General features: G+C 69.9%; 55 protein-coding genes (2 of these 55 running past the window's edge). 41 read left to right on the top strand and 14 right to left on the bottom strand.

Translation table 11 applies throughout. The annotated features are described in order from the left end of the window. A protein-coding gene (locus tag L0977_RS09280) for a heme-dependent oxidative N-demethylase subunit alpha family protein (RefSeq protein ID WP_234264581.1) crosses the window boundary here: on the top strand, positions 1–162 show its final stretch. It extends 675 nt beyond the left edge of the window; the window shows 162 of its 837 coding nt (coding positions 676–837); its start codon lies off the left edge, out of view; its stop codon occupies positions 160–162. 16 nt (positions 163–178) lie between these two features. Here L0977_RS09280 and L0977_RS09285 read toward each other — a convergent pair whose 3' ends face one another. After that, a complete protein-coding gene (locus L0977_RS09285) occupies positions 179–505 on the bottom strand; it encodes a flagellar basal body protein (protein ID WP_234264582.1) in 327 nt (108 codons plus the stop codon). Positions 506–676: 171 nt separating this feature from the next. Between L0977_RS09285 and L0977_RS09290 the strand changes: the two genes are divergently transcribed. Both L0977_RS09290 and L0977_RS09295 read left to right on the top strand, forming a co-directional pair. Then, entirely contained in the window at positions 677–1,150 is a 474-nt protein-coding gene (locus L0977_RS09290; RefSeq protein WP_234264583.1) for an acyl-CoA thioesterase, read from the top strand. Further along, positions 1,147–2,025, top strand: coding sequence for an alpha/beta hydrolase (locus tag L0977_RS09295; protein WP_234264584.1), 879 nt, complete (start codon positions 1,147–1,149; stop codon positions 2,023–2,025). Before L0977_RS09290 ends, L0977_RS09295 begins: the two co-directional genes overlap by 4 nt. Positions 2,026–2,031: 6 nt before the next feature. Here the strand turns inward: L0977_RS09295 and L0977_RS09300 are convergent, their stop codons facing one another. Next, complete coding sequence (locus L0977_RS09300; RefSeq protein WP_234264585.1) at positions 2,032–2,649, bottom strand: LysE family transporter; 618 nt, start codon at positions 2,647–2,649, stop codon at positions 2,032–2,034. A 100-nt stretch (positions 2,650–2,749) separates the two neighbouring features. Between L0977_RS09300 and L0977_RS09305 the strand changes: the two genes are divergently transcribed. Together L0977_RS09305 and L0977_RS09310 are read left to right on the top strand one after the other, a co-directional pair. Then, on the top strand, positions 2,750–3,205 hold the full coding sequence (locus L0977_RS09305; RefSeq protein ID WP_234264586.1) for an Lrp/AsnC family transcriptional regulator: 456 nt from the start codon (positions 2,750–2,752) through the stop codon (positions 3,203–3,205). 82 nt (positions 3,206–3,287) lie between these two features. Further along, entirely contained in the window at positions 3,288–4,154 is an 867-nt protein-coding gene (locus tag L0977_RS09310; protein ID WP_234264587.1) for a hypothetical protein, read from the top strand. A 25-nt stretch (positions 4,155–4,179) separates the two neighbouring features. Here L0977_RS09310 and L0977_RS09315 read toward each other — a convergent pair whose 3' ends face one another. From L0977_RS09315 to L0977_RS09325, 3 genes are all read right to left on the bottom strand, one after another. Next, the gene (locus L0977_RS09315; RefSeq protein ID WP_234264588.1) at positions 4,180–5,508 is read right to left on the bottom strand and encodes a DUF2235 domain-containing protein; all 1,329 of its coding nucleotides are present in this window, start codon (positions 5,506–5,508) and stop codon (positions 4,180–4,182) included. 8 nt (positions 5,509–5,516) lie between these two features. Then, a complete protein-coding gene (locus L0977_RS09320; protein ID WP_234264589.1) occupies positions 5,517–6,020 on the bottom strand; it encodes a hypothetical protein in 504 nt (167 codons plus the stop codon). Positions 6,021–6,158: 138 nt separating this feature from the next. Then, a complete protein-coding gene (locus tag L0977_RS09325) occupies positions 6,159–7,091 on the bottom strand; it encodes a LysR family transcriptional regulator (protein ID WP_234264590.1) in 933 nt (310 codons plus the stop codon). Positions 7,092–7,225: 134 nt separating this feature from the next. Between L0977_RS09325 and L0977_RS09330 the strand changes: the two genes are divergently transcribed. The 5 genes from L0977_RS09330 to L0977_RS09350 all read left to right on the top strand — a co-directional run bounded on the left by L0977_RS09330 (position 7,226) and on the right by L0977_RS09350 (position 12,546). After that, complete coding sequence (locus tag L0977_RS09330) at positions 7,226–8,896, top strand: GMC family oxidoreductase (protein ID WP_234264591.1); 1,671 nt, start codon at positions 7,226–7,228, stop codon at positions 8,894–8,896. Positions 8,897–8,975: 79 nt separating this feature from the next. Next, complete coding sequence (locus tag L0977_RS09335; RefSeq protein WP_234264592.1) at positions 8,976–9,713, top strand: response regulator; 738 nt, start codon at positions 8,976–8,978, stop codon at positions 9,711–9,713. Further along, entirely contained in the window at positions 9,710–10,900 is a 1,191-nt protein-coding gene (locus L0977_RS09340) for an ATP-binding protein (protein WP_234264593.1), read from the top strand. The genes L0977_RS09335 and L0977_RS09340 overlap by 4 nt, the downstream gene beginning before the upstream one ends. A gap of 99 nt (positions 10,901–10,999) precedes the next feature. Continuing rightward, the gene (locus L0977_RS09345) at positions 11,000–11,668 is read left to right on the top strand and encodes a dioxygenase family protein (RefSeq protein WP_234264594.1); all 669 of its coding nucleotides are present in this window, start codon (positions 11,000–11,002) and stop codon (positions 11,666–11,668) included. 26 nt (positions 11,669–11,694) lie between these two features. Then, complete coding sequence (locus L0977_RS09350) at positions 11,695–12,546, top strand: dioxygenase family protein (protein ID WP_234264595.1); 852 nt, start codon at positions 11,695–11,697, stop codon at positions 12,544–12,546. Positions 12,547–12,567: 21 nt separating this feature from the next. On the opposite strand, the gene L0977_RS09355 is transcribed toward L0977_RS09350, so the two are convergent. Next, a complete protein-coding gene (locus tag L0977_RS09355) occupies positions 12,568–12,897 on the bottom strand; it encodes a hypothetical protein (protein ID WP_234264596.1) in 330 nt (109 codons plus the stop codon). 539 nt (positions 12,898–13,436) lie between these two features. Between L0977_RS09355 and L0977_RS09360 the strand changes: the two genes are divergently transcribed. The 24 genes from L0977_RS09360 to L0977_RS09475 all read left to right on the top strand — a co-directional run bounded on the left by L0977_RS09360 (position 13,437) and on the right by L0977_RS09475 (position 35,063). Next, positions 13,437–14,531 (top strand): hydrogenase small subunit, encoded by a 1,095-nt coding sequence (locus L0977_RS09360; protein WP_234264597.1) that lies wholly within the window; start codon positions 13,437–13,439, stop codon positions 14,529–14,531. Between the two features lie 24 nt (positions 14,532–14,555). After that, a complete protein-coding gene (locus tag L0977_RS09365) occupies positions 14,556–16,415 on the top strand; it encodes a nickel-dependent hydrogenase large subunit (RefSeq protein WP_234264598.1) in 1,860 nt (619 codons plus the stop codon). A 29-nt stretch (positions 16,416–16,444) separates the two neighbouring features. Continuing rightward, complete coding sequence (locus L0977_RS09370) at positions 16,445–17,047, top strand: HupE/UreJ family protein (protein WP_234264599.1); 603 nt, start codon at positions 16,445–16,447, stop codon at positions 17,045–17,047. Between the two features lie 28 nt (positions 17,048–17,075). Beyond that, entirely contained in the window at positions 17,076–17,822 is a 747-nt protein-coding gene (gene cybH / locus L0977_RS09375) for a Ni/Fe-hydrogenase, b-type cytochrome subunit (RefSeq protein WP_442786624.1), read from the top strand. Between the two features lie 143 nt (positions 17,823–17,965). After that, positions 17,966–18,310 (top strand): HigA family addiction module antitoxin, encoded by a 345-nt coding sequence (locus tag L0977_RS09380; RefSeq protein WP_234264600.1) that lies wholly within the window; start codon positions 17,966–17,968, stop codon positions 18,308–18,310. A gap of 21 nt (positions 18,311–18,331) precedes the next feature. Next, positions 18,332–18,997, top strand: a complete 666-nt coding sequence (locus L0977_RS09385; protein ID WP_234264601.1) for a HyaD/HybD family hydrogenase maturation endopeptidase — start codon at positions 18,332–18,334, stop codon at positions 18,995–18,997. Between the two features lie 3 nt (positions 18,998–19,000). After that, complete coding sequence (locus tag L0977_RS09390; RefSeq protein WP_234264602.1) at positions 19,001–19,303, top strand: HypC/HybG/HupF family hydrogenase formation chaperone; 303 nt, start codon at positions 19,001–19,003, stop codon at positions 19,301–19,303. A gap of 19 nt (positions 19,304–19,322) precedes the next feature. After that, entirely contained in the window at positions 19,323–19,772 is a 450-nt protein-coding gene (locus tag L0977_RS09395) for a hydrogenase (protein ID WP_234264603.1), read from the top strand. 29 nt (positions 19,773–19,801) lie between these two features. Next, positions 19,802–20,665 carry a hydrogenase expression/formation protein gene (locus tag L0977_RS09400; protein WP_234264604.1) on the top strand — a complete coding sequence of 288 codons (864 nt, stop codon included), beginning with the start codon at positions 19,802–19,804 and terminating at the stop codon, positions 20,663–20,665. Next, positions 20,662–20,895, top strand: coding sequence for a rubredoxin (locus L0977_RS09405; RefSeq protein ID WP_234264605.1), 234 nt, complete (start codon positions 20,662–20,664; stop codon positions 20,893–20,895). Before L0977_RS09400 ends, L0977_RS09405 begins: the two co-directional genes overlap by 4 nt. A 142-nt stretch (positions 20,896–21,037) precedes the next feature. Continuing rightward, a complete protein-coding gene (hybE, locus tag L0977_RS09410; protein ID WP_234264606.1) occupies positions 21,038–21,598 on the top strand; it encodes a [NiFe]-hydrogenase assembly chaperone HybE in 561 nt (186 codons plus the stop codon). Continuing rightward, the gene (locus L0977_RS09415; RefSeq protein ID WP_234264607.1) at positions 21,595–22,740 is read left to right on the top strand and encodes a hypothetical protein; all 1,146 of its coding nucleotides are present in this window, start codon (positions 21,595–21,597) and stop codon (positions 22,738–22,740) included. Before hybE ends, L0977_RS09415 begins: the two co-directional genes overlap by 4 nt. Beyond that, positions 22,733–23,080 carry a hydrogenase maturation nickel metallochaperone HypA/HybF gene (locus L0977_RS09420; RefSeq protein ID WP_234264608.1) on the top strand — a complete coding sequence of 116 codons (348 nt, stop codon included), beginning with the start codon at positions 22,733–22,735 and terminating at the stop codon, positions 23,078–23,080. The genes L0977_RS09415 and L0977_RS09420 overlap by 8 nt, the downstream gene beginning before the upstream one ends. 23 nt (positions 23,081–23,103) lie before the next feature. Next, positions 23,104–24,120, top strand: a complete 1,017-nt coding sequence (gene hypB / locus L0977_RS09425) for a hydrogenase nickel incorporation protein HypB (protein WP_234264609.1) — start codon at positions 23,104–23,106, stop codon at positions 24,118–24,120. 12 nt (positions 24,121–24,132) lie between these two features. Beyond that, positions 24,133–25,347, top strand: a complete 1,215-nt coding sequence (locus tag L0977_RS09430; RefSeq protein ID WP_234264610.1) for a Kae1-like domain-containing protein — start codon at positions 24,133–24,135, stop codon at positions 25,345–25,347. Then, positions 25,338–25,658, top strand: coding sequence for a HypC/HybG/HupF family hydrogenase formation chaperone (locus L0977_RS09435; RefSeq protein ID WP_234264611.1), 321 nt, complete (start codon positions 25,338–25,340; stop codon positions 25,656–25,658). Before L0977_RS09430 ends, L0977_RS09435 begins: the two co-directional genes overlap by 10 nt. Beyond that, positions 25,655–26,890, top strand: a complete 1,236-nt coding sequence (gene hypD, locus L0977_RS09440; protein WP_234264612.1) for a hydrogenase formation protein HypD — start codon at positions 25,655–25,657, stop codon at positions 26,888–26,890. Before L0977_RS09435 ends, hypD begins: the two co-directional genes overlap by 4 nt. Continuing rightward, a complete protein-coding gene (hypE, locus tag L0977_RS09445; protein ID WP_234264613.1) occupies positions 26,887–27,999 on the top strand; it encodes a hydrogenase expression/formation protein HypE in 1,113 nt (370 codons plus the stop codon). The genes hypD and hypE overlap by 4 nt, the downstream gene beginning before the upstream one ends. An 80-nt stretch (positions 28,000–28,079) precedes the next feature. Continuing rightward, positions 28,080–28,613: a hypothetical protein gene (locus L0977_RS09450; RefSeq protein ID WP_234264614.1), complete on the top strand. Its 534-nt coding sequence runs from the start codon at positions 28,080–28,082 to the stop codon at positions 28,611–28,613. 71 nt (positions 28,614–28,684) lie between these two features. Next, positions 28,685–30,139, top strand: coding sequence for a sigma-54-dependent transcriptional regulator (locus L0977_RS09455; protein WP_326491059.1), 1,455 nt, complete (start codon positions 28,685–28,687; stop codon positions 30,137–30,139). A gap of 121 nt (positions 30,140–30,260) precedes the next feature. Then, positions 30,261–31,274 carry a HupU protein gene (locus L0977_RS09460; RefSeq protein WP_234264615.1) on the top strand — a complete coding sequence of 338 codons (1,014 nt, stop codon included), beginning with the start codon at positions 30,261–30,263 and terminating at the stop codon, positions 31,272–31,274. After that, a complete protein-coding gene (locus tag L0977_RS09465) occupies positions 31,271–32,758 on the top strand; it encodes a nickel-dependent hydrogenase large subunit (RefSeq protein WP_234264616.1) in 1,488 nt (495 codons plus the stop codon). Before L0977_RS09460 ends, L0977_RS09465 begins: the two co-directional genes overlap by 4 nt. 145 nt (positions 32,759–32,903) lie before the next feature. Beyond that, the gene (locus tag L0977_RS09470) at positions 32,904–34,241 is read left to right on the top strand and encodes a sensor histidine kinase (RefSeq protein ID WP_234264617.1); all 1,338 of its coding nucleotides are present in this window, start codon (positions 32,904–32,906) and stop codon (positions 34,239–34,241) included. Between the two features lie 63 nt (positions 34,242–34,304). Then, a complete protein-coding gene (locus L0977_RS09475) occupies positions 34,305–35,063 on the top strand; it encodes a sulfite exporter TauE/SafE family protein (protein WP_234264618.1) in 759 nt (252 codons plus the stop codon). A gap of 24 nt (positions 35,064–35,087) precedes the next feature. Here the strand turns inward: L0977_RS09475 and mrdA are convergent, their stop codons facing one another. The 4 genes from mrdA to L0977_RS09495 are packed head-to-tail and all read right to left on the bottom strand — an operon-like array spanning position 35,088 to position 39,641. Next, a complete protein-coding gene (gene mrdA, locus L0977_RS09480) occupies positions 35,088–37,064 on the bottom strand; it encodes a penicillin-binding protein 2 (protein WP_234264619.1) in 1,977 nt (658 codons plus the stop codon). A gap of 1 nt (position 37,065) precedes the next feature. Next, positions 37,066–37,596 carry a rod shape-determining protein MreD gene (mreD, locus tag L0977_RS09485; RefSeq protein WP_234264620.1) on the bottom strand — a complete coding sequence of 177 codons (531 nt, stop codon included), beginning with the start codon at positions 37,594–37,596 and terminating at the stop codon, positions 37,066–37,068. Beyond that, positions 37,593–38,549 carry a rod shape-determining protein MreC gene (gene mreC, locus L0977_RS09490; protein ID WP_234264621.1) on the bottom strand — a complete coding sequence of 319 codons (957 nt, stop codon included), beginning with the start codon at positions 38,547–38,549 and terminating at the stop codon, positions 37,593–37,595. The genes mreD and mreC overlap by 4 nt, the downstream gene beginning before the upstream one ends. A gap of 48 nt (positions 38,550–38,597) precedes the next feature. Further along, positions 38,598–39,641, bottom strand: a complete 1,044-nt coding sequence (locus L0977_RS09495) for a rod shape-determining protein (RefSeq protein ID WP_234264622.1) — start codon at positions 39,639–39,641, stop codon at positions 38,598–38,600. A 269-nt stretch (positions 39,642–39,910) separates the two neighbouring features. Here L0977_RS09495 and gatC point away from each other — a divergent pair, with 269 nt between their 5' ends. From gatC to gatB, 3 genes are all read left to right on the top strand, one after another. Then, complete coding sequence (gene gatC / locus L0977_RS09500) at positions 39,911–40,210, top strand: Asp-tRNA(Asn)/Glu-tRNA(Gln) amidotransferase subunit GatC (protein WP_234264623.1); 300 nt, start codon at positions 39,911–39,913, stop codon at positions 40,208–40,210. A gap of 85 nt (positions 40,211–40,295) precedes the next feature. Further along, the gene (gatA, locus tag L0977_RS09505) at positions 40,296–41,792 is read left to right on the top strand and encodes an Asp-tRNA(Asn)/Glu-tRNA(Gln) amidotransferase subunit GatA (RefSeq protein ID WP_234264624.1); all 1,497 of its coding nucleotides are present in this window, start codon (positions 40,296–40,298) and stop codon (positions 41,790–41,792) included. A gap of 1 nt (position 41,793) precedes the next feature. Further along, the gene (gene gatB, locus L0977_RS09510; protein ID WP_234264625.1) at positions 41,794–43,347 is read left to right on the top strand and encodes an Asp-tRNA(Asn)/Glu-tRNA(Gln) amidotransferase subunit GatB; all 1,554 of its coding nucleotides are present in this window, start codon (positions 41,794–41,796) and stop codon (positions 43,345–43,347) included. A gap of 61 nt (positions 43,348–43,408) precedes the next feature. Here gatB and L0977_RS09515 read toward each other — a convergent pair whose 3' ends face one another. Further along, complete coding sequence (locus tag L0977_RS09515) at positions 43,409–44,089, bottom strand: DUF4124 domain-containing protein (protein WP_234264626.1); 681 nt, start codon at positions 44,087–44,089, stop codon at positions 43,409–43,411. A gap of 14 nt (positions 44,090–44,103) precedes the next feature. Then, the gene (gene pyrE / locus L0977_RS09520; RefSeq protein WP_234264627.1) at positions 44,104–44,811 is read right to left on the bottom strand and encodes an orotate phosphoribosyltransferase; all 708 of its coding nucleotides are present in this window, start codon (positions 44,809–44,811) and stop codon (positions 44,104–44,106) included. 10 nt (positions 44,812–44,821) lie between these two features. Between pyrE and L0977_RS09525 the strand changes: the two genes are divergently transcribed. Then, on the top strand, positions 44,822–45,616 hold the full coding sequence (locus L0977_RS09525; RefSeq protein WP_234264628.1) for an exodeoxyribonuclease III: 795 nt from the start codon (positions 44,822–44,824) through the stop codon (positions 45,614–45,616). A gap of 13 nt (positions 45,617–45,629) precedes the next feature. Here L0977_RS09525 and L0977_RS09530 read toward each other — a convergent pair whose 3' ends face one another. After that, the gene (locus tag L0977_RS09530; RefSeq protein WP_234264629.1) at positions 45,630–46,493 is read right to left on the bottom strand and encodes a LysR family transcriptional regulator; all 864 of its coding nucleotides are present in this window, start codon (positions 46,491–46,493) and stop codon (positions 45,630–45,632) included. Between the two features lie 131 nt (positions 46,494–46,624). Here L0977_RS09530 and L0977_RS09535 point away from each other — a divergent pair, with 131 nt between their 5' ends. From L0977_RS09535 to L0977_RS09545, 3 genes are all read left to right on the top strand, one after another. Next, a complete protein-coding gene (locus L0977_RS09535; protein WP_234264630.1) occupies positions 46,625–47,935 on the top strand; it encodes an aspartate aminotransferase family protein in 1,311 nt (436 codons plus the stop codon). Positions 47,936–48,059: 124 nt separating this feature from the next. Beyond that, positions 48,060–48,698, top strand: coding sequence for an MBL fold metallo-hydrolase (locus L0977_RS09540; protein WP_234264631.1), 639 nt, complete (start codon positions 48,060–48,062; stop codon positions 48,696–48,698). A gap of 4 nt (positions 48,699–48,702) precedes the next feature. Then, positions 48,703–49,395, top strand: a complete 693-nt coding sequence (locus tag L0977_RS09545) for a response regulator (protein WP_234264632.1) — start codon at positions 48,703–48,705, stop codon at positions 49,393–49,395. Positions 49,396–49,401: 6 nt separating this feature from the next. Here the strand turns inward: L0977_RS09545 and L0977_RS09550 are convergent, their stop codons facing one another. After that, on the bottom strand, positions 49,402–55,043 hold the 3' portion of the coding sequence (locus tag L0977_RS09550) for a GMC oxidoreductase (protein ID WP_234264633.1). It continues 349 nt past the right edge of the window; 5,642 of the gene's 5,991 nt are visible here — the last part of the coding sequence; the start codon falls outside the window, past its right edge; it ends in the stop codon at positions 49,402–49,404.

Raw genomic sequence — 55,043 nt, forward strand, 5'->3', positions numbered from 1 at the left:
ATCCGCGTGATGGTCTGCCCGCTGGCCCAGGTGCTGGCCGTGGAACCCCGCCGCGCGGAGGCGCTGCGCGCGGCCCTTGCCTCCATGACCGACGCCGTGGTGGCCTACCGCGGCATGGGCGCGGTGCACGCCCGTCTCTGCGCCGAACTGGCCACAGCCTGAAAGACGCGGGCCGGCCTCAGGCCTCCCGGTCGAGCAGGGTGCCCAGCATGCGGTCGGTGGTCTGCAGGGTCTTCAGGTTGGCGGCGAAGCTGTAGAGGCTGATCCGCTGATCGACCAGATCGTCGGCCAGGTGGCCGAAGTCGCCGGTGCCGGTGGACGTTTCGGTGGCCTGGCCGATGCGCGTCTCGACGCCGCCGCCGGGCTGCGCGGTCTGCGTCACCGTCTGGCGGCGGAACCCGGGCGTCTGGGCGTTGGCGATGTTGTGCGCGCTGGTGTCCAGCCGCTGCCGGGCGGCGTTCAAACCGCTCAACGCGGTCGCGATGGGGTTGAGGGTCAGGGCCATGGACGGAGGACGGGCGTGGGTGGGCCGGGCCAGAGGCCTTGGCTGGTTTTCGGTGGTCCGCCGGAAATCTGAAGCCGCCGGGGCGCCGAAAGGCCCGCGCGCCGACCGGCGGTGCCGGTTCGTGGCACGATCGCTGCTTTTCGCGATCGCCCCACGACTTCAGCCATTCCCATGGAACTGCCCGCGCACCAATTGAGCATGACGGTGCTCATGACCCCCGACACCGCCAACTTTTCCGGCAAGGTGCACGGCGGCACCATCCTGAAGCTGCTCGACCAGGTGGCCTACGCCTGCGCCAGCCGCTATGCCGGTACCTACGTGGTGACGCTCAGCGTCGACCAGGTGATGTTCCGCCAGCCGATCCACGTGGGCGAACTCGTCACCTTCCTGGCGTCGGTCAACCACACCGGCAGCTCGTCGATGGAGGTGGGCATCAAGGTGATTGCCGAGAACATCCGCACGCAGGACAAGCGCCACGTCAACAGCTGCTTTTTCACCATGGTGGCGGTCGACGAAGCGGGCAAGCCCACCACGGTGGCGCCGCTGCGCCCCTTCACCCCCGACGAGCGTCGCCGCCATGCCGCCGCCGAGCTGCGCAAGAGCATGCGCCGCGAAATGGAACAGCGCTTCGCGGCCATCAAGTGACGGCGCCTGCGGGCACCGGCCCGGTGGCCCCTGAAGAGCGGTTCTTCGAGACCTTTGACGGTTACACCCTGCCGGTCCGTGTGCTGCCCGCTGGCCGCGGCAGCCGCATGCTGGCATTGCACGGCGCGCGCTCGAACCTGGAGCGGCTCGACCCCTGGCTGCGGCCGTTGCAGGCGCGGGGGGTGGCCAGCCTGGCCGGCAGCCTCTCGGGCCATGGCAGCGATTCGCCGCTGGCGCTGGACGCCACCTCGCTGGCGCGCAACCTGCAGGAAGCCCTGCGGTTTTCGGCGCGCCTGTCGCCCGGCCCCGAGGTGGTCATGGGCCACAGCCTGGGCGGTGCGCTGGCGCTGAAGGTGGCCGAAGCGCACGCGGCCACGGTGCACACGCTGGTGCTCGGCGGGCCGGCGCTGTACCCGGAAGCGGCCTTCGCCGCGCCGCACTTCGGCCCCCCGTTCACGGCGGCGATTTCGGTGCCTTTCGGGTTCCGGGATTCGGCGTCGCTGGCCTTTCTGAGGCGTTTCCAGGGCCGGGTGCTGCTGGTGACCGGGGAATACGACGGCCTGCCGGCCCAGGCCCACGGCGGGCAGGCCGGGCGTTCGGCCGGCACGGTGACGGTCACCGTGCCCGACGGCGCGTCGCGCACCGTCTACAGCCCGATCCCGGCCGAAGTGCTGGCGGACATCCGCGCCGCGGCCGGTGCGCGCTGCAGCACCATCGTGCTCGAAGGCTGCGACCACCGGATGTCGGCGCACCTGGCGCGGCGGCCCGCGGTGGCGGACCGGCTGGCCGAACAGGTGCAGCGGATCATCGCGGCGGCTGGTGCGGGGCCGGCTGTGCACGGGCGCATCGGCGCTTCGGGCGCGTGGCGCGCCTGACCGGCCTCAGCCCCGCAGTGCCAGCACGCCCTGCCACACCGCGAAGCCCGCCAGCACCAGGGCCGAAACCTGGTTGATGCGGCGGCGCCAGGCGTCGGTGAAGCGCTGCCGCGAGGCGGCCACCCCGGCCGACAGCAGCAGCCACCACAGGGTCGAGCCGGCCAACACACCCGCAATCAGGGTCAGCGGTGAGACGCTGACGGCCAGACCACCGCTGAGCGCGCCGAACACCGCGACGAACGACAGGATGGTGGCCGGGTTGGCCAGGGTGAGCAGCACTGTGCCCGCGAACGCGCCGGCCAGATCGGCGGCACCCGCCTGGGCGGCCGAGCGCGCCAGCGGGGCCCGCCAGGTGCGCCAGGCCAGCCACAGCAGCAGCGCGCCCCCGCCCAGCGCGAGCGGCAGGCGCAGGGTCTGCAGCGTGCCGATGAGCCAGTGCACACCGAAGGCACCGACCGCGCCGTAGCAGGCGTCGGCCACCGCCGCCCCGAGCCCGGTGGCCAGGCCCATGGCCATGCCGCGATCCAGCGTGCGCTGGATCGTCAGCAGACCGATGGGCCCGACCGGTGCCGCGATCGACAAGCCGATCAGCATCGCTTTGAGAAAAACAGAGGCTTCCGTCATGCCGCTATCGTAGACAGGCCATCGCCGTTCAGGAATGCACTTTTTCTGGACAAATGTGCCCAAAACCTTCGATCATCAGGTGAAACCGGAGTTTGACCTGATGTCCCTCGAAATCGACGACAAGGCCTGGCGCCTCATCACGGCGCTGCAGGCCGACGGCCGCGCCTCGCTCAAGGCCCTGGCGGCGGAGGTCGGGCTGTCCGTGCCCGCGACCCAGGAACGGCTGCGCCGCCTGCAGGACGCGGGGGTGGTGCGCGGTGTGCGCGCCGACATCGATCCCGAAGCGGTGGGCTACGGGGTGGGCGCCATCATCGGCATCCACGCGCCGCAGCCCGGCAAACAACCCCTGCTGGACAAGCTGCGCGCCAGCCCCGAAGTGCTGGAATGCCACCACGTCAGCGGGCAGGATTCCTACCTGATCCGCGTCGTGGCGCGCGACCTGCGCGACCTGGAGCGCTTCATCGCGGGCATCACCGGGTACGGCGAAACCCGCACCTCGATCATTTTTTCGACCCCGATCGAGCGCCGGGGGCTGGCGCGGCCCGCGTCGACCTGATCGCTGGGCTTGGGCCATCGCGGGGATGCGACTATCCTTGCAGGCAGACCCGCCCCGAACGACGACCCGCTCCGGAGTTTTCATGGCCAGCGATCAGGACACCGTGCGCGTGCTGCGCGCGATCTTCAACGACATGCCGCGTGCGCCGCAGGGCCTCACGGGCGAGCAGACCGTGTCCTGGATCCGCGACACCCTGCGCAGCTACGCGGGCGGCGAGATGGCCTACATGATCGAGAACATCACGCGCAACGCGATGCTCGACATCGTGCTGCGGCTGCGCGAAGACGGCTACCTCAAGGACGACGCCGCTTTCGAAAACACACTCGGGCAACTGGCCACGCCGGCGGGCCGCCAGACCTTCATGGACTGGTGCATCCAGGCGCAGAAAAGTGTGGACGCCACCGCGCGCCTGCTCAACCGGGCCAAGCGCTCGGTCACCGAGCCGGCGCCGGCCTTTGCCCCCTCGCTGTCCGATGTGCGCCGCTTCGTCGCGGGCGAACCCAGCGGGCCGGGCCCGCTGTTTCACGAGTACGTCGCGCGCGAGGATGTGCAGGGCGTGGGCGTCTTCGAGCAGGCGCCCGAGCGCGTGCACGAGTTCGACTGGGGCTTCGTGGTCGAAGAGCCCGCCGCCTGGCACGTCTACCTGCCCCAGGCCTGGCGGCAAGGCACGGTGGCCTACTTCGAGCGGTTTCTGCTGGCTTGGTACCAGGAGGCGGGCACCGGGATGGACGCGCCACCGGAAGGGGGCAACCTGCCGGAGGGCCTGATGGTGGAGCCCGGCATCGGCAGCTTTTCGTGCCTCACGCTTATCGCCCCGCCGGAAGCGGTTTCGCCCGCACTGCGGCGCTGGCTGGGCGAGGTGTTCATCGCCCAGATGCTGCCGCCGATGGCCGGCCGTGCGCTGGACGACGACTACGACTTTCCGCTCGGCCTGCCGGCGGTGTTCTGAGCGGGCGCGGGCCTGCCGTGGGCGGTCAGCGCCCCCGGACCATCGGCTCGTGTTCCGGGACTGGCAGCGGTGTTCGGGCCAGGTGCGCTGCGGGGGTGACGGCCTGGGTGGGGTCGGGCGCCGGCTCGGTCAGCAAGCGCTGCAGCGGCATTTCCTGCAGCAGGCCCGAGTGGTGCAGCACCCCGATCTGGCGCTGGTCCGCGCTCAGCAGGAACTGCGGCGGGGCATTCGCCGGGCTGTAGCCGGCCGAGCGGCACACGCAGCCGGCCGCGATGCGCTCGCAGGCCAGCCGGTCATGGCCCAGCGCCTGCAGGCGCGGCCCCACCTCGCGCTGGAACCGCTCCAGCCAGGCCTCGTGCGCCGGTGGCACCTGAGGTGCCACCCCGATGCGCCCCTGGGCGGGGTCGTCGTGGCGCCATTGCGCCTGGCGGCGCCCGTGCTTGTCTTCCAGCACGTCGCCGTTGCGGGCGGTCTGCCAGACCTCGGTGTACAGCCGCTGTGGCGCCTGCGGGTCATGGCGGCGCTCGGGCGGCACATCGGCGATGCCCACGCCCCGGTGCTGGAAATACGCCGTCATGCCTTCGAGCACATGGGCCGCCGTGCCCTGGGCGTCGTAGCCGCCACCGACGCCGACATGGTTGCCCGGGTGGCGCACCTGCGTCACGCGCGGATCGTTGACGGGGTACAGCGGGCGGAAGTCGCTGCGGTGCTCGTGCTCGGCGATCACCGACAGCACCTGGCCCTGCACGTTGGGCGGGATGTGCATCGGTGCGGTCACGAAACGCGCCACGGGATCGATCAGCGCCATCGCGGTGACGGGGATGCTGCCCGGCGGGGCCAGCACCTGGCCATCGGGCGCCACCAGACCGCGTTCGTGGAGCAACTGGGCGAAGCGGATGGCGGAGGCTGCGCCGCGGCTGAAGCCGGCAACGGCCACGCCCAGGTCGCTCACCTGGGCGCCGGGGGTGGTCTTGAGGTAGTCGATGGCGACATCGCTGAAGTCGCGGTAGGCCTTTTCGGCGGCGGCCTGGATCGCGTCGGTGGGGAAGAAGGCGGCTTGCAGCGGACCGCCCTGGTCGCCGCCGGTGCCGACACCGGGGTAGTAGCGAGCCCTTATGCCTGCATTGCTTTCTGCGGCCTCTCTGGCCTGCATACCCAATTGACTGATGTTGGTCGGATACGGATCGCCGGAAAGCTTGAGGTTGGCCTCATCGTTGTGGGTGCCATCAAAGGCGGCGAAGAACGTGAAGCGGGTGGCGCAGCCCTGCGTTCCTGCGGTTTCCATGGCTTGCCGCGCGGCCGGCAGGCGGGCCAGCTCTTGCGGCGTCAGTTCCCGGACAAAGGACGTTCCCATAGGGCACCTCAGCGGGACGGCGCGTTCGGGAAGATCTCGTAGGCCTGGGCAAACTTGGAGCGCCAGGTCCTGAGAATCGGGGGCGCACCGTAGGCCGGCTTGCGTTCGGGGGTGACCACGTAGACATACAGCTGCGGGCCGTCGATGACGAAGGTCAGCTCGTGGTCGGTCATGTCGCGGGGCAGGCGTTGGCGCAGGTCCACGCGCTGCTCGAAGACTTCACCGGTGGCTTTGAGCCGCCACTTCACGGACAGGAATTCCCCCACGGGCATGGGGCCGTTGACGCCCCATGAATTGCCTATGCCTTTGTCATCCCGGGAGTTGGCCCGCGTTGGTGCGTATTGGTCTCCGTAGCTGAACGCCAGCAGTTCGGCTTGTTGGGCCCAGCCGTCGTTCCAGCCTTCATAGCTGAAGGCGTGCGAGACCAGCTTCGGTCCGGTGGCGCAGGCGGCCAGCGCCCAGAGCAGGCCGAGCGTGGCCAGTCCGCGGGCAAAGACGTGCTGGATCGACATCTGTTTTTCTCCTCCCTGTCCGGCCAAGACAGGCTTGGCGAATCTGAGAGCATAAAACAATGCCTTGGTATTCATTTTGGGCAACTGCCGGCCGGCGGGTCCCGCTGGGGGCGGCTGCAGGGGGCAGGCGTGCCGGGCTCAATGCCAGGCGGCTTCCAGCGCAGCCAGGGCGCTGGCGATGACAGGTTCTCCGGCCCGTTCGGCCAGGTACACGAAGGCCAGCTCGCATTCGAGCGCCACCTGGTCGGCGATCACCAGGCCGTGTGCCTGGGCCTCGCGCATGGCGATGGCGTCGCGCACCAGCGAGAGGCCGACGCCGCTCTTGACCAGGTCGAGCATGGACGCTTCCTGGTCCACCAGGGCGACGCGGCGCGGCGACAGGCCGGTGAGCGAGCCCGGGCCGAACACGCGCCGCTGCAGCCGGTGGTGCGCGCTGGCAGCGGGCGTCGCCAGCCAGGGCAGGGCGGCCAGCGCTTTCCAGTCCTTGCCGCGCACCTGGGGGCCCCAGCCGGCCGGGGCCAGCACGCGGTAGGTGAAGTGCGTGAGCGGGCGCAGTTGGAACGGCGCGCCCACCGGGTCGTGCGGCAGATCGAGAAAAAAGCCGACGTCGAGCTCGCCACGGCCCACGCGGGCCAGCACGTCGCCGCTCATGCCCTGGCCCAGTTCGGTGCCGACCTGCGGCGCCAGTTCGACCAGGTGCCGCAGAAAGCCCCCCAGGCGGGTGAATTCCGGGTCGAGGATGGTGCCGATGCGCAGTGTGCCGCGCACCGTCTGGTGCAGGGTGGCGGCGGCCTGGGCGACATCGGCCAGCGCGGCCAGCGCTTTTTCCGCCACCGGCAGCAGGGCCGCACCGTCGGCGGTGAGGGCCATGCCGCGCGGCGTGCGGTCGAACAGGCGCAGCCCGGTAGTTTCGGCCAGGGCCTTGAGCTGCAGGCTCACTGCGGGCTGGCTCAGGCACAGTTGCTGGGCCGCGCGCGAAACGTGGCCTTCGCGGGCCACGGCCACGAAGGCGCGCAGCGCCTGGGGGTCGGGGGTGTGCGGAAAAGCCGGGCTGGGGCGGCGGTTTGTCATTTGCGCAGCTTATATCAATGCTTGCTGAATCTCATTGGATTCCGGGCGCTGCCTGCGGCACACTGCGCAGCACGGGCCCGTTTTCATCAAACGGGCAAATGATCAGAGCCCGGCAGGGCCGAGGAGACAGCGGCATGAGCGACACCACTTTCGACCACATCGTCATCGGCGCGGGCACGGCGGGTTGCCTGCTGGCCAACCGGCTCAGCGCCGACCCGGCGCGGCGGGTGCTGCTGGTCGAGGCTGGCCGCAAGGACGATTACCACTGGATCCACATCCCCGTGGGCTATCTCTATTGCATCGGCAACCCGCGCACCGACTGGCTCTACCAGACCGAGCCCGACGCGGGCCTCAATGGCCGCCGGCTGCGTTATCCGCGCGGCAAGACGCTGGGGGGCTGCTCCAGCATCAACGGCATGATCTACATGCGCGGTCAGGCGCGCGACTATGACCAGTGGGCGCAGCTGACGGGCGACGACCAGTGGCGCTGGGCGAACTGCCTGCCCGACTTCATGGCGCACGAAGACCACTGGCGGCTCGATGCACGCCACGAGGGCCTGACCGACCCCGCCTTTGCTGCCCTGCACGGCAACCGGGCGACCGGTGGTGGCGGGGAATGGCGCGTGGAAAAGCAGCGCCTGCGCTGGGACATCCTGGACGCCTTTGCCCAGGCGGCGCAGCAGGCCGGCCTGCCGGCCACCGACGACTTCAACCGCGGCGACAACGAGGGCGTGGGCTATTTCGAGGTCAACCAGCGCGCCGGCTGGCGCTGGAACGCCAGCAAGGCTTTTTTGCGGCCGGTTCGGCAGCGCCCTAACCTGACGGTCTGGACCGAGGCACAGGTCGAACGCCTGCGGCTGGAGCGTGACGCGGCGGGCGCGCTGCGCTGCACGGGGGGCGACATCGTGCGTCGCGGCCAGCGCGTGAGCGTGTCGGCCACCCGCGAGGTGGTGCTCAGTGCCGGCAGCATCGGCTCGGTGCAGATTCTGCAGCTCTCGGGCATCGGCCCGGCCGCCGTGCTGCAGGCTGCGGGCGTGCCGGTGGTGCACGAGCTGCCGGGCGTGGGCGAAAACCTGCAGGACCATCTGCAGATCCGCTCGGTCTACAAGGTGCAGGGCGCGCAGACGCTCAACACGCTGGCGAATTCGCTCTGGGGGCAGGCCCGCATCGGGCTGGAATACGCGCTGCGGCGCAGCGGGCCCATGAGCATGGCGCCCAGCCAGCTGGGCGCGTTCACCCGCAGCGACCCGGCCCAGCCGCACGCCAACATCCAGTACCACGTGCAGCCGCTCAGCCTGGACGCCTTCGGCGAGCCGCTGCACCCGTTCCCGGCTTTCACGGCCAGTGTGTGCAACCTCAACCCGAGCAGCCGCGGGCACGTGCGCATCCGCAGTGCGCGCTTCGAGGACGCGCCGGCCATCGCACCGAACTACCTCAGCACGGCCGCAGACCGCCAGGTGGCGGCCGACAGCCTGCGTGTCACGCGCCGCATCGTCGGCCAGCCGGCGCTGGCGAAATACCGGCCGGAAGAATTCAAGCCCGGACCGCAGTACCAGAGCGACGAAGAGCTGGCGCGCCTGGCCGGCGACATCGCCAGCACCATCTTCCACCCGGTGGGCACGACCCGGATGGGGCCGGCCGACGACCCGATGGCGGTGCTCGACAGCCGCCTGCGCGTGCGCGGCGTGGCCGGGCTGCGTGTGGTGGACGCGGGCGTGATGCCCACCATCACCAGCGGCAACACCAACAGCCCCACGCTGATGGTGGCGGAAAAGGCCGCGCGCTGGATGGTGTCGGGCGGGTAAAGAAGCCGACACACAGCGCACAGCCGGCCGGGGCCTGCCTACACTGGCGGGCTGGGCCACCTGCTGGCCCGGTGCCGCCATGTCCGAGCCTTCCGATCCCACCGTTGCGCCCCCCCTGACCCGTTGCCTGCTGGTCGATGACGACCCCGGCATCCGGGCGTTGCTGGCCGACTTTCTGCGACCCTTTGGCATGCCGCTGGTGTCGGTGGCCAGCGGCGCGGCCATGCGCCAGCACCTGACCAGCGAGACCTTCGACGTGCTGCTGCTGGACCTGATGCTGCCCGGCGAAAGCGGGCTCGACCTGTGCCAGTGGGTCAAGCAGCACCAGCCGCGGCTGCCGGTGATCATGCTGACCGCGCAGGGCGACACCTGTTCCCGCGTGCTCGGTCTCGAACTCGGCGCCGACGACTACCTGCCCAAGCCCTTCGAGCCGCGCGAACTGGTGGCGCGCATCCGCGCCGTGCTGCGCACCGCCAGTGGCGCGGCCCAGGCGCCTGCGCGCACCCGCACCGCCATCGGCGACTGGACCTTCGACCGCGTGCAGCGCCGCCTGCACAGCCCCGATGGCGTGATGGTGCCGCTGTCGGCGGCCGAATACCGGTTGCTGGTGGCCTTTGTGGACCACCCGGGCCAGGCGCTCACGCGCGAGCGCCTGCTCGAAATCACCCGGGCGCGGGGGGTGGAAACCCAGGGCCGCAGCATCGATCTGGCGGTGTCGCGGTTGCGCAGCAAGCTGGGCGAAACCGACGCGCATGCGGGGCTGATCCGCACGCTGCGTGGCACCGGTTACCTGTTCGCACCGAGGAAGGCGCCATGAGCTGGCGCGTGTGGCGCGAACGCTTCAAGCGGGTCGACTCGCTGTTCCTGCGCCTGTTCCTGCTCATGTGGGTGACGCTGGTGCTCAGCCATCTGGTCGCGTTTTCGGTCGTTTCGCCCATGGGCGTGGCCTGGATCGGGCAACTGTCCACACAGGGTGCGTCGGCTTTGCCCACGCTGCCGTCCCTGCCCCCGGGCAACCCGCTGTCGGACCGGAACGATGAGGCCGGCCGCCCGCCGCCGCCCCAGTTGGGCCCGCCCGATGAAGCCGCGTGGCCGCCGGATGCCGTGGCCGGGCCGGATGCCGGCCCCTGGCCCCAGCCGCGGGCGCTGTGGCTCGACTACGTGTTGCGGGCGCTGATCATCGGCGTGGGCGCGGCCCTGGGGGCGCGTTGGCTGTCGGCGCCCATGCGGCGGCTGGCCCAGGCCTCCACCACGCTGTCGCAGGAACTGGCCGACGGCCGCGACCCGCCCGCACTCGACGAGCGCCACGGCACGGTGGAGGTGCGCGACAGCGCCCGGGCCTTCAACCGCATGGCGCTCGCGCTCAAGCACCAGTTCGACCAGCGCAACCTGCACATGGCGGCCATGTCGCACGACCTGCGCACGCCGCTGACCCGGCTGCGCCTGCGGCTGGAACACCTGCCCGAAGAGGCGGCCCGCGCGGCCGGCGAGGACATCCGCGCCATGGACGAGCTGATCGACGGCTCGCTGGCGGTGGTGCGCGAGCAGTCCACCGCCTCGCCGCCGCTGCGGCTGGACCTGGGCGCTCTGCTGCAGTCGCTCGCCGACGATCTGGTCGAACTCGGGCAGCCGGTCAGCCTGGCCGACCCGCTGCCGGCGGCGCGCGTGTGCGCCCACCCGGCCTCGCTGCGCCGCATCGTCGACAACCTCGTGGGCAATGCCTTGCGCTACGGCGGCCAGGCGCGCATCGCACTGCACGTGGTCGACGGGCAGGCCCAGGTGTGGGTTGACGACGATGGCCCGGGCATTGCTCCGGAGCAGTGGGACCGGGTGTTCCAGCCCTGGGTGCAACTGCCCGAGGCGGCCGGCATCGCGGGCGCGGAAGGCAGTGGCCTGGGCCTGGCCATTGCCCGCGACCTGGCGCTGCGCGAAGGCGGGCGCCTGGATCTGTCGAACCGCCCGGAAGGCGGTCTGCGCGCCACGCTGCATCTGCCAACCGCCTGACGGCTGCGGCGGAGTGGCCGCCTCCCGGGAGCGGTTTGTGTCGGCCCCTATACACAATGCAGAAGTGGGGTTCACAGGCGCTTCCCAGAATCAATGGGTATGCACCTGGCCACCCTCTCTGCCCCTTCTGCCGTCCAGGCCGGCACACCGCCGGGCCTGATGCCCTCGCCGGTCGACCGGCTGCCGGTGCGGCCCACCCGGCGGCGTTATCCGCTGACGGAGTTTCTGCGCGCGTCACCCCTGCTGCGCAGCGACATCGCCTTCAACAGCCCCGGTCTGCCCCTGACGCTGACGCTGCGTCTGCGGGATGGGTGGGGCCTGGCGATTCCGCGGGCGGCGGTCTACATCTGGCACCACGACGCCTGCGGCTGGACCTTTGACGCGGCCGACGACGAACTGGGCGCTGTGACCATGATGCGCGGCGTGCAGTTCACCGACGCGCAGGGCGCGGTGCAGTTCCGCACCGTCTACCCCGGCCGCTACGGGGACGGCAGCGTGCCGGTGTACGTGCAGGTGTACTTCAGCGACGGCCGGCACGTGGTGTCGCGCACCGACGCCTGCCTGCAGCTGCCCGCGCGCAGCGAGGCCCTGGGCGGGCGCCTGCTGGCCCCGCCCGTCGGGCCGGGCCAGCGCAAGCCGCGCTTCGATGCCGAGCACGAGGTGGCGCTCATCGAGGTGGCGCCGGTCCATGACGACCCGTTCACCGAGGGCCTGCGGGCCGACGTGGTGCTGAACGTGGCCCTGGTGCAGTTGCCCGCTTCCCACTGACCCCATCCTTTTCGACCCCCGACACCATGCACACCCACGGACTGAAACACGATCTCGACACCTTGCTGCGCCAACAGGCACGCCGCCGCCAGGCCCTGCGCTGGCTCGCCAGCGGCGGCCTGGTGGCCAGCGCCCCCTGGGTTCTGGCCGCCTGTGGTGGCGCCGATGACGACGAAGATGCGGCCAGCAGCGTGGCGTCGTCCGCCGGCAATGGCACCACTTGCCGCACCATGCCCACCGAAACCGCGGGTCCCTACCCGGCCGATGGGTCCAGCGCGTCGGGCCAGCGGCTGAACGCGCTGGCGCTGTCGGGCATCGTGCGCAGCGACATCCGCAGCAGCATCGCGGGCGCGAGCGGTACGGCCGGCGGCGTGCCGTTGACGGTGACCCTGAACCTGGTGAACGCCGCAGGGTCCTGTGCGCCCCTGGCCGGTCGGGCGGTCTACCTCTGGCATTGCACGCGCGAGGGCACGTATTCGATGTATTCGGGCGGCATCACGGGCGAAAACTACCTGCGCGGTGTGCAGGTCAGCGACGACAGCGGGCAGGTCAGCTTCACGACCATCTTCCCCGGTTGCTACAGCGGCCGCTGGCCGCACATCCATTTCGAGGTCTACGACAGCCTGGTCAGCGCGGTCGACAGCGCAGCGGTCAGCGACTACGACAAGGTGTCGCAACTGGCGCTGCCGGTGAGCGCCTGCAACCAGGTCTACGGGGTGGTGTCCGGCTACGGTGCCAGCGTGGGCAATCTGGCGCAGGTTTCGCTGGCGAGCGACAACGTGTTTGGCGACGACGCCGCAGCCTGGCAACTGGCCACGGTCACGGGCGATGCGGGGTCGGGCTTTCAGGCAACGCTGCAGGTGGGGCTGGGCGCCTGAGGCCACGCCTGCCACGAGCCGTCAGCGCAAGCGGCCGATGTAGCGGGTGTTGACGTCGTTGGCTGCCGGAACGGCCGCCAGCGGCACCGTCGGGGTGGCGCCCGGTGTCACTTCCGGCGGCGGGGGCGCGGGCGCCTTGCGCGGCGGCATGACCAGCATTTCCAGCCGGTCCGCCAGCGGCAGCAATTCTTGGTGGCCATCGGCGGCCGCCTTCTCGCGCGCAAACCGGATCATGGCCTGGGCGTACTCGATGTTGCTGGCCATCCATTCGGTGTCCGTGACGCGGCCGGTTTTGCGGCGCAAGAGCACATGAAGGTGCGCAGCGGTGGCCAGTGCATCGTTTTGTGACATTGTGTACCCCTCAACCAACGACAGGGTTCCTTGTGCATTTCCTGTGCCAGCATGTGGGGCGACTCCGGGAAACCCCGAATGCACAGCCATGGTGCGCGCGGCTACATTATCGGCACTCGCTGTCAGTGCAAGCGCTGGCGACCGCGGGGGACCGAGGAGACAAACCCAGTCCACAAGCAGAACAACGCTGACAGCGTCCCAAGAGATGCCCTGAACAGCAGCCGACCCCCCGGGGTCGGCTTTTTTTTGGCCTGTTCACCCCGGGCCGGCTTCGTGCGGGGCTCTTGGGGTTGAAAAGTAAATTTCCATTTTGTTTCTGAAAATGGATGATGTTTTTCCGCCTTGTTTTTTATCAAACGGCAAGGCCCCCCGAATGGTGAAAAAATAGTTTTAAAAATCAATGGGTTGTAGAGGGTATCTGGTGTTTACCCGGGGTGGGCGGAAACTGGCGCATGGATTGCAGATGACCAGGCACCTGTCTGCCGGATTGCCGGCCGGGCGGGCACCGTCCGCCACACAGTCAACGGAGACACCCCACGATGGAAACCTTCTACGAGGTCATGCGCCGCAAGGGCATTTCGCGCCGCAGTTTCACCAAGTACTGCTCGCTCACCGCCACCTCGCTGGGGCTGGCGCCGAGTTTTGTGCCCCAGATCGTCCACGCCATGGAAACCAAGCCGCGCACCCCGGTGCTGTGGCTGCACGGCCTGGAATGCACCTGCTGCACCGAAGCCTTCATCCGTTCGGCCCACCCGCTGGCCAAGGACGTGGTGCTGTCCATGATCAGCCTGGATTACGACGACACCCTGATGGCCGCCGCCGGCCACCAGGCCGAGGCGATCCTCGAAGAGATCATGACCAAGTACAAGGGTCAGTACATCCTGGCCGTGGAAGGCAACCCGCCGCTCAATGAAGACGGCATGTTCTGCATCCAGTCGGGCAAGCCCTTCATCGACAAGCTCAAGCACGTCGCCAAGGACGCCAAGGCCATCATCGCCTGGGGTTCGTGTGCCAGTTGGGGCTGCGTGCAAGCCGCCAAGCCCAACCCGACGCAGGCCACGCCGATCCACAAGGTCATCACCGACAAGCCCATCATCAAGGTGCCGGGCTGCCCGCCCATCCCCGAGGTGATGACGGGTGTGATCACCTACATGCTGACCTTCGACAAGGTGCCCGAGCTGGACCGCCAGGGCCGTCCGAAGATGTTCTACAGCCAGCGCATCCACGACAAGTGCTACCGCCGGCCGCACTTCGATGCTGGCCAGTTTGTCGAAACCTGGGACGACGAGTCCGCGCGCAAGGGCTACTGCCTCTACAAGGTGGGCTGCAAGGGCCCGACCACCTACAACGCCTGCTCCACCGTGCAGTGGAACGAGGGCACGAGCTTCCCGATCAAGGCCGGCCACGGCTGCATCGGCTGCTCCGAGGACGGTTTCTGGGACAAGGGTTCGTTCTACGACCGCCTGACCGACATCCACCAGTTCGGCATCGAAGCCAACGCCGACCAGGTCGGTGCGACGGCGGCGGGCGTGGTCGGTGCGGCGGTGGCCGCGCACGCCGCGATCTCGGTGGCCAAACGCTCCCGCGACGCGGCCCAGGCCAAGAAGCAGGCCGCCACCACCCCCAACGCCTGACGCAGCACCAGAGGAAGAACAGACATGGGCGCTTACGAAACCCAGGGCTTCAAGCTCGACAACTCCGGCCGCCGTGTGGTGGTCGATCCCGTGACCCGCATCGAGGGCCACATGCGCTGCGAGGTCAACCTCGACAGCAACAACGTGATCCGCAACGCCGTCTCCACCGGCACCATGTGGCGCGGTCTGGAAGTGATCCTCAAGGGTCGCGATCCGCGCGACGCCTGGGCCTTCGTGGAACGCATCTGCGGCGTCTGTACCGGCTGCCATGCGCTGACGTCGGTGCGTGCGGTGGAGGACGCGCTGGGCATCAAGATCCCGCTGAACGCCCACCTGATCCGCGAGATGATGGCCAAGACGCTGCAGGTGCACGACCACGCGGTGCACTTCTACCACCTGCACGCGCTGGACTGGGTCGACGTGGTCTCGGCCCTGAACGCCGACCCGAAGAAGACCAGCGACCTGCAGCACCTGGTCTCGCCCGCGCACCCGATGTCCTCGCCAGGCTACTTCCGCGACGTGCAGAACCGCCTGAAGAAGTTCGTCGAAAGCGGCCAGCTCGGCCCGTTCGCCAACGGCTACTGGGGCTCCAAGGCCTACGTGCTGCCGGCCGAGGCCAATCTCATGGCCGTCACCCACTACCTCGAAGCGCTGGACCTGCAGAAGGAATGGGTCAAGGTGCACACCATCTTCGGTGGCAAGAACCCGCACCCGAACTACATGGTCGGTGGTGTGCCCTGCGCGATCAACATCGACGGCAATGGCGCCGCCGGCGCGCCCATCAACATGGAGCGGCTGAACTTCGTTGAAGCCCGCATCAAGGAGATGATCGACTTCAACAACAACGTCTACATCCCCGATGTGCTGGCCATCGGCACGATCTACAAGCAGGCTGGCTGGCTCTACGGTGGCGGTCTGAGTGCCACCAACGTGGCCGACTACGGTACCTACGAGAAGGTGCCGTACGACCACAGTACGCACCAGTTGCCGGGCGGCGTGATCCTCGATGGGGACTGGAACAAGATCCACGAAATCGACCCGCGCGACCCCGAACAGGTGCAGGAATTCGTGACCCACAGCTGGTACAAGTACGGCGACGAAACCCAGGGACTGCACCCCTGGGACGGCGTCACCGAGGCCAACTACCAGCCCGAAGGCCCGAACTTCAAGGGCACACGGACCCGGATCGAGCAGCTCGACGAGAGCGCCAAGTACTCGTGGATCAAGTCGCCGCGCTGGCGCGGCCACGCGGTGGAAGTGGGCCCGCTGTCGCGCTACATCCTGGGCTATGCGCACGCGATGCAGGGCAACAAGTACTGCCAGCGCGTCAAGCAGCAGATCGACGAATCGGCCATCGCCATCAACAGTGCGATTCCGAAAGCGCTGGGCCTGCCCGAGACGAACTACAGCGCCAAGCAGCTGCTGCCCACCACCATCGGCCGCACCCTGGCGCGCGCGCTGGAAAGCCAGTACGCCGCCGAGATGATGATGGACGACTTCCGGCAGATGGTCGGCAACATCAAGGCCGGCGACAGCAGCACCGCCAACGTCGAGAAGTGGGACCCGAAGACCTGGCCGAAGGAGGCCAAGGGCGTGGGCACGGTGGCCGCGCCGCGCGGCATGCTGGGGCACTGGATCAAGATCAAGGACGGCAAGATCGAGAACTACCAGTGCGTGGTGCCCACGACCTGGAACGGTTCGCCCCGCGACGCCAAGGGTCAGATCGGCGCCTTCGAGGCCTCGCTGATGAACACGCCCATGGTCAACCCCGAGCAGCCGCTGGAGATCCTGCGCACGCTGCACAGCTTCGATCCCTGCCTGGCCTGCTCCACCCACGTGATGAGCCCCGAAGGCCAGGAAATGGCCCGCGTGACGGTTCGCTGAACGCGCCACGCATCAACGAGGAGAAACCCATGCAAGCAAAAACCATCCGTCGCGCCACCGCAGCCGCGCTGTTGGCCGGCCTGGCCGGCGTCGCCCAGGCCCACACCGGCCACGGCACCAGCAGCCTCATGGAAGGCCTGGTCCACCCCTTCGGCCCCGATCACCTGCTGGCCATGGTCGCCGTGGGCATCTGGTCCGTCTCGGCCCTGCCCGCGAACAAGGCCTGGCAGGGCCCGGCCACCTTCCTGCTGGCCCTGGTGGCCAGCGCCGTGCTGGGCATGATGGGCCTGACCGTGCCCTACCTGGAACACGCCATCTCGCTGAGCGTGGTGATGTTCGGCGCCATGCTGATCCTGGCGGCCAGGCCCCTGCCGCCCGCCCTGGGTCTGGGCCTGATCGCCGCGGCCGCGTCGCTGCACGGCCTGGCCCACGGTGCCGAAACGCCCGAGACCGGCTTTGCCGGCTACGCGCTCGGCTTCCTGCTGACCACGGCCGTGCTGCACATCGGCGGCGTGGGCATCGGCCTGGCGATCAAGCGCTGGCTGGGCCGGCGCAGCGGCCTGGCGCTGGGCAGCCTGGGCGCCGCGCTCAGCGCCGCCGGCGTCTACCTGTTCAGCCAGCTGGCGGTCTGACCGCCGCACCGTCCTCAAGGAGCACGCCATGTCTGCCTTGTCTCCGCAACAACTGGCCCAGCAGCGGCTGGCCGACGTCACCGGCATGGACGACAGCGCCATCGCGCACGGTCAGTCCACCCGCTCGGTCTACGTGTACGAAGCGCCGGTGCGCCTGTGGCACTGGATCAATGTGCTGGCCATCACCGTGCTCTGCGTCACGGGCTACTTCATCGGCCAGCCCTTGCCGACCATGCCTGGCGAGGCCAGCCAGCACTATGTGATGGGCTACATCCGGTTTGCCCACTTCGCGGCCGGTTACATCATGGCCGTGGGGCTGCTGGGCCGGGCCTACTGGGCGCTGGTGGGCAACCACCATGCGCGCGAGCTGTTCTGGGTGCCGCTGTTCCAGAAGGCCTACTGGCGCGATGTGTTCAACATGCTGCGCTGGTACCTGTTCCTCATCCCCAAGCCGAACCAGTACGTCGGGCACAACCCGCTGGCGCGCTTCGCGATGTTCACGGGCTACCTGATGCTCTCGCTGTTCATGATCGTGACGGGGTTTGCGCTCTACGGCGAAGGCGCGCAGATGGGGTCGTGGCAGGAAACGCTGTTCGGCTGGGTCATCCCGCTGTTCGGCCAGAGCCAGGACGTGCACACCTTCCACCGCCTCGGCATGTGGGCCATGGTGATCTTCATCACGCTGCATGTGTACGCGGCGATCCGCGAAGACATCATGGGCCGCCAGAGCATTGTCTCGACCATGATTTCCGGGCACCGCACGTTCAAGGATTAACCCCCACCCACGCCGCAGGACGGGACGCCCCCCGCGCCGCCTTCGGCGTCACCCCCCCCCAGGGAGCGGCGCTGGAGGCCCGGCGGAGCCGGTTCCTCGGCGCCCTTGATTCAGGCACTTCGCTACCACTTCGTCTCCTTGTCATGACGCGCACCGCACCCCTTCATCAGCACCCCATCGCGTCGGTGATCCCGCCGCGCGGGGTGCCGGTGCGTGCGCCGATGCATCCGGGGCGCTTGCTGGCGCGCACCTGCCTGGCACCGCTCTCGCTCAACCAGAGCGAGGCCGCGCGCCTGCTGGGCCTGTCGCGCCGCCGCCTGCACGAGCTGGTGCATGGCCAGCGCGCCATGTCGCCCGACACCGCCATCCGCTGTGCGCGGCAGTTCGGTATCGACGCCGGCTTCTGGCTCGCACAGCAGGCCGCCTGGGACAGCTTCCACGCCTGGAAGCGCCTGTCCGCAGGCCCGGCCGTTTCCCCCACCCCCTGATTTTTGAAGGTCAGTCCTGCCATGAGCGCCACTCCGACTGAAAACACCTGTCACCCCCGGGGTGACACCCTGCCGGCCCGCATCGTCGTGCTGGGCATCGGCAACCTGCTGTGGGCCGACGAAGGTTTCGGCGTGCGCTGCATCGAGGCGCTGCAGCGCCGTTACGAGTTTGCCGACCATGTGCAGCTCATCGACGGCGGCACCCAGGGCCTGTACCTGATCCAGCACGTGCAGGAAGCCGACGCGCTGCTGATCTTCGACGCCATCGACTACGGCCTCGAGCCCGGCACGCTCAAGCAGGTGCGCGACGACGCCGTGCCGCGCTTCATGGGTGCCAAGAAGATGAGCCTGCACCAGACCGGCTTCCAGGAGGTGCTCTCGCTGGCCACGCTCACCGGCAAGTACCCGCAGCAGGTACTGCTGATCGGCTGCCAGCCGCAGGAGCTGGAGGACTACGGCGGCAGCCTGCGGCCGGTGGTCAAGGCCGCGATGGAAGACGCGCTGGCGCTGGGCGTGGCCGAACTGGCGCGCTGGGGCGCGCAGCCGGTCGAGCGCCAGACCCCGCTGGCCGCGCGCGAAGCCGTGACGCTGGACGAACTGGCGCTGACCGCCTACGAAGCGCAACGCCCGGCGGCCGAAGAGGCCTGTCGCATCGGTGATGACCGGTTCATGCCGAAGGGAGCTTGAACCATGTGCATCGGCATCCCCATGCAGGTGATCGAAGCCGAGGGCCGCTTCGCCCAGTGCGAAGGGCGCGGTGAGCGGCGCCGCATCAACACCGCGCTGGTCGGCGAGGTGTGTGCAGGCGACTGGTTGCTGGTCTTCATCGACGACGCGCGCGAGCGCATCGACGCCGACCGCGCCGCCGAGGTCAACGCGGCGCTGGATCTGGTGGTGGGTGCCATGCAGGGCGCGGGAGCGGACCACGCGGTCGATTTCGCCCTCCCGTCGCAGATGGATGCCGACCAACTCCGTGCCCTGACCGGCCAATGATTTCTTCAGGAGAACAGACATGATCGAAGTGACAGAAGCCCACGCCCCGCTGGTGCAGCGCCTGGCCCGTGAGTTCGGCGCCACCTGGGTCGACGAGACCAGCGTCGCCGACTGGACCGCCGGCGGCGGTGACCGCGTCGTGTTGCTGGCCGGCGACCCGGTGCGCTTTCCCGAAGGGGTGGACGTGGCGGCGGTGCTGCCCGAGCTGATGAAAGCCTTCCCGAACCGCTTTGCGGTGGCCGTGGTGCCGCGCGACAGCGAAGACGCGGTGGCGCGCCGCTACGGCTCGCAGCGCTGGCCCACGCTGCTGTTCTTCCGCGACGGTCAGTACGTCACCGCGATCGCCGGCATGCAGGACTGGGACGTGTACCTGTCCGGCGTTGCCGCTGCATTGGCCATGCCGCCCTCGCGCCCGCCCACCATCGGCATCCCCGTCGTCAGCCAGGGCGCCGGCAGCGGCTGCCACTGAATCCCTTTGTCGTCCACACCGAGCGCCGCATGAAAGACTTTCCCATTCCCGTCGTTGCCCTGGGTCCCGGCACACAGACCGAGGACGAATCGCTGAGCTACCTGTCCATGCCCAAGGACATGGACACCTACCGCGCGCCCATGCTGCCCGAGCCGGAAGAGATCGCCGGCCGGACCCAGGCGCGAGCCGTGCTGACCCAGGTGTGCGACCTGCTTGACGCCGCCGCCGAAGGCCGGTCCGGAGCCCAGGTCGGCCTGCGTGGCCTGTCGGCGGACGACCTGGGCCTGGTCAACCAGGTGATGGGCGAGGGCGAAGCCAGCGCCATCGTGCGCGATGGCACCACCGGTCTGGAGGTGCGGGTGCAGGAGTCGGTGTTCGCCGGCGTCTGGCGCCTGATGAGCTTCAAGGACGGTGTCTGTGTCGACGACGCCATCGAGGTCGGCCCCGTGCCGGCGCTGCTGCGCACCGTGGCCGCCGAAGACGCCATGGTGGCCTACCGCCCCTGGTCCGGCGCGTTGCCACCCAACGTGCAGAACGCGCCGTTGCTGCTCGACGAAATCCGCGACCAGGTGTCGCGCTGGCGGCCTGGCCAGGCGCCGCATGTGGTCAACCTCACGCTGCTGCCGGTGACGCCCGAAGACATCGGCTTCCTCGATCACCAGCTCGGTACCGGCCGCGTGCTGCTGCTCTCGCGCGGTTACGGCAACTGCCGCATTTCCAACACGCGCCACCCGAATTGCTGGCGCGTGGTGTACTACAACTCGATGGATGCGGTGATCCTGAACACGGTCGAAGTGGTCGACATGCCCGAGGTGGCGATGGCGGCCCCCGAAGACCTGCGCGACTCGCACACCCGCCTGGCCGACGTGTTGGGCTATCTGGAGCAGGCATGACTGGCCCCCACGCATCCCCCGGCGGCTTCGAGGGCTCCTACCTCGGCAACCGCGCGCTGCTGAGGCCCGATACGCGCCTCGAATGCAAGATCTGCTGGTGGGTGTACGACCCGGCCGAGGGCGACCCGCAGTGGCAGATTCCACCCGGCACCCCGTTCACCGAGCTGCCACCGCACTGGCGCTGCCCCAACTGCGACTGCCCGCCCGAGCAGTTCATGGTGCTGGAATGAGAGCGCACCCCCCTGCGCCGCTGCGCGGCTTCCCCCCTCCGTGGCGCGCCTGCGGCGCTTCGAGGGGGGACGGCAGCTTGGGCCGGCAGAGCCGGACCCTCGCTGCCCCTGGCTGGGGCTGCTGCGCGCCGGAGAGCTGGCTGTGAGCGTGCTGTCCCATTCCGTCCCCTCTTTGGACGCGCGCGTGGCGGCGCTGGTGGCGTTTTACCGCCGGGTGCAGACCGAGCGCATGGTGGGCGTGCCCATCCTGAACCCGGCGCTGTCGGTCGAGGCGGTGGGTTTCCAGTGGGGCGAGGGCGTGGCCGGTGAAACGGCGCCCGAGGCCGATCCGGTGGCCGAGGGGGTGCTCATCACGCCCTGGTTCATGAGTCTGGTGCGGCTGCCGGCGCGGGCACAGGGCCATGGTCACCGCGTCGGGCGCAGCTTTGTGCGCGACTTCGGCAGCGAACGGTTCGACTTCATCGGCGCGCACGATCCGGCCGTGGGCTACCACGAGACCTGCGCGCTGTTTTCGCCCATGCAGGATTTCGCCGGTATGGACCAGGCGCGCGAGACCGCGCTCGAATCGCTCAAGCTGGTGCGTCCGGCGGCGGTTCCCGCTGCGGTCTCGACCACTGCGTCCCCGGTGACGACGGTGGAGCCCGTGCCATCTCGCCGCGCCTTCTTCCTGGCCCGCCGCCCTGGCGCGGGCGCCGCGCCATGACGATGCCCGACCTGATCGGCCGGCTGCGCGTGCAGCCCGGCCTGCCGCCACCGGCCGCGCTGCACAGCGGACGCCGCGCCTGGGCGGGTGAACTCGCACGCGGCCAGACCGCCGCCGTGCTGCCCGGCCTCCTGGCCAGCCTGTTCAACCTGTGCGGCCACGCACACCGGCTGTGCGCCGAAGGCGCGCTGGCCGCCGCGCAACCTGGCCGCCAGCCGGCACCGGCCGGTGTGGCGGCCCGCCTGCGGCGCGACACCGCGGCCGAACACCTGCGGCGCATCGCGCTGGACTGGCCCCGCCTGTTGGCCGACGGCGATGCGGGCGTGGCGAGCGCGGCCCTGGCCGGATTGCGCACCTGCCCCTTGCTGGGCCCGCGCGACGCCCACGACCCGACGCTGTGGCCCGACACCCTGGCCTGGCTGGAACAGGGCTGGCTGCAGATGCCGGCCACGCGCTGGCATCGCGCCTGGCAGGTCTGCGGCGCCGACTGGTGGCTGGACTGGAGCCACCGCCAGACCGGCTGGCTGCCGGCGCTGGTGAGCGCTGCGCGCTCGGCCGACGCCGGTGAGCCGCTCGACCAGACCCGTGCCTTGCGTGTGCATGGCAGCGACGCCGGGCTGGTGGCCCTGGCGGCCGATCTGGACCACCAACCGGGTTTCGTGCTGGCGCCGCTGTGGCAGGGCGCGGGCGCCCACACCGGGCCATGGGCCCGCCGTCATGGGGCCGATGCCGACCTGCCGCTCACGCCCTGGGCGCTGCTGGGCAGCCGCGTGGCCGAACTGGTGCGCCTGTGCCTGCCCGATGGCGACGGCCAGGGTGCCCGGGTGCTGCAACACGGCGGGCTGCACCTGGGACCCGACGACGGGCTGGCCTGGGTCGAAATGGCGCGCGGCCTGCTGGTGCACCGCGTGCGCCTGCACGGCGACGGCACCGACAGCCGCGTGCAGGCCTGCCAGGTGCTGGCGCCGACCGAGTGGAACTTCCAGCCGCAGGGCGAGGTGGCCCACCGCGTGGCCGCGCTGGACGCCCGCGCGCCCGGCGTGGCGCGCCAGGTCGGGCTGCTGATGGCGGCTTTCGACCCCTGCGTGCCGTTCGAGATCGGGGGGGCGGCCCAGCCGCGCACGGAGGTGTGCCATGCATGAAGCCAGCCTGGCCGGTGGCGTGCTGCAACTGATCGAAGACACGGCGCGGCGCGAGCACTTCGCGCGCCTGCTCGAACTGCGCCTGGAAGCGGGCCAGTTGGCGGGGGTGGACGTGCGGGCGCTGCGTTTTGCGCTGGAAAGCCTGGCCCCCGGCACGCTGCTGGACGGCGCGCGCATTCAGATCGATGAACCGCCCGGGCAAGCCTGGTGCATGGGCTGTGCCCAGACGGTGGCGATCAGCCAGCGCGGCGACGCCTGCCCGCAGTGCGGCGGCCACCAGTTGCAGCCCACGGGCGGCATGGAATTGCGCGTGGTGGACATGCGCGTGGCCGATGATTGAAACAACGTTGAAGGAGACAGACCATGTGTGTCGTGTGCGGATGCAGTGACAACAGCCCGGCTCATGCCCGGCAGGTGCAACAGGCCGGCGGTGAACCCGGTGTGGTGACGGTGAACCCGGCCAGTGGCGATCTGCACTTCGGTGCCGGTGCGGCCCGCGTGTCGGTGCCCGGCATGAGCCAGGAACGGGCGATCAAGCTGGAGACCGACATCCTGGGCGCCAACAACCGCGTGGCACAGCAGAACCGCGCGCACTTCGCGTCGCACGGCGTGACCGCGCTCAACTTCGTCTCCAGTCCGGGCTCGGGCAAGACCACGCTGCTGTGCGCGACCATCGAGGCCCTGAAGGCGCGCGACCCGGGCCTGCACGTCGCGGTGATCGAGGGCGACCAGCAGACCAGCTTCGACGCCGACCGCATCCGCGCCACCGGCGCGCCAGCCATTCAAGTGAACACGGGCAAGGGCTGCCACCTCGACGCGCCCATGGTGGCCGAGGCGTTTGCGCAACTGCACAGCCACGACCATGCGCATTCGCACGACCATGGCCACGATCACGGCCATCACCACAACCATGCGCACGGCCACGGCCACGGCCACGGCCACGGCGGCCGCGACCTGCTGTTCATCGAGAACGTCGGCAACCTGGTCTGCCCCGCCGTGTGGGACCTGGGCGAAGCCGCCAAGGTGGCCATCCTCTCGGTGACCGAGGGCGAGGACAAGCCGCTGAAGTACCCCGACATGTTCGCGGCCTCGCAGTTGATGATCCTGAACAAGACCGACCTGCTGCCGCACGTGAAGTTCGACGTGGCGCGCTGCATCGAACTCGCCCGGCGCGTGAACCCGTCCATCGAGATCCTGCAGCTCTCGGCCACCACCGGCGAAGGCATGGACGCCTGGCTGCACTGGCTGGACCACGCGATGGGTCACGACTACCATCACCACGACCAGGAGCCCGCCGCCGATGAAGCTGCGTTGCGTCAGCGTGTGCAGCAACTCGAAGCCGAACTGGCGAAAGCCCGGGCAGCGCTGTCGGCCGCCTGACGGAGCCTGCTCATGACCGCTTCCGTGCTCGCCGTCGGCGCCTGGCTCAAGAACGCGGCCTGCCTGCTGCTGGACGGGCGCGCGCACTGGTCGCCGGTGCACGGCGACCTCAGCGACCCGGTTGCCTGCGAGGCGCTGGAAGCTTCGGTGCAGGCGCTGCTCCGGCAGGCCGCAGCCGCCGGGGCACCGGTGCAGGCCATCGCGCACGACCTGCACCCCGACTTTTTCAGCACCCAGTTGGCCATCGCCACCGCCCACGCGCTGGGTGTGCCCGCGATCGGCGTGCAGCACCACCATGCCCACCTGGCCGCCGTCGTGGCCGAGCACGGCATTGACGGACCGGTGGTCGGCCTTGCGCTCGATGGCGTGGGGCTGGGCACAAAAGCAGACACCCCCTGCCAGGCTTCGCCGGTGTCCCCGCCGGGGGAGCGCCGTTCTGGGGGCGGCCCGGCGAACAGCTTCACCGCCTGGGGCGGTGAACTGCTGGGGCTCGACGGCGCCCGCTGGCAACGCCTCGGGCACCTGTTTCCGCTGGCCCTGCCGGGGGGCGACCGCGCCGCGCGCGAACCCTGGCGCATGGCCGCGAGCGCGTTGCACGCCAGCGGTCGGGGCGATCGGATCGTGCCGCGCTTCGGGGTGGTGGTCGGTGAACCCCTGGCCGCCGGCGTGCGCCAGATGCTCGACCGTGGCCTGAACAGCCCGTTCACCAGCAGCACCGGGCGCTGGTTCGACGCTGCTGCTGCCGCGCTCGGCCTGTGCCTGCGCCAGCACGACGAGGCCGAGGCGGCGATCGCGCTCGAACAGGCCGCCGCCCGCGCGCTCGCGCGGCAGCCCGATCTGCCGCCACTGCCCGGCGCCCGCGCCGACCGTGCGGGCGTGCTGGACCTGCGCCCCTTGCTGGCACCGCTGTTCGACGCCACCGACACCGACGCGGCCGCCGCCGGCTTCCACCTCGGCCTGGCCGATGCGCTGGCCACCTGGCTGACCGATGCCGCACGCCGCACCGGCACCACCACCGCGGTGCTCGGTGGTGGCTGCTTTTTCAACCGCATCCTGCGCGAGCATGTGGTGCGGCGGCTGGCGGCTGCGGGGCTGGCGGTGTACCTGCCCGGCGCCTCAGGCTGCGGCGACGCCGGTCTGGCCCTCGGCCAGGCCTGGGTGGCCGCGCAGCATGTTCAGACCCCCCAAGCAGAACCCCACGTTGAGGAGACCGTTTCATGTGCCTAGCCATTCCCGCGCTGCTGGTGGAAAAGCGCGCCCACGACCAGGCCCTGGTCGAGCTGGGCGGCATCCGCAAGCCCATTTCCATCGCCCTCGTGCCCGAAGCGAACGTGGGCGACTACGTCATCGTGCACGTGGGCCATGCCATCGGCCTGCTCGACCCCGAAGAGGCGCACAAGACCCTGGCCCTGTTCGCTGAAATGCAGTCGCGCACGGCGGAGGTGTCAGACATGAGACCCAGCGCCGGGCCGCCCCAAGCTGGGTCAGCCCCCTTGGGGGGCAGCGAACACCATGAAATGGGGAGCGTGGGGGTATGAAATACATCGACGAATTCCGCGATGGGGCGCTGGCGAAACACATCGCCGAGCGCATTGCCGCCGAAGTGAAGCCCGATCACCACTACCGCTTCATGGAGTTCTGCGGCGGCCACACCCACGCCATCAGCCGCTACGGCGTGCTGGAGCTGCTGCCGCCCAACGTGCGCATGATCCACGGCCCGGGCTGCCCGGTCTGCGTGCTGCCCATCGGCCGCGTGGACCTGGCGATCGAGCTGGCGCTGCAGCACGACGTGATCCTCTGCACCTACGGCGACACCCTGCGCGTGCCGGCCTCCGGCGGCCTCTCGCTGACCAAGGCCAAGGCGCGCGGCGGCGACATCCGCATGGTCTATTCGGCCGGCGACGCGCTGCAGATGGCGCGCGACAACCCGGAAAAGCAGGTGGTCTTCTTCGCCATCGGCTTCGAAACCACCACGCCGCCGACGGCGCTGGTCATCCGCGATGCGGCGCGTGAAGGCCTGAAGAACTTCAGCGTGATGTGCAGCCACGTGCTCACGCCGCCCGCGATCCGCGCGATCCTCGATGGTGGCCGACCCAGTGCCGGGCCGTCCCCAGCTGTGTCAGCCCCCTCGGGGGGCAGCGACCCATGCGAAGCAGGGGAGCGTGGGGGCCATGGTTCGCATGAGACGGCGGAGATCGAAGGCTTCGTCGGCCCGGCGCATGTGAGCGTGGTGATCGGCTCCGACCCGTACGCGAAGTTCGCGCAGGAATACCAGAAGCCCGTCGTCATCGCCGGCTTCGAGCCGCTGGACGTGCTGCAGGCCATTCTGATGCTGGTGCGCCAGGTCAACGAAGGCCGCGCCGAGGTGGAGAACGAGTTCACCCGCGCCGTCACGCCCCACGGCAACCTGAATGCGCAGGCCGTGATGGACGACGTGTTCGAACTGCGCGAGGCCTTCGAGTGGCGCGGCCTGGGCACCATGCCGCACTCGGCCCTGCAGATCCGCGAGAAATACCGCGAGTACGACGCCGAACACCGCTTCAACCTGGGCTACCGCAGCGTGCCCGACAACAAGGCCTGCGAGTGCGGCGCCATCCTGCGCGGCGTCAAGGAGCCGCGCGACTGCAAGATCTTCGGCACCGTCTGCACGCCCGAAAACCCGATCGGTTCCTGCATGGTGTCCAGCGAAGGCGCCTGCGCCGCGCACTACACCTACGGGCGCTTCCGGGATATCCCGGTGGTGGCCGCCACCGAAGGGGCCGAAGCATGAGAGTCGACCACGACAACCCGCCCCCGAGCCCGCCGAACCAGGCCAGCACCGTGAAGAAAACCTACACCCGCCCGCTGGACATCCGACACGGCCGCATCGACATGGGCCACGGCGCCGGTGGCAAGGCGGCGGCGCAACTGATCGAGGAACTGTTCCTGCCCGCGCTGGACAACCCCTTCCTGCGCCAGGGCGACGACGGCGCTGCGCTGCCGCTGCCCACCTTGGCCAACGGTGCCGGCCAGCTGGTGATGGCGACCGACGGCCACGTGGTTTCGCCCATCTTCTTCCCCGGTGGCGACCTCGGTTGCCTGGCGGTGCACGGCACGGTCAACGACGTGGCGATGATGGGCGCCACGCCGCTGTACCTGAGCGCCAGCTTCATCATCGAAGAAGGCTACCCGCTGGCCGACCTGCAGCGCATCGTGCAGAGCCTGGGCGCTGCGGCGCGCGAAGCCGGCGTGCCGGTGGTCACGGGCGACACCAAGGTGGTGGAAAAAGGCAAGGGCGACGGCGTCTTCATCAGCACCACCGGTGTCGGCCTGCTGGCGCCGGGCGTGTCGGTCGGTGGCAAGAACGCGCGGGCGGGTGACGTGATCCTGCTCTCCGGCACCATCGGCGACCACGGCGTGGCCGTGCTCTCCCAGCGCGAATCGCTGGCCTTCGAGACCACGATCGAAAGCGACACCGCCGCGCTGCACACGCTGGTGGCCGACCTCATGGCCGCAGTACCCGGCGCGGTGCGCGTGCTGCGCGACCCCACGCGCGGCGGCCTGGCCACCACGCTCAACGAAATCGCGCGCCAGTCCGGCGTCGGCATGCGCCTGCAGGAGGCGGCCATCCCGGTCAAGCCGCAGGTGGACGCGGCCTGCGAGCTGCTCGGGCTGGACCCGCTGTACGTGGCCAACGAGGGCAAGCTGATCGCCATCGTCGCGCCCGCAGCGGCCGAGGCCGCGCTGGCCGCCTTGCGTGCCCACCCGCTGGGCGCGGACGCGGCACGCATCGGCGAGGTCACCACCGATGCGCACCACTTCGTGCAGATGGACACCCGCTTCGGTGGCCGGCGTGTGGTCGACTGGCTCAGCGGTGAACAGTTGCCCAGAATCTGCTGAAGCCGCCGCGTCGCCAGCGGCGACGAAGGCGCCGGCAGCAGACGGCAAGCGCAGTCGACAGAAGATCACGAGGAGACGGCATGGCGAATCCGGTGTTTCGCAAGACCGATGCGGGGCGGGCCGAAATCGGCCTGCGCCGGGCGGGCCTGTCGCCGGTGACCCGCCGCGTGCTCATCCTGGTCAAGGGGCGCGAAGGCGTGGCGGCGTTGTCGGCACTGGGGTTGCCCGATCTGCCGGAGCACCTGGCGCTGTTGCGGGAACGCGGCTTCATCGAACCCGACGCCGTGCCCGCTCCGGAACCTGCGCCCGCAGCGCCGCCGGCCGCGGTCGCCGAGCCGGTGGCTGCCCCGCAGGCACCCGCCGAGCCCGTTGCGGCGTGGCCGCCCGAACCCTCGCCCGACGAGGCCGAGGCGGTGCTGGGCCTGCAGCGCCAGGCCTTCCGGCGCTTGCGCCAGCACTTTGGTCCCGACACCGCCACCATCGCCGAGGCGATGCTGGCGGCCCGCAGCCTGGCCCAGTTCCGGGCGGCGGTGAGCGCGCTCGAACCCCGGCTCTCGATCCACCTGGGGCGGCGCGAGGCGGCCCGTGAAGTGGGTGTCTTGCGCGGCGGCTGACGCTGGCCGATCTGGCCGGCCGCTCCCTACAATGGGCCTGCTCCCGTCTTCCCCAAACGCCCCCGAATTCCGTGACCTCTCCCCTGATCCACGACGCCTTGCCCACCGTGCTGGTGGTGGACGACGAGGTGCGCTCGCAAGACGCCATGCGGCGCACGCTCGACGAAGACTTCACCGTCTTCACGGCCAGCAGCGCCGACGAGGCGCGTGGCCTGCTGGAGCGCCAGCCCGTCAGCGTGATCCTGTGCGACCAGCGCATGCCGGGCATCACCGGCGTGGCCTTCCTCAAAGAAGTGCGCGAGCGCTGGCCGGAGGTGGTGCGCATCGTCATCTCGGGCTACACCGACAGCGAAGACATCATTGCCGGCATCAACGAGGCTGGCATCTACCAGTACATCCTCAAGCCCTGGTCTCCCGACCACCTGCTGGAGGCGGTGCGCAACGCCGTGGAGGCGCAGACCCTGCAGCGCCAGACCAGCCGGCTTGATCTGGAGCTGCGCACCAGCACGCGCGTACTGCGCCAGCGCACCGCACGCCAGGTGGTGCAGGCGCGCCACCACTTCGGGTTCGAACGCATCGTGCGCGCGGCCGGCAGCCCGCTCGAACTGGTCTGCGCCATGGCCGAGCGCGCGGCGCGTTACGACCTGCCCGTGCTGGTGCTGGGCGAGTCGGGCACGGGCAAGGAACTGCTGGCGCGGGCCATCCACTACGCGTCGCCGCGGCTGGAAGGGCCGTTCGAGGTGGAAAACTGCGCCGCCATTCCCGACACGCTGCTCGAATCCGAACTCTTCGGCCACAAGCGCGGCGCTTTCACCGGCGCCTACGAAGACCACGCCGGGCTGTTCCAGCGCGCCGACGGCGGCACTGTGTTCCTCGACGAAATCGGTGAAACCTCGCCGGCGTTCCAGGTCAAGCTGCTGCGCGTGCTGCAGGAAGGCGAAGTGCGCCCGGTGGGCGCGGCGCGGCCGGTGCCGGTGGACGTGCGCATCATCGCAGCGACCCACCGCCAGCTCGAACAGCGCGTGCACGACGGCCTGTTCCGCGAGGACCTGTACTACCGGCTGGCCGGGGTCACGCTGACCGTGCCGCCGCTGCGCGCGCGGGTGGCCGACATCGCGCCCATTGCGCACCAGATCGTGCAGGACGTGGCGCGCGAACTCGGCCATCCCGGGGCGGTCCTGCCCGACGAGACCCTGGCCTGCCTGCTGGCCTATCCCTGGCCCGGCAACATCCGCGAACTGCGCAACGAAATCGCCCGCGCCATGGCCTTGCACGACGGCACCGAACTGCCGCCCGGCGCGTTCTCTGCGCGGGTCCTGCAGGGGCGGGCGGTCGGTGGCGGCGACCTGGTGTCGGCGTTGCCTGCCAACGGCACCCTGACCGAGCGGCTGGACGTGATCGAGGCCATGGTGCTGCGCGAGACCCTGTTGCGCCACCGCTGGAACAAGACCCGTACCGCCGCGGAACTGGGTTTGTCCCGCGTCGGCTTGCGGGCCAAGATGCAACGTTTCGGGCTGGAAAAATGAGCATCGCCCACACGGTCTCCGCGCGGGCCTCGGCCCGGCTGCTGAAAGGCGCCACCTTGCCGTCCCGCACCGACGGACCGGTGAGCGGCCGGCGCCGGCCGCCATCTGCCGGAGCGCGGGTATGAGCCGGGCACTGCCGCTCAATGTCCTGTGGCTGCAGAGTGGGGGCTGTGGCGGCTGCAGCATGTCGCTGCTGTGTGCCGACACCCCCGACTTCCAGGGCCATCTGCGCGACGCCGGCATCCACCTGCTCTGGCACCCCTCGCTGTCGCTGGGCAGCGGCGACGAGGTGCTGGCCCTGCTGCAGTCGGTGCTCGACGGGCAGACGCGGCTGGACGCCCTGTGCGTCGAAGGCTCGTTGCTGCGCGGCCCGAACGGCACCGGGCGCTTCCACATGCTGGCCGGGACCGGTTTGCCCATGATCGACTGGGTGCGTGAACTCGCTGCCCGTGCGCGCCATGTGGTCGCCATCGGCAGTTGCGCCGCCTGGGGCGGCATCACCGCCGGCGGCGACAACCCCACCGATGCCTGCGGCCTGCAGTACGACGACGACCGGCCCGGGGGACTGCTGGGCGCCGATTTCCGCGCCGCCGGGGGGCTGCCGGTGATCAACGTGGCCGGCTGTCCCACGCACCCCGGCTGGGTGGTCGACACGCTGATGACGCTGGCCGCGGGGGAGCTGGCGCCCGCCGATCTCGATCCGCTGGGCCGGCCGCGTTTCTACGCCGACCAGCTCGTGCACCACGGCTGCACGCGCAACGAGTACTACGAGTTCAAGGCCAGCGCCGAAAAGCCGTCCGATCTCGGCTGCATGATGGAGCACATGGGCTGCAAGGGCACCCAGGTGCATGCCGACTGCAACACGCGGCTGTGGAACGGCGAAGGCTCCTGCACGCGCGGTGGCTACGCCTGCATCGCCTGCACCGAGCCGGGCTTCCAGGAACCCGGTCACCCGTTCCATGAAACGCCCAAGCTCGCCGGCATCCCCATTGGCCTGCCCACCGACATGCCCAAGGCCTGGTTTGTCGCGCTGGCCTCGCTGTCCAAGAGCGCGACGCCCCGGCGCGTGAAGGAAAACGCCACCGCCGACCACCTGGTGGTCAAGCCGGCCATCCGCAAAACGAGGTTGAAATGACGACACCGAGCGACGCCGGGCGCGAGGCGGGCCGTCTTCTGGTCGGCCCGTTCAACCGCGTTGAAGGCGACCTTGAAGTCGCGCTGGAGATCGCGGGTGACCGCGTGCGCTCGGCCCAGGTCAACGCCACCATGTACCGCGGGTTCGAGCAGATCCTGCAAGGCAAGGCACCGCACGACGCGCTGGTCTACGTGCCGCGCATCTGCGGCATCTGCTCGGTCTCGCAGTCGGTCGCCGCCGCGCGCGCGCTGGCCGACCTGGGCGGGCTGGTCATGCCGCCCAACGGCCAGCACGCGACCAACCTGATCCTGGCGACCGAAAACCTGGCCGACCACCTCACGCACTTCTACCTGTTCTTCATGCCCGACTTCGCCCGCCCGGTCTATGCCGACCGGCCCTGGCACGCCGAGGCGGTCAACCGCTTCGCGCCCGATCGTGGTGTACAGGTGCGTGCCGCCACCGCCGCGCGTCAGCGCTGGCTCACGCTGCTGGGCACGCTGGGTGGCAAGTGGCCCCACACCCAGTCGGTGGAGCCGGGCGGATCGACCCGGCCCATCGACGCGGCCGAGCGCGTGCGCCTGCTGGCGCGGGTGCGCGAGTTCCGCGCCTTTCTGGAGCGCGAGCTGCTGGCCACGCCGCTGGAGGCCTTCACCGCGCTCGACAGCGAAGCCGCGCTGTGGGACTGGCATGCGCAGGCACCGATGGCGGGTGACCTGCGTTTCTTCCTGAGTCTGGTGCCCGACCTGGGGTTGCAGGCGCTCGGCCCCGGTCCCGGGCGCTACCTGAGCTACGGCGCCTACGCCCAGCCCGACGGCGGCTTCGCGCTCGCGCGCGGGCTCTGGCGCGCGGCGTCGCAGGCGCTGGAGGTGCTCAACCCGCGGGGCATCACCGAAGACGCCACGCACGCCTGGCTGGCCGATGCCCGCACGCCGCTGCACCCGCTCTCGGGCCTGACCCGGCCCGAGCCCGACAAGCCCGGTGCCTACACCTGGAACAAGGCCCCGCGCCTGGCCGGCGAAGTGGTCGAAACCGGGGCCATCGCCCGCCAACTGGCCAGCGGCCACCCCCTGGTGCGCGATGCGGTGGCGCGCCACGGTGGCACCGTGTTCACGCGCGTGCTGGCGCGGGTGCTCGAACTCGCCCGGCTGGTGCCGATGATGGAAGACTGGCTGCGCGCGCTGCGTCCCGGCGAGGCCTTCTGTGTCCCGGCCGAGCTGCCCGACGAAGGGCACGGTGTCGGCCTGTCCGAAGCCGCGCGGGGCGCGCTGGGACACTGGCTGGTGGTGCGCCAGGGGCGCCTGGCCAACTACCAGATCGTCGCACCCACGAGCTGGAACTTTTCACCCCGCGATGCCGGGGGCACACCGGGCGCGCTGGAACAGGCGCTGGTGGACGCCCCGGTCAGGCCGGGTGAAAAAACCCCGGTGGCCGTCCAGCACATCGTGCGGTCCTTCGATCCGTGCATGGTCTGCACGGTGCACTAGATGAATACCCCCCTGCGCCGCTTTGCGGCTTCCCCCCGCTCTGGCGCGCCTTTGGCGCTGGGCAGGGGGACGGTGCCTGCGCCCCGGCGGAGCCGGTTGCGCGGCACCCCTGGCGGGGGCACTTCTCCGGACCGAGGTCGCTGAGATGTCGAAAGACCGCGCGCCCAGCCCCTTGCCGACCGTGCCCATGGACGGCGTGGACGAGTCCACCTGGATGGACGTGATCCAGAAGATGGACGAGGTGTACACGCGCCTGATCGACGACGAAGTCGAGCTGGAGAAGAAAAACACCGAGCTGGAGCAGTCGCAACAGTTCATCGTGAGCGTGCTGACCTCGATGTCGGACGTGCTGGTGGTTTGCGACGAGCGCGGGCTGATCGAGCAGGCCAACGCCGCGCTGTGCGAACTGGTGGGCCGCCGCGAGGAGCGCCTGCGCGGCAGCAGCCTGGCCGATCTGCTCGCCGACGAGGCCAGCGTGCAGGCCGCGCGCGACGCCATGGACCGCAGCGATGCGCCGCGCGACGGCCAGGGCATCGAGCTCAACCTGCTCGGCCGGGACGGGCAGGCCGTGCCGGTGGACGCCAGTTGCACGACGCGGGTGGGCCCCAGCGGGCGCCGCGTCGGCACCGTGTGGGTCGGGCGGCCGATGGCCGAACTCAAGCGCGCCTACCACGAGATGCGGGCGGCGCACGAGGCGCTCAAGCGCACGCAGCAGCAACTGCTGCACTCGGAAAAGATGGCCTCGCTGGGGCAACTGGTGGCCGGGGTGGCGCACGAGCTCAACAACCCCATCAGCTTCGTGCTGGGCAACGTGCACGCGCTGCGCAAATACAGCGACCGGCTGCAGACCTACATGGCCGCGCTGCACGCGCACGAGCCCGAAGCGGTGCTGCAGCAGATGCGGCAGAAGCTGCGCATCGAGCACCTGCTGGCCGATTTGCCCTCGCTGATCGAAGGCACGCTCGAAGGCGCCCAGCGCACGGCCGACATCGTGCAGGGGCTCAAGCGGTTTTCCGCCATGGACACCGAAGCCCACGCGCCCGTGGTGCTGGCCGAGGTCATCGAGCGCGCCATCCACTGGGTGCGCAAGGGGCGCGGGGCGGCGATGGCCGTGCACTGGCAGCCCGGCCCGACGGTGACCGTCATGGGCAGTGCCGGGCAGTTGCAGCAGGTGATGATGAACCTGCTGCAGAACGCTTTTGACGCCCTGGGCCAGGTGTCCCAACCCGCGGTGCGCGTGGCCATGGCGGTCCACGGCGACCGCGTGGTGGTCACGGTGCGCGACAACGGCCCGGGCATTCCGCCTGAACACCTGCTGCGCATCTTCGATCCCTTCTTCGCCACCAAACCGGTGGGCAAGGGCACCGGGCTGGGCCTGTCGATCAGCTACGGCATCGTCGAACAGCACGGCGGCCGCCTGAGCGCGCGCAACGCCGACGGCGGCGGTGCCGAATTCGTGCTTGACCTGCCCCGAATGGCCTGATTGACCGCCTGTGTGCGTTGTCGCCGTGCCGGCAGGCCGGGCTGCAGCGGCGACAATCGGGGCATGGAGTTGTTGCTTGTATCGCTGGCGTCGCTGTTCGCCGGTTTTGTGGATGCCATCGTCGGGGGTGGCGGTCTGATTCTCACCCCCGCGCTGTTCGCGGTGTTTCCCGCCACGCACCCGGCCACGCTGTTCGGCGTCAACAAGAGCGCGTCCATTTGGGGCACCGGCGCCGCGGCCGTGCAGTACGCGCAGCGCGTGCAGATGCCCTGGCACGCGCTGCTGCCGGCGGTGGCCGTGTGTTTCGCGGGGGCCATGGCCGGCGCCTGGACGGTGACGGTGATCTCGCCCGATTTCCTGCGCCGCGCGCTGCCGCTGATCCTGGTGGTGGTGCTGGGCTACACCCTCATGCGCAAAGACCTGGGGCGCCACCACACGCCCCGCTTCGCCGCGCGTGGCGAGATGCTGGCGGCCTGCACGCTGGGGCTGGTGATCGGGTTTTACGACGGGTTCTTCGGCCCCGGCACCGGCAGCTTTTTCGTCTTTCTGTTCGTGCGCTGGCTGGGCTACGACTTCCTGCATGCCAGCGCCAGCGCGAAGCTGCTCAACACCGCGTCCAACCTGGCGGCGTTGATCCTGTTTTCGCTCAAGGGCCACATCTGGTGGCATTACGTGTTGCCGCTGGCCGCTGCCAACGTCATCGGCAGCCTGCTGGGCACGCGCCTGGCGCTCAAGCACGGCAGCGGTTTCGTGCGCATCGCGTTCATCGTTGTGGTCAGCGCCCTGATCCTCAAGACCAGCTACGACGCCTGGCTGAAATAGGCCCGAACAGGCCCGCCCCTGCGTCTAGGGTTGCGCTGCGGACGCGGCTTCCTGTTCCGGCGGCCACGGCACTTCACTGGCCTTGAGCGGCGTGCCGATCGGCCGGCCGGCCTGGCCCTTCTGCACGGCGGCCAGGTCCTGCGGATTCGGATACTGGTCCATCAGCAAGTAGTCGAACACGCGGCGCGCAATGGGGGCCGCGTGCGCGGCGCCGAAGCCCGCGTTCTCCACGATCACGGCCAGCGCCACCTGGGGCTGCTCCAGCGGCGCGAAGGCCAGGTAGAGCGAGTGGTCGCGCTGGTGTTCTTCGAGCTTGCGCACGTCGTAGCGGTCCTTCTGGCCGATGGTCACCGCCTGGGCGGTACCGGTCTTGCCGCCGCTGAGGTAGCCGGCCCCGGCAAACACGCCCGCGCCCGTGCCTTCCACCGTCACGCCGTGCATGGCGTTCAGCACGGTGGCGATGTTCTCGGGCTTGAAACCCAGCGCCACCGGGGCCTCCTGGTGCAGCAGGGTGCGCTGGCGCGTGACCACGTCTTCGGTGGCGATCGCCAGGTGCGGCGTGTGGCGCACACCACCCGCGGCCAGCGTGGCCATGGCGTGCGCGATCTGCAGCATGGTGAAGTTGTTGTAGCCCTGGCCGATGCCCAGCGAGATGGTTTCGCCCGCGTACCACTTCTGCTGTTCGGGGCGCTTGTAGGTGCGCCGCTTCCAGGCCTGGCTGGGCAGCACGCCGCGCACCTCGCCGCGCAGGTCGATGCCGGTGATCTGCCCGAAGCCCAGCGGCGCCATGAAATCGTGCATGGTGTCCACGCCCATTTCGTTGGCCAGCGAGTAGTAGTAGACGTTGCTCGACTTGACGATGCTGCGGTACATGTTGACCGAGCCCAACCCGCCGTCGCCGTGGCTGCGGAAACGGTGGTTGCCGAACATCCAGTAGCCGGGGTCGTTGATGGCGGTTTCGGCTTTGCGGGTGCCGGTCTCCAGCGCCGCCAGCGCCATGAAGGGCTTGTAGGTGGAGCCGGGCGGGTAGGTGCCGCGCAGGGCCCGGTTCAGCAGCGGCTTGTCCACCGACTCGTTGAGCGCCCGCCAGTTTTCGACGTCGATGCCTTCGACAAACAGGTTGGGGTCGAAGGTGGGCTTGGAGACGAAGGCCAGGATCTCGCCGTTGCGCGGATCGATGGCTACCAGCGCACCGCGCCGCTCGCCGAACATGTCTTCCACGAGCTTTTGCAGCTTGATGTCGATCGACAGCACGACGGTGTTGCCGGGCGTGGCGGGGGTGCTCGCCAGCGAGCGCACGGCGCGGCCGCCGGCCGAGGTTTCGACCCGTTCGAAGCCGGTGATGCCGTGCAGCTCGCGTTCGTAGCTCTGCTCGGCGCCGAGCTTGCCGATGTAGTCGGTGCCGCGGTAATTGGCCTGTTCCTCCTCCGGCCAGTCGTCCATCTGCTCCTTCTCGCGCTGGTTGATGCGCCCGATGTAGCCGATGACGTGGCTGGCCGCGTCGCCGTGCGGGTACTGCCGGAACAGGCGGGCACGCACGTCGACGCCGGGGAAGCGGTAGCGCTGCACGGTGAAGCGGGCCACCTCTTCGTCGGTCAGGCGCGTGCGCAGGGGCAGCGAATCGAAGCGGCGCGACTCTTCCAGCAGCTTGCGAAAGCGCCGCTTGTCGCGCGGCTGGATCTCGATCAGCTCGCCCAGCGCTTCGATGGTGGCGTCCATGTCCTGGACTTTCGAGGGCGTGATCTCCAGCGTGTAGGCCGAATAGTTGGAGGCCAAGACGCGCCCGTAGCGGTCGAGGATCTGGCCCCGGTTGGGCACCACCGGCAGCACCGCCGTGCGGTTGCTTTCCGCCTGTGCCTGCAGGTCTTCGTGGCGCGTCACCTGCAGGTGCACCATGCGCGCCGCCAGCAGCCCGAAGCCCAGCAGCACGGCGAGTCCGCCCACCAGGACCCGGGTGCGGAACCGGGCCAGGTCGGCTTCGACGTTCCGGATCTCGGTCATGTCACAGCGGGCGGTTGTCGTCCGGGTCGGGGGCCCGGCGCTGCGGGGCCAGCAGCAGCACCGACGCCACCGGCCACAGCGCGGACTCGATCACCGGCGACAGCAGGTAGGTCCAGCCGGGAAAACCGTCGCCGGCCACGGCCCGCACCAGCATGGACAGCAGGTGCGCCGCCGCGAACAGCGGCAGTACCTGGATGGCCTGGTTCGGCACCGGGAACCACAGCAGGCGCCGGTGCATGGCGATGGCCAGGAAGCCCAACGCCGCGTAAGCCAGGGCGTGCTGGCCCAGCAACGCGCCCTGGTGCACGTCCATGACCAGGCCGAAAAAGAACGCGGTGCCGACGCCCACGCGCAGGGGCTGGTGCACGCTCCAGAACACCAGCGCCACGGCCAGCAGGTCGGGCACCCAGGCGGCGCGGCCCCACAGGCCCATGTTGATGAGCATGTTCAGACCCAGCGCGACCAGCAGGCTGAAGGCGATGAAGAGGGGGTTGGCGGGCAGCAGCAGCTGCTGGCCCGGGCGCATGATCATGGGGCGCGGACTCCTGCGCCCGGCGAGCCGGGCATGTTGCCGGGCGCGCGCCGGGCCCGCGCCGGGGTGGGCTCCACCAGGGGGGATGCGGGCAGCGCCTTGCCCACGGGGTCGAGCACCAGCACGTGCAGCACGCCCTGGGTGCGGGCCAGCGGCTGGCAGCTGACCCGGGTGAACGACGATTCGGCCCGGCGTTCCAGCCGGTTGACCTTGGCCACCGGCAGGCCCGGCGGGTAGACCCCGTCGATGCCGCTGGTGGTCAGCAGATCGCCTTCTTCGATGTCGGCATTGGCCAGCGTGTAGCGCAGTTCCAGGCCGTCCCCGTCGGCACCGGCCTGGCCGTAGGCCACGCTGCGGATGCCCGTGCGGGTGTTGAGCACCGGGATGGCCTGGTCGCGGTCGGTCAGCAGCGTGACTTCGGAAACCAGCGGGTAGACCCGTGTGACCTGGCCCAGGACACCGTGTTCGTCCAGCACCGGCGAGCCGGGTTCAACGCCGTGGGTCTGGCCGCGGTCGATCACCACCTTGCGCGCGTAGGGGTCGGCCGCGTCGTACAGCACCTGGGCGCCGCGCGCCGGTGCGGCGATGCGCGCGCGCATGTCGAGCAGGGCCCGCAGGCGCTGGTTTTCCTGGTCGAGCTGCTCCACCTGCTGTGCGCGCTGGGCCTGTTCGGTCAGGCGCTGAACGGCTTCGGCTTCGGCCCGCTGAGCCTCGTGCAGCGAGGTGAAATACTGGCCCACGGAACCGGCCATCTGCACCGGCTGCAACACCGTCCACTGCAGCGGATAGAGGGCCGTGGCCAGCGCGGCGCGCACCGGAGCGGCGACCTGGAATCGCAGGTCGGCCACCATCAGGAACAGCGCGAAGGCGCTGAACACAATGAGTTTGGACAGGGCCGACGGCCCCTGTTTGAAAAACGGGGGCGGCGTGCGGTCCAGCGTACCCAGCGGCATGGCGTGCAGGCGGAAAGGGTTTGCGTGCGCCGGCGACCGGGCGCGCGCTTACTCGCTCGTGAAGATCGTGCCCAGGCGCTCCATGCGCTCCAGGGCCATGCCGCAGCCGCGCACCACGCAGGTCAGCGGCTCTTCGGCCACCAACACCGGCAGACCGGTCTCTTCGGCCAGCAGGCGGTCCAGATCGCGCAACAGCGCGCCGCCGCCCGTGAGCATCATGCCGCGTTCGGCGATGTCGGCGCCCAGCTCGGGCGGGGTCTGTTCCAGCGCGCTCTTGACGGCCGAGACGATGCTGTTGAGCGGGTCTGTCAGGGCTTCGAGGATTTCGTTGCTGGAAATGGTGAAGCTGCGCGGCACGCCTTCGGAGAGGTTGCGGCCCTTGACTTCCATCTCGCGCACTTCCGAACCGGGGAAGGCGGAGCCGATTTCCTTCTTGATCGCTTCGGCCGTGGGCTCGCCGATCAGCATGCCGTAGTTGCGGCGGATGTAGGCGATGATGGCCTCGTCGAAGCGGTCACCACCCACGCGCACGCTGCCCTTGTAGACCATGCCGCCCAGGCTGATGACGCCCACTTCGGTGGTGCCGCCGCCGATGTCGACCACCATCGAGCCCGAGGCGTCGGACACCGGCAGGCCGGCGCCGATGGCTGCGGCCATGGGTTCCTCGATCAGGTACACCTCGGAGGCGCCGGCGCCCAGCGCCGACTCACGGATGGCGCGGCGCTCGACCTGGGTCGAGCCGCAGGGCACGCAGATGATGATGCGCGGGCTCGGCTTGAACATCGAGCGCGGGTGCACCATCTTGATGAACTGCTTGAGCATCTGCTCGGTGACGGTGAAGTCGGCGATCACGCCGTCCTTCATGGGTCGGATGGCTTCGATGTTGCCGGGCACCTTGCCCAGCATGGCCTTGGCTTCCTTGCCCACGGCCTGGATGGTCTTCTTGCCCTGGGGGCCACCTTCGTGGCGAATCGAAACCACCGACGGCTCGTCCAGCACGATGCCCTTGTTGCGGACGTAGATCAGGGTGTTGGCGGTGCCGAGGTCAATGGCCAGGTCGGTCGAGAACTGCCGACGGAAAGCTTCAAACATGGTGCAGGGGTCCTGAGGGGCATGGTCGCCGCTTCGGGCGGCCATCGCCGGGAATGGGGGCAGGAGGAGGTGTTAAGTGATTGATTCGACGGCAGAAACCGGAGCGCAACGGGCCTTGCCATCAAACCTTGGATAATACCGTATCCCCTGTGCATAACTTCCATTTACGGGGGCTTTGACCGGTATCTTTTCGCTACTTGGCCCGGCTGGGTGCTGGCGAAAATGTGATTCTTTTTTCGTATGCCGGTTCCCCCCCTGACGAGCCCGCCATGTCCCTGAATCTTTCCGACATCGGCCGCATCGCCCATCTCGCGCGGCTGGAAATGCCGCCCGAGCTGGCCGAGCGCCTGCTGCCCCAACTCAACGGCTTCTTCGACCTGGTCGAACAGATGAACGCGGTGGACACCACCGGCGTCGAGCCGCTGGCCCACCCCACCGCCGTGATCGACCACGTGGCCCTGCGTCTGCGGCCCGACGTGGCCAGCGAACCGAACAACCGCGAGGCCAACCAGCAAAGTGCCCCCGCCGTCGAACGCGGCCTGTTCCTCGTGCCCAAGGTGATCGAATGAACGCAGCGCAGAGCCGCCTCAAGCCAGTTCGCACCCCCTCGGGGGGCAGCGCAGTACACGAAGTGACCAGCGTGGGGGTTGTCCAATGAGCGCAGCACAGATTCACGAAATGGGCGTGGCCGAACTGGCCGCCGCCATCGCCGACAAGACCACGTCGTCCGTCGAGGCCGCGCAGGCCCTGCTGGCGCGCGCCCAACAGCATGCCGACCTGGGCGCTTACCTGTCGTTCAACGAAGACGCCACCCTGGCGCAGGCCCGCGCTGCCGACGCCCGCATTGCCGCCGGCGAGCGCGGCCCGCTGCTGGGCGTGCCGCTGGCGCACAAGGACATCTTCGTCACCCAGGGCTTCCCCAGCACCGCCGGTTCCAAGATGCTGGAGGGCTACCAGAGCCCGTTCGACGCCACCGTGGTCGCCAATCTGGCCAAGGCCGGCGCTGTCACCCTGGGCAAGCTCAACTGCGACGAGTTCGCCATGGGCGGCAGCAACCAGAACTCGGCCTATGGCCCGGCCCGCAACCCCTGGGACACCGACCGCGTGCCCGGGGGCTCTTCGGGCGGCTCGGCCGTGGCCGTGGCCGCGCGCCTGGCACCGGCTGTCACCGGCACCGACACGGGCGGCTCGATCCGCCAGCCCGCCAGCTTCTGCAACGTCACCGGCATCAAGCCCACCTACGGGCGCTGCTCGCGCTACGGCATGATTGCCTTCGCGTCCAGTCTCGACCAGGCCGGTCCGATGGCACGCAGCGCCGCCGACTGTGCCACGCTGCTCAGCGCCATGGCCGGCCCCGACATCGACCGCGACTCCACCAGCCTGGACCACCCGGCCGAGGACTACACGCGGCTGCTGGGTGCACCGCGCGAAGGCGCGACCGCCGCGCAGCCGCTCAAGGGCCTGCGCATCGGCCTGCCCAAGGAGTTCTTTGGCGAAGGCTGCGCGCCCGACGTGGTCGCCGCCGTGCGCGCCGCTTTGAGCGAGTACGAGAAGCTCGGTGCCACGCTGGTCGACATCTCGCTGCCGCGCACCCAGTTGTCCATCCCGGTCTACTACATCATCGCGCCGGCCGAAGCCTCGTCCAACCTGAGCCGTTTCGACGGCGTGAAGTTCGGCCACCGTGCCGCGCAGTACGACGACCTGATCGACATGTACAAAAAGTCGCGCAGCGAGGGCTTCGGCCCCGAGGTCCAGCGGCGCATCATGATCGGCACCTACGTGCTGAGCCACGGCTACTACGACGCCTACTACCTCAAGGCGCAGCAGCTCCGCCGCCTGATCGCGCAGGACTTCCAGAGCGCCTTTGCCCAGTGCGATGTGATCGCCGGCCCGGCCGCACCCACCACCGCGTGGAAGCTTGGCGACAAGGCCGACGACCCGGTGGCCAACTACCTGGCCGACATCTTCACGCTGCCGGCCTCGCTGGCCGGCCTGCCCGGCATGAGCGTGCCGGCGGGCTTCGGCGCGGGCGGTTTGCCCGTGGGTCTGCAACTGATCGGCAACTACTTCCAGGAAGCCGCGCTGCTGCAGGCAGCCGATGCGTTCCAGCGGGCGACGGATTGGCACCTGAAGACGCCAGAGGGTTATTGAGATGAACCAGAAAACCAAGAAAGAAGCGTCGCTGCTGGTGCAAGGCTATGAGGTCGTGATCGGCTTCGAGACCCACGCCCAGCTCGCCACGCAAAGCAAGATCTTCAGCCGCGCGCCCACGGCCTTCGGCGCCGAGCCCAACACGCAAGCTTGCGCGGTGGACCTGGCGTTGCCGGGCACGCTGCCGGTGATGAACCGCGAAGCGGTGGCGCATGCCATCCGTCTGGGTCTGGCGCTGGGCTCGCACATCGCCGAGCAAAGCGTGTTCGCGCGCAAGAACTACTTCTACCCCGACCTGCCCAAGGGCTACCAGATCAGCCAGTTCGAGATCCCGGTGGTGCAGGGCGGCGAGGTGAGCTTCTTCCTCGGCGATCAGAAGAAGACCGTGCGCCTGGTGCGCGCCCACCTGGAAGAAGACGCGGGCAAGAGCCTGCACGAGGACTTCATCGGCCAGTCGGGTATCGACCTCAACCGCGCCGGCACGCCGCTGCTGGAGATCGTGACCGAGCCGGACATCCGCTCCAGCGCCGAGGCCGTGGCCTACGCCAAGGAGCTGCACAAGATCGTGACCTGGATCGGCGTCTGCGACGGCAACATGCAGGAAGGCTCGTTCCGCTGCGACGCCAACGTCTCGGTGCGCAAGCCGGGTGCGCCGCTGGGCACGCGCCGCGAGATCAAGAACCTGAATTCGTTCAAGTTCATGCAGCAGGCCATCGACTTCGAGGTGCGCTGGCAGATCGAGCAGATCGAAGACGGTTTCGAGATTCAGCAGGCCACGGTGCTGTTCGACCCCGACACGGGCGAGACGCGCGCGATGCGCACCAAGGAAGACGCGGCCGACTACCGCTACTTCCCCGACCCTGACCTGCCACCGCTGGTGATCGCGCGCAGCTGGGTCGACGAGGTCAAGGCCGCGATGCCCGAGTTGCCGCGCCAGATGGCCGAGCGCCTGGTGGCCGACTACGGCCTGCCCGAGTACGACGCCACCACGCTCACGCAGAGCCCGGCGATGGCGGCCTACTTCGAGACGGCGGCCAAGGCCAGCGGCCAGGCCAAGATGGCCAGCAACTGGATCATGGGCGAGATTTCGCGCCGGTTGAACAACGAAGGCAAAGAGATATCACAAGCGCCAGTCAGTGCGCCGCAGTTGGCTGCATTGCTCAGGCGCATAGATGATGGTTCGTTATCCAACAATGCCGCGAAGCAGGTGATGGATGTGCTCTGGACGGAGTCTGGCGAATACCGCATCCCAGGGTGGCCCGACGGGTTCGCATCGATTCGTGAATGGGCTCAGGTGCTCAACGCAGTCACTGAGTCGCTGCGCATCGTTGATGCCGTCATCGAAGCCAAGGGCCTCAAGCAGATGAACGACAGCGGCGCGCTCGAAGCCATCATCGACGAGGTGCTGGCCGCCAACGCGCCCATGGTCGAGCAGTTCAAGGCTGGCAAGGACAAGGCCTTCAACGCCCTGGTCGGCATGGTCATGAAGGCCAGCAAAGGCAAGGCCAATCCGCAGCAGGTCAACGACGTGCTGCGCAGCAAGCTGCAGGGGTGAGCGGTGTTGTGGCCGGCCCGTTGGCTGGCCCCAGGCCGCGGGTGCGGCGCCGGTGCGCCGGTCAGTTCCGGGCGGCGGGGCTGGACCAGAGCGCGCGCAGGCGCCCCAGCTCTTCGTCGAAGCGCTGGTTGATGCGCTGCTTTTCCTGCTGCCGTTCGTCCAGGAAGCGGCGCTGCTGCCCGACCTGCTGCTCCTGGTCGGCGATCTTGCGGCGCAGCCAGGCCGGTGCCTGGCTGGGGTCGCCCTTGTAGAACTCCAGCTCGGTGTGGATGGCCTGGCGTTCCTTGTCCAGTTCACCCAGGCGTTTGTTGACGGTGTCGATCACTTCATCCACCTGGGCCAGTGCGTCCGCACGGGCCTTGTCGTGCGCGTCGCGGTTCGGGTAGCGCATGATCAGGACGCGGTCGCGCCGGCGCTCCTCGTCCAGCCGGGCCTGCTGCTGCTCGGCCTCGCGCTTTTCGGCGTCGAGGCGCGCGCGCTCCTCGGCCGTGTAGGACGGTGGCAGCACCCGCTTGGTGGTGCCACTGCTGCTGAGTTCGCGCTGCTCGCGGTCGATGCATTCGCGGATCGGCCGGTCCGAAGTGAGCCGGCGCCCCTGGGCGTCGATGCAGGTGTAGATGCTGCTCTTGGCCGGTGCGGGGCTCTGGGCCCAGACGCCCGGCGCCATGGCCAGCCCCATCGTCAAGGCCAGAGCACCTGCGAAGGCGTTGGGGCGGCAGCGTGAGGGCAGGGAACAGGGCATGGGCGGTTTGGTATTCAGGTCACGCCATAACGTTGGCGGTAGGCTTGCACGCGCTCCAGATGCCCGGCCAGTCCCTCACCCGTATGGTCTTGCAGATACTGCAGCAAATCGGCCAGCCTCGCAATGGCGCAGACCTGCAGGCCCAGCTGGTTCTGTACATATTGCACAGCACTGTGGTCCACATCGCGCACCGCGCCGTCGGGCCCAACCTCGGTGGCCTTCTCCTGGCGGTCCAGGGCGATGGCCACCGCATGTGGCGTGGCCCCGGCGGCCCGGATCAGCGCAATCGATTCGCGCGCGGCGGTGCCGGCGCTCATGACGTCGTCCACGATCAGCACGCGCCCCTTCAGCGGCGCGCCGACCAGCGTGCCACCTTCGCCGTGGTCCTTGGCTTCCTTGCGGTTGTAGGCGAACGGCACGTTCTTGCCCAGCCGCGCGAGTTCGATGGCGACCGCAGCGCCCAGCGGAATGCCCTTGTAGGCGGGGCCGAAGACCATGTCGAATTCGACGCCGCTGGCCAGCAGGGCCTGTGCATAGAATTGCGCCAGGCGGGCGAGCTTGGCCCCGTCGTCGAACAGGCCGGCATTGAAGAAATAGGGGCTCAGCCGCCCGGCCTTGGTCTTGAATTCACCGAAGCGCAGCACGCCTGCGTCCACGCAGAACTGCACGAAGTCCTGCGCCAGCGCATCCGTCGAGGCGGCTGCATCCGTATTGACCGACATGGGAAAGTCCTTGTTCAAACTGACCAGCCTCAATCTCAACGGCATTCGTTCCGCTACCTCCAAAGGGCTGGAGGCCTGGCTGGCCGGGCACTCGCCCGATTGTATTTGTGTGCAGGAAGTCAAGGCCCAGGCGCCCGACGTGGCCGGGCGCTTCGAGGCCCTGGCCGGCCTGCGGGGGCACTTCCACTTTGCCGAGAAGAAGGGCTATTCGGGCGTGGCGGTGTACACCCGGCACGAGCCCAGCGACGTGGTCATCGGCTTTGATGGCGGGGGTGAATTCGACGCCGAGGGCCGCTGGGCCGAACTGCGCTTCGACACCCCGTCGCGCAAGTTTTCGGTCATCAGCGTGTACTTTCCCAGCGGTTCGTCCGGTCCGGAGCGGCAGGCCGCCAAGTACCGTTTCCTGGATCTGATGTACCCGCACCTGCAGGCGCTCAAGGCCCAGCGCGAATTCGTCATCTGCAGCGACGTCAACATCGCGCACCAGAACGCCGATCTCAAGAACTGGCGCAGCAACCAGAAGAACAGCGGTTTCCTGCCCGAGGAACGGGCCTGGATGACGAAGCTGCTGGACGAGGGAGGCCTGGTCGACGTCTACCGCCGCCTGCATCCCGACACCACCGAGACCTGCTACACGTGGTGGAGCAACCGGGGCCAGGCCTACGCCAACAACGTGGGGTGGCGGCTGGACTACCACCTGGCCACGCCGGCCTTGGCCGCGACCGCGCGCACCGCGTCCATCTACAAGGGCGAAAAGTTCAGCGACCACGCGCCGCTGACCATCGGGTACGACCACCCGCTGTGAGCCTCGGCGCCGCTCACAGCGCCGGCAGCACGGCGGCGATGTGGGTCGAGAACGCGCGCGCCAGCGCGGTTGGCCGCGTGCGCGCATGGGCGATGGTGATGCCGACTTGCGGCAGCGGCGGCAGTTGCCCGGCTTCGGGCAGCACCAGCAGGTCTGGCGGTACCGCGCAGCGGGTGAGCACGGCGACCGCGGTGCCGGCCCGTGCCACCGCCACCAGGCCGGTGAGGCTGCCGCTGGCATAGGCCACGCGGTAGGCGATGCCCAGGCGTTCCAGGCCTTCGCAGGCAGCCTGGTGGTCCAGCACGTCGGGGTCGGACAGCGCCAGGGGCAGGGGCTGCTGCTGCAACGCTTCGGCACTGGGGCTGGCCACCCACACCAGCGGCTCGCGGCGCAGCAGGGGTTCGCGGGCGGTGGCGCCGGTGACCGGTACCGACACCAGGGCCATGTCGAGCGTGCCGTCGGCTAGGCGCTCGCGCAGGCGCGGGGAGGGCGCGCACAGCACCTCGATGCGCGCGAGCGGGTGCTGCGCGGCAAATCCGCGCAGCAGGGGCGGCAGAAAGGCGGCCGCGTAGTCGTCGGGGCAGCCGAAGCACAGGGTGCCTGCCAGGCCGGAGCCGGTCAGGTCGGCCAGGGCTTCGTCGTGGCTGGCGAGGATGCGCTGGGCATGCGCGAGCAGGCGCTCGCCCTGGCGGGTCAGGCGTACGCCGCGCCCGGTGCGGTGCAGCAGGGCCTGTCCGGTGGCGTCTTCCAGCCGCTGCATCTGCATGCTCAGCGCCGATTGCGTGCGGCCGACCCGGGTGGCGGCCGCGCTGAGGGTGCCGGCCTGTGCGATGGCCAGGAAGCTGCGCAGAAGATCGATGTCGAGGGAGGCGCCCATGCGGTCAATATATCAATCTGGCTGAAGTCAGGATTCAAAACTATTCGATTTACTGATTGCCGGAGGCTGCCTAGAGTGCGTGTCAGGCCCCGCGTCCGGCGGGGCATTTCACTTCTTCAGGAAAGACCCTCATGTCCCGCAATCAGGAACCCGCTTTCTGGCAGGCCGCCGGCCAGCACCTCGTCCGTTACGGCGGCCGCTTCGCGCCGGTCATCATCGAGCGCGCCCAGGGCAGCTATGTCTACGACGCCGATGGCCGGCCCATCCTGGACTTCACGTCGGGCCAGATGAGTGCCCTGCTGGGCCACTGCCACCCCGAAATCAGCGCGGTGGTGGCCGACCACGCGGCGCGGCTGGACCACCTGTTCAGCGGCATGCTGTCCCGGCCGGTGGTCGATCTGGCGCGCGCGCTGGCCGGTGTGGCGCCCGGTGCGCTGGAGCGCAGTCTGCTGCTGACCACCGGGGCCGAATCGAACGAGGCGGCGATCCGCATGGCCAAGCTGGTCACGGGCCGCTTCGAGGTGGTGGGCTTTGCCCAGTCGTGGCACGGCATGACGGGGGGCGCGGCCTCGGCCACCTACAGCGCCGGCCGGCGCGGCGTCGGACCGGCGGCCGTGGGGTCGCTGGCGATCAATGCGCCCTTCGGCTTCCGACCACGCTTTTTCGACGCCAGCGGTGCCTACGACTGGCAGGCCGAACTGGATTACGGCTTCGACCTGGTGGACCGCCAGTCCTGCGGCAGCCTGGCGGCCTTCATCGCTGAGCCCATTCTCAGCTCGGGCGGCATCATCGACCTGCCACCGGGCTACATGGCGGCGCTGAAAAAGAAGTGCGAGGAGCGCGGCATGCTGCTGATCCTCGACGAGGCACAGACCGGCGTGGGGCGCACGGGACACATGTTTGCCTGTGAGCGCGATGGCGTGGTGCCCGACATCCTCACCCTGTCCAAGACGCTGGGTGCCGGCCTGCCGCTGGCCGCGGTCGTCACCACCGCCGAGATCGAGGAGCGCGCCCACGAGCGCGGCTACCTGTTCTACACCACCCACGTGAGCGACCCGCTGCCCGCGGCCATCGGCCTGAAGGTGCTGGAAATCGTGCAACGCGACGGCCTGGTGGCTCGCGCCCAGGTGGCCGGGGCGCGCCTGGCGTGTGGCTTGCGGGCCTTGCAGGAGCGGTTCGACTGCATCGGCGACGTGCGCGGGCAAGGGCTGTTGCTGGGGGTGGAGATCGTCAAGGACCGCACCAGCCTGCAGCCGGCGCCGGAGCTGGGGGCGGCCATCACCGACGCCTGCATGGCGCAGGGGCTGTCGATGAACGTGGTGCAGCTGCCCGGCATGGGCGGCGTGTTCCGCATCGCGCCGCCGCTGACGGTGAGCGACGAGGAGATCGACCTCGGTCTGGAGCGCCTGGGGCAGGCGCTGGAGCGCTGCACCGGCGGCTGATTCTGCCCGCCTCAGGGCCTGGGGCGGTGGGGGTGGCAGGGGGCTGTCAGGAAGCTGACGGCCAGCTCCGTTACATTTCGTCAAGCGGAGTCGCTTGGCGGTGGCGCCAGCTCCGCGCCGTCCCATGCTCCAGTACTTCACGATTCCCGTCACGGCCTTCGCCCAGAACTGTTCCATCGTCTGGTGCGACGAGACGATGGAGGCCGCCGTCATCGATCCGGGTGGGGAGACCGAGCGGATCGAGGCCGAGGTGCAGCGGCTGGGTGTGACGCTCACGGCGATCTGGCTCACCCATGCCCACATCGATCACGCCGGCGGCACCGCCACGCTGGCCGAGCGGCGGCAACTGCCGATCATCGGCCCGCACCCGGGTGACCAGTTCTGGATCGATGCCCTGCCACAGCAAAGCGCCATGTTCGGTTTTCCGCCGGCCGGCCAGTTCACGCCGACCCGCTGGCTGGCCGACGGCGACACGGTGCAGGTGGGGCGCTGCACGCTCGGCGTGCGCCATTGCCCCGGCCACACCCCGGGCCACGTGGTGTTCCACGCCCCGCAGGCGCACCGGGTGTTCGTGGGCGACGTGCTGTTTGCCGGCAGCATCGGCCGGACCGATTTCCCGGGCGGCAACCACGACCAGCTGATCGCCAGCATCCGCGAGCGGCTCTGGCCGATGGGCGATGACACCGTGTTCATTCCCGGGCACGGGCCGGAAGGCACGCTGGGGCACGAACGCCGCTTCAATCCCTACGTCGGGGAGCGCTGAGGCCATGATCGGTGCCCGGATGCACGTGCTGCTGGTGGACGACCACCCCATCTTCCGCAAGGGGCTGGAGTTTTTGCTGCTCGACCTGCGCCCGGGCCTGACGCTGAGCCACTGCAGCCAGCGGCAGGAACTGGAAGCCTGCCTGGCCGGCGCCAGGCCCCAAACCTATGACCTGGTGCTGCTGGACCTGCGCATGCCCGGCTTCGAGGCGCTGCAGGCTCTGGAATACGTGCGCACGGTGGCCCCGGAAACCCCGGTGGTGGTGCTCTCGGGCGAGGAGGACGCGGGCACGGTGCACGCCTGTGTGGACCTGGGTGCCTGCAGCTTCGTGTCGAAATCGGCGCCACCCGCGCACCTGCTGCAGGCGCTGGAGCAGGTGCTGGGCGGTGGGGTGCACCTGCCGGCGTCCAGCCTGGGCAGCGGCGACGCGGCCTGGCGCTCGCGGACGGCGGCCGACCAGGTCGGCGGTCTGGTGCTCACGGGCCGGCAGGTCGAGGTGCTGCGGCGTGTGGTGCAGGGCAAGACCAACAAGATGATTGCGCGCGAGCTGGGCATTTCCGACGGCACCGTCAAGACCCACCTCACCAACGTGATGGCGCTCTTCGAGGTCGGCACGCGGACCCAGCTGGTGTTCGAGCTCGCACGCCGCGGGTTGTCGATCGACGCGCTGGGCGAACCCGAGACCTCGGCGTACTGAACCCGCTCAGGCGCCCAGCCGCAAGGTGGTGCGCAGGCCGAAGGCGGCCTGCCCGGCTGGTGAAGGCTCGCCCAGCGGCTGCAGGGTGCGGCGCACGTCCACCTCGAACCCACCGCCAGGCAGGCGCCGGAGGGTGAGCCGGGCCAGACCGCTGCCGCTCAGGGGCTCCCCCCCGGGGGCGACGGCGGCATCGAGCCGGATGCCCTGGCACCACACGGTTTCGTCCACCTGCAGGTGTTCGGGCCGGCAGTTGGCGTAGGGCAGCGGCGCGTACAGCGGCGGCGCCACGATGGCCGCCCCCAGGGGCTGGCCGTCGAGTTGCAGGGTCAGCGCGGTGCTGACGTGGTAGTCGCCCGACAGCAGGACGAAGGGCAGGCCGCGCCGGGCCAGCAGGGTCAGCAGCGCCAGGCGCTGGTCCTGCGCCATCTGCCAGGAATCGGGCGGGCCGGGGTTGGCCGGATCGGCCGCTGGGTGCAGGCCCGGGAAGACCACCGAACCGCAGACGATCACCGGCAGGTGCGCGGGGCCGACGGCATCGAGCCAGCGCGCCAGGGCCTGCAGGGCGAGATCCGGGGCCAGGTGGTGCAGGCCCCGCGAACGGGTCTGGCGCGAGTCGAGCAGGAAGAAGCGGGCCGGGCCGAGCGGGCCGGTTTCGGTGTAGGTCATCCAGTCGTCCGGGTCGCGCCAGGGCGGGAGCAGGCGGTCGGGCCCCTGCAGCTTCTGGAACGCCTGGACCGACTGCTGGGCCCAGCGTGCTTGGCTGGCGCTCAGGCGGGCGATCGGCCCTGTGGCCTGCGGATCCGGCCAGGCCGAGGTGAGCAGCGGCGCAGCGGCGGGGTGGTTGTCGACCCACTCGTGATCGTCGGGGGTCATCAGGGTGGGCACGGAGCGCAGCAGGCGCCGCATGGCGGGCTGGCCAAAGGCCGTGGCATGGCGCTCGACATAGCGCTCGGCCGGGCTGGTGGTGTCGAGCAGGCCGGCGGTGGCGTCGGCATAGATCTGGTCGCCCAGCAGCAGGGCCAGCGCCGGCAGCGGTTCCTGCAACGCGTCGGCGAGCACGCGGTCCACGCGTTCGCCATCCAGACCCAGACCCGGATGGCGGCAGCAGGTGGCCCACAGCGCCAGCGTGTCGGTGCTCGCCAGGCTGTCGGCCGGTACCGAGCAGGCCACGGCCTGGGCGATCCGCTCGCCGGGCGGTGCGCCTGGGGCGGTGTGGGGTTGCTGCAGGGCGGCGTCGATCCGGGCGTCGTCGGCCCATTGTTCGTCGCTGAGCAGGTCGGGGGTGGTGGCGAGCCGCCGGGTGGCCCGCCCGGTGAGCACCTGCATCACCAGCGCCTGGCCGGGCGCGAGGGTTTGCAGGTCGGCCGCCGTGACCGCGACGTCGAGGCGGGCGGTGCGGAAGGCGGTGGTGGGTGGTCCGCCGACCGGCCCCGCCGGGTGGGCCGTGTCGACGGCGACGATCCGTTCCCCGGTCAGGGTCAGCCGCCGGTGGCGGCCCGCCGCGTCGCGGTACCGCACGGTGAAGCGGGTGTCTTCAGGCGCCAGGCTCTCGCCTTGGCCGTCGTCGAGGATCAGCGACGTCCGCACCGTCCAGCCGCCGCGGCCGTCCGGCCGCACCCAGCCCAGCATCGGGCCAGTGCGCGGGGCGGCCAGGCGCCAGCGCCGGGGCGGCAGCGCCGGCGGCACGGTGGTTTCGGCGATGAAGGCGTCGTCAAGGAATTGCGTGACGCGGGCGAACACGTCGGTGGCCGCGCGGCGGCCGATCAGCACATCCAGGTGGCCGTAGCCGGGCAGCGCCTCGCAGCGCGCGGGGCCGAACCACAGCCCCAGTTGCTGCAGCCAGTCGCGCGTGCGCTCGATGCCCTGGGCATCGAACAGCTCGTTGTCCTGCCCGTGCAGCAGGAAGACCGGGCAGTGCAGGTGGGCGCGGGCGCGGTCTTCGGTCACGTAGCGGGACACGCCGTCCTCGTCCACCAGCCGGCCATGGCGCACGAAGCGGGCCGCGTGACCGAACAGCCGCAGGTTGGCGTCGCCGAACAGGCGGTTCATGGCGCGCACCGTGTGGGCATTGAGCTGGTGGTGGTGGAACAGCGGGGCTTCGATGAAGCGGATGCGCCGGCAGGTGGCCACGCCGTCGTCGTTGTCGGGCGAAAGCGCCCGTTCTTCGGGCGGCTGCGGCAGGCTGCTGAACAGGCGGTCGATGACCTGCCAGACCGGGTGGTCCTGCGCGCCGTGCACGGCAAACGGCACGTGGGGCAACAGGTGCTGGACCAGCGACGGCACCCAGGTCTTGGCCCGCGTGGTTTCGGTGCCCAGGCAGAAGGGGTGGACCTGGCTGGACACCAAGGCGTAGAGCATGGACGCGCCACCCGGGTGCTGCAGCCGGCCGTCCAGCAGCGACATCCACAGCGAGGCCGACCCGATGCACTGGGCAAAAGCGGCGATCTGCAGCGGCAGGCCGGGGGGCAGGGAGTGCGCGTGTTCGCGCTGCACCGTGGCCAGCACGTGCGCCACGGCGACGGGCACGTCGTGCTCGGCCAGCATGTCGACGCTGAAAGGGGTGCCCGCGTACCCGCTGCGCGAGGACATGCGGCTGTCCAGCAGCCACACTTCCTGTCCCTGGGCGAGCAGCGTATCGACCAGGTGGGGGCTTTCGCCGTTGGCAAAGGTGTAGCTCAGGCTGGACTGGCCGAAGGCGTGTAGCAGCAGCACGACCCGGGCGCGCACCACCGGCCGGCCGTGGCTGTCGCGCGTGCTTCGTGGTCCCGTCACCGGGCCGTGGGACGGGCGGTATTGCCACAGGCGCAGCATCAGGGGTTCGGCGGCTTCGTCACCCCGGTCGGCGCTCGAAAAGCCGCGGGGCACCCGGATCGTGTGGGCCACCGGCTTGGCGGTGCCGGACCGGTCGGTGGCGCCCTCGTCCTGTGGGGAAGTATCGGTCAGCGGCCGGTGGGAATAGTGGGGCAGGCGGAAGTCGAACAGGTGTGTCTTGAGCGCCAGGCGCAGGGCCAGCAGCGCATAGCCGGAGAGCACCAGCGCACCGGTGGTGGTGTCGCCGACAGGGCCGAGCTGGGCCGTGCCGGGCTGGAACAGCTGTGCCGCGCCCATGCGCAGGCGGCCCCGGTACAGCGCGCGGCCCCAGGGCCACCGGGTGTGCGCGGGGGTGATCACGGCGTCGGCGTCCATGATGCGTTCCCAGTACGTGGGGCGCAGGCGGGGCGGGGCCGAGCCGGTGTCCCCGGTGAGGGCACGCACCAGTCCCCGCGCCAGCCAGGCCGCGGTTTCGCCGACCGTGGCGCGATAGGTCACGCGTTTGGTGGCCCGGAGCCGGATCTGGCGCGGGGCGCCGTCGGGGGCAGCCCCCTCGCGCTGGAGCACCAGGTCGTAGGTCATGGTGCGCTTTTCCCGGGCGTGCACCCACTGTTTGCCCAGGCCGGGCAGGTCGCGCAGGCGCGGCGAGAGGGCGCCGGGCCGCCATTGCCGGGTGTCGAATTTGCCGCCGCCTTCCCACCAGGTCAGCAGCAGGCGCGGAAACGGCAGCGCGGCCCAGGCCATGATCGCGAGGCCCATGGCCAGCCCGGTCCAGACCCCGGGCCAGGCCAGCGCGAAGATGGCACCCAGGGCGGCCGGGAGCGCGAGCAGTTCCAGCAGGGTCTGGAGCCACGGACCCGGACCGCGCTGGAGGCGGCCCGGGGTGGGCAGGAAGTCGAACGTCGGGCCGGCGGCGCCGTCGGGGGCCGGCGAAGAGGAGGGGGTGGTCAGGTGGTAGATCACCGGTTCGGCGCCGGTCCGGTCGAGCGTCCATCGCGCTTCGCGGATGCGCAAGGGGTGCCGGCTGTGGGCCAGCATGGCGTCGAGGTCGTCGCTTTCAAAGCCCACGAACAGCTCGACCTGCTGCGCATCTGCGAGGTGTGCCCATCGGCCGCGCAGTCCCTGGCCGTCGGCGCGCAGGTGCTCGCGCAGGGTGACCGGCCAGGGGGTGGTGTCGAGCACGGGCGCTCGCACGGGCCGGGGGGGCGACCGGTGGATCGTCGGCGCTTCGGGCGCCGGCCGCCGGGGCCAGGCTTGCACGGCGCGTTCGGCCAGGGCGGTGATGGTCAGCAGCGGATTGCAGCCGAGCGAGGTGGGCACGATGGACCCATCCAGCACGTACAGGCCCGGGTAGGTGGCAGGGGCATTCGGGTAGCGTTCGCCAGCCGGGCGGGCCCAGGTCCGCTCCGGGTGCGCCGGCTGGTGGACCCAGACCCGGCCCAGGTGATCGACCACGCTGTGCGCCGGGTCGTCGCCCATGGGGCAGCCACCCAGCGGGTGCACCGTGGTGGCCAGGCTGGGCAGTGGCTGGCCCGACATCGCCCGGCTGGCCGCAGGCGGCAGGAACTGCCACAGCGGGTTGTGCAGGTGCAGTCCCGGGGGCGCCAGCCGCTCGAACAGCCGCTGTTGCTCCTGGTAGGTGGCCAGTCCTTTCGGGTCGGGCATGACCAGGGCCGCGCTGTCGGTGCCTGGCAGCCAGACCAGGCGGCCGGGCGCTCCGTCGTGCCCCATGGTCAGCCACAGCTGGCTGTGCCGGGCCAGTGGGGTGGATGCGGCCAGCGGGTCCCGCGCATGGGGGTCGTCACCGGGGGGTGACCGAAATGCCCATCGGTCCAACTGCTGCAGCGTGCCCGCGCTGGCCAGCAGCGCCGAAAACACGCGGGCCAGGGCCCCGGGCACAGCGCCTTCCTGCAGCACGATGCGCTTCGGCAGCGGCTGGGTGCGATCGCGCAGATCGAGCAGCGACGTGATCGTGGGACCGGTGTCGGGCTGCCGGCCGTCATCGGGCACCGCACCCCGGCCGACGGCGTGCACGGGATGCGCCTGGACCCGCACGCTGAGGTGGTCGCCGTTGCCCGAGAGGCGGGTGCCCAGCGCGGGCGAAAACGCCAGCACCTCGCCGGCCAGGGCTTGCGAGCGCTGCATCAGCTGCGTGGAGCCGAGCGTGCCAGCGCTGAGGATCAGTTTCGGCACCGCGAGCACGCGCAGGGTGGATGCCGGATCGATGCGCTGGTCGTGGCTGTGGCCGGCCTCCGCACGCTGGGCCTTGTGGTGCTGGGCGTCGGTGGCGAAGACCCAGAGCCGCCAGCGCCCGTCTTCCGGGACATCCGGGTCGGGGGCGAACCGGTAGACCTCGGCCTGGGTCACGATCTGCACGCGCCCCGTCTGCACCGCCTGCCGCAGGTACGTGCTGCGCAGATCGCCCTTGGCGTCGGGCACGTTGCAGCCCGAGGCGCAGTCGCCGCACTGGGTGCAGCGGTCGGGCCGCCAGTGCAGGTGCACCGGTTGGGTCGTGCCCTTGTTGCCCAGTGACTTGGCGGCGGCCTGGAGCGCCACGGTCTTGGCCGGCGGCGTGGCGCCCCGGGGGCGGTAGACCGTGCTGCCCAGTGTGCGCCGTGCGAGCCGGGTGGCCGCCTGGAGCGGCCTGGGCGGTGCAGCGCCGTGCGGGCCGGGGCGCAGGGCGGCGGGCCACGCGGTCTGGGCAAACACGTCGGGGTCCGGCTCCATGAGCACGCCGGCATTGATCAGGCTGCCGCCCCCGAGCCCGTTGGCCGTGACGGCGGCCAGTCCTTGTCCGACCGAGATTTCGAACAGCCCGGACGCGCGTCCCAGGGGCA

The organism is Hydrogenophaga sp. NFH-34 (genome assembly GCF_021401345.1).
GTDB classification, from domain to species: domain Bacteria; phylum Pseudomonadota; class Gammaproteobacteria; order Burkholderiales; family Burkholderiaceae_C; genus Hydrogenophaga; species Hydrogenophaga electricum.

What these genes read in the sequence shown, in the direction of transcription:
- L0977_RS09285 (WP_234264582.1), bottom strand. Translation starts at nt 505, where the DNA reads ATGGCCCTGACCCTCAACCCCATCGCGACCGCGTTGAGCGGTTTGAAC.
- L0977_RS09290 (WP_234264583.1), top strand. Translation starts at nt 677, where the DNA reads ATGGAACTGCCCGCGCACCAATTGAGCATGACGGTGCTCATGACCCCC.
- L0977_RS09300 (WP_234264585.1), bottom strand. Translation starts at nt 2,649, where the DNA reads ATGACGGAAGCCTCTGTTTTTCTCAAAGCGATGCTGATCGGCTTGTCG.
- L0977_RS09305 (WP_234264586.1), top strand. Translation starts at nt 2,750, where the DNA reads ATGTCCCTCGAAATCGACGACAAGGCCTGGCGCCTCATCACGGCGCTG.
- L0977_RS09310 (WP_234264587.1), top strand. Translation starts at nt 3,288, where the DNA reads ATGGCCAGCGATCAGGACACCGTGCGCGTGCTGCGCGCGATCTTCAAC.
- L0977_RS09315 (WP_234264588.1), bottom strand. Translation starts at nt 5,508, where the DNA reads ATGGGAACGTCCTTTGTCCGGGAACTGACGCCGCAAGAGCTGGCCCGC.
- L0977_RS09320 (WP_234264589.1), bottom strand. Translation starts at nt 6,020, where the DNA reads ATGTCGATCCAGCACGTCTTTGCCCGCGGACTGGCCACGCTCGGCCTG.
- L0977_RS09325 (WP_234264590.1), bottom strand. Translation starts at nt 7,091, where the DNA reads ATGACAAACCGCCGCCCCAGCCCGGCTTTTCCGCACACCCCCGACCCC.
- L0977_RS09330 (WP_234264591.1), top strand. Translation starts at nt 7,226, where the DNA reads ATGAGCGACACCACTTTCGACCACATCGTCATCGGCGCGGGCACGGCG.
- L0977_RS09335 (WP_234264592.1), top strand. Translation starts at nt 8,976, where the DNA reads ATGTCCGAGCCTTCCGATCCCACCGTTGCGCCCCCCCTGACCCGTTGC.
- L0977_RS09340 (WP_234264593.1), top strand. Translation starts at nt 9,710, where the DNA reads ATGAGCTGGCGCGTGTGGCGCGAACGCTTCAAGCGGGTCGACTCGCTG.
- L0977_RS09345 (WP_234264594.1), top strand. Translation starts at nt 11,000, where the DNA reads ATGCACCTGGCCACCCTCTCTGCCCCTTCTGCCGTCCAGGCCGGCACA.
- L0977_RS09350 (WP_234264595.1), top strand. Translation starts at nt 11,695, where the DNA reads ATGCACACCCACGGACTGAAACACGATCTCGACACCTTGCTGCGCCAA.
- L0977_RS09355 (WP_234264596.1), bottom strand. Translation starts at nt 12,897, where the DNA reads ATGTCACAAAACGATGCACTGGCCACCGCTGCGCACCTTCATGTGCTC.
- L0977_RS09360 (WP_234264597.1), top strand. Translation starts at nt 13,437, where the DNA reads ATGGAAACCTTCTACGAGGTCATGCGCCGCAAGGGCATTTCGCGCCGC.
- L0977_RS09365 (WP_234264598.1), top strand. Translation starts at nt 14,556, where the DNA reads ATGGGCGCTTACGAAACCCAGGGCTTCAAGCTCGACAACTCCGGCCGC.
- L0977_RS09370 (WP_234264599.1), top strand. Translation starts at nt 16,445, where the DNA reads ATGCAAGCAAAAACCATCCGTCGCGCCACCGCAGCCGCGCTGTTGGCC.
- cybH (WP_442786624.1), top strand. Translation starts at nt 17,076, where the DNA reads ATGTCTGCCTTGTCTCCGCAACAACTGGCCCAGCAGCGGCTGGCCGAC.
- L0977_RS09380 (WP_234264600.1), top strand. Translation starts at nt 17,966, where the DNA reads ATGACGCGCACCGCACCCCTTCATCAGCACCCCATCGCGTCGGTGATC.
- L0977_RS09385 (WP_234264601.1), top strand. Translation starts at nt 18,332, where the DNA reads ATGAGCGCCACTCCGACTGAAAACACCTGTCACCCCCGGGGTGACACC.
- L0977_RS09390 (WP_234264602.1), top strand. Translation starts at nt 19,001, where the DNA reads ATGTGCATCGGCATCCCCATGCAGGTGATCGAAGCCGAGGGCCGCTTC.
- L0977_RS09395 (WP_234264603.1), top strand. Translation starts at nt 19,323, where the DNA reads ATGATCGAAGTGACAGAAGCCCACGCCCCGCTGGTGCAGCGCCTGGCC.
- L0977_RS09400 (WP_234264604.1), top strand. Translation starts at nt 19,802, where the DNA reads ATGAAAGACTTTCCCATTCCCGTCGTTGCCCTGGGTCCCGGCACACAG.
- L0977_RS09405 (WP_234264605.1), top strand. Translation starts at nt 20,662, where the DNA reads ATGACTGGCCCCCACGCATCCCCCGGCGGCTTCGAGGGCTCCTACCTC.
- L0977_RS09415 (WP_234264607.1), top strand. Translation starts at nt 21,595, where the DNA reads ATGACGATGCCCGACCTGATCGGCCGGCTGCGCGTGCAGCCCGGCCTG.
- L0977_RS09420 (WP_234264608.1), top strand. Translation starts at nt 22,733, where the DNA reads ATGCATGAAGCCAGCCTGGCCGGTGGCGTGCTGCAACTGATCGAAGAC.
- hypB (WP_234264609.1), top strand. Translation starts at nt 23,104, where the DNA reads ATGTGTGTCGTGTGCGGATGCAGTGACAACAGCCCGGCTCATGCCCGG.
- L0977_RS09430 (WP_234264610.1), top strand. Translation starts at nt 24,133, where the DNA reads ATGACCGCTTCCGTGCTCGCCGTCGGCGCCTGGCTCAAGAACGCGGCC.
- L0977_RS09435 (WP_234264611.1), top strand. Translation starts at nt 25,338, where the DNA reads ATGTGCCTAGCCATTCCCGCGCTGCTGGTGGAAAAGCGCGCCCACGAC.
- hypD (WP_234264612.1), top strand. Translation starts at nt 25,655, where the DNA reads ATGAAATACATCGACGAATTCCGCGATGGGGCGCTGGCGAAACACATC.
- hypE (WP_234264613.1), top strand. Translation starts at nt 26,887, where the DNA reads ATGAGAGTCGACCACGACAACCCGCCCCCGAGCCCGCCGAACCAGGCC.
- L0977_RS09450 (WP_234264614.1), top strand. Translation starts at nt 28,080, where the DNA reads ATGGCGAATCCGGTGTTTCGCAAGACCGATGCGGGGCGGGCCGAAATC.
- L0977_RS09460 (WP_234264615.1), top strand. Translation starts at nt 30,261, where the DNA reads ATGAGCCGGGCACTGCCGCTCAATGTCCTGTGGCTGCAGAGTGGGGGC.
- L0977_RS09465 (WP_234264616.1), top strand. Translation starts at nt 31,271, where the DNA reads ATGACGACACCGAGCGACGCCGGGCGCGAGGCGGGCCGTCTTCTGGTC.
- L0977_RS09470 (WP_234264617.1), top strand. Translation starts at nt 32,904, where the DNA reads ATGTCGAAAGACCGCGCGCCCAGCCCCTTGCCGACCGTGCCCATGGAC.
- L0977_RS09475 (WP_234264618.1), top strand. Translation starts at nt 34,305, where the DNA reads ATGGAGTTGTTGCTTGTATCGCTGGCGTCGCTGTTCGCCGGTTTTGTG.
- mrdA (WP_234264619.1), bottom strand. Translation starts at nt 37,064, where the DNA reads ATGACCGAGATCCGGAACGTCGAAGCCGACCTGGCCCGGTTCCGCACC.
- mreD (WP_234264620.1), bottom strand. Translation starts at nt 37,596, where the DNA reads ATGATCATGCGCCCGGGCCAGCAGCTGCTGCTGCCCGCCAACCCCCTC.
- mreC (WP_234264621.1), bottom strand. Translation starts at nt 38,549, where the DNA reads ATGCCGCTGGGTACGCTGGACCGCACGCCGCCCCCGTTTTTCAAACAG.
- L0977_RS09495 (WP_234264622.1), bottom strand. Translation starts at nt 39,641, where the DNA reads ATGTTTGAAGCTTTCCGTCGGCAGTTCTCGACCGACCTGGCCATTGAC.
- gatC (WP_234264623.1), top strand. Translation starts at nt 39,911, where the DNA reads ATGTCCCTGAATCTTTCCGACATCGGCCGCATCGCCCATCTCGCGCGG.
- gatA (WP_234264624.1), top strand. Translation starts at nt 40,296, where the DNA reads ATGAGCGCAGCACAGATTCACGAAATGGGCGTGGCCGAACTGGCCGCC.
- gatB (WP_234264625.1), top strand. Translation starts at nt 41,794, where the DNA reads ATGAACCAGAAAACCAAGAAAGAAGCGTCGCTGCTGGTGCAAGGCTAT.
- L0977_RS09515 (WP_234264626.1), bottom strand. Translation starts at nt 44,089, where the DNA reads ATGCCCTGTTCCCTGCCCTCACGCTGCCGCCCCAACGCCTTCGCAGGT.
- pyrE (WP_234264627.1), bottom strand. Translation starts at nt 44,811, where the DNA reads ATGTCGGTCAATACGGATGCAGCCGCCTCGACGGATGCGCTGGCGCAG.
- L0977_RS09530 (WP_234264629.1), bottom strand. Translation starts at nt 46,493, where the DNA reads ATGGGCGCCTCCCTCGACATCGATCTTCTGCGCAGCTTCCTGGCCATC.
- L0977_RS09535 (WP_234264630.1), top strand. Translation starts at nt 46,625, where the DNA reads ATGTCCCGCAATCAGGAACCCGCTTTCTGGCAGGCCGCCGGCCAGCAC.
- L0977_RS09540 (WP_234264631.1), top strand. Translation starts at nt 48,060, where the DNA reads ATGCTCCAGTACTTCACGATTCCCGTCACGGCCTTCGCCCAGAACTGT.
- L0977_RS09545 (WP_234264632.1), top strand. Translation starts at nt 48,703, where the DNA reads ATGATCGGTGCCCGGATGCACGTGCTGCTGGTGGACGACCACCCCATC.